Below are 54,831 nucleotides of genomic sequence, written 5' to 3'. Positions count from 1 at the left end.
GAGCATCAGGGTCATGCGGCCCCCGAAGCGGCACCGGTCAGGGCATCGGCGCGGTCGGTGAGGGCGCTTAAGCGCTCGCCCAGTTCGACCCGGCGCGCCTCAAGCTGGGCTTCATCGGCATCGGGCGCGATGGGCGGATGCACCTCCCACAGCATGGCCCCCACGGCGAAGGGCAGGGGGATGCGCTGACGGTCCCAGCTATTCAGCGACAGGTAGCGTGATGACGACTGCCCGATCAGGATGATGGGCGCGCCGGACATCTGCGACAGTTTCAGCGACCCCTCGGTCATGTCGCGGGCCGGGCCGCGCGGGCCGTCGGGCGTCAGGGCCACGGCATTGCCGGCGCGTATCCAGCGCAGCATGTCGCGGAAGGCCTGCGCGCCGCCCTTCTGCTTGGTGGGGTCTGTCTTCTTGGCGGCCGATCCGCGGATAATGTGATAGCCGAAGAGTGTGTTGGTACGGACTGAAAAATCACCACTTTTCGACAAAGAGACCAGTATGGCGATCTTCTGCGCACGGTCGAGCGGCCAGCAGGCGGGGGCATAGTGCACGCGCTGATGCCACAGCAGCAACAGCGCCGGGCCGCCCTGAGCCCACACGGCTTCGGCGGCCTCGCGGCCTTCGTGCGTCCAGCGCGTCGTGCGGTAGCAGAATTTCAGATAGCCGACGATCAGCCGCGCCATAAAGGCCTGAAAGCCGTCGGATTCGAGCAGGGACTTCATGCGCTGGCCCCTTCCGGCACCCGCTCGAACTGCGTGCGGTACAGCTCGGCATAGAGGCCGCCGCGCGCCAGCAGGTCGTCGTGCGTGCCGCGCTCTGTGATGCGCCCGTCGCGCAGCACCAGGATCAGGTCGGCATGGCGCACGGTCGAAAGGCGGTGCGCGATCATCAGGGTGGTGCGCCCGGCCATCAGCCGCTCCAGCGCCTGCTGCACCTTGACCTCGGACTGGGTATCGAGGGCGGAAGTGGCCTCATCGAGCAGCAGCAGCGGGGCGTCTTTCAGGAAGGCGCGGGCAATGGCGATGCGCTGTTTCTGCCCGCCGGACAGGCGCGATCCGCCTTCACCGACGCGGGTATCAAGACCATCGGGCAGGTCGTCGATAAATTCCAGTGCTGCGGCGTCGCGCGCTGCCTGTACGATCTCCGCTTCGGTGGCGTCGGGGCGGCCATAGGCGATGTTGGCGCGAATGGTGTCGTCGAACAGAAACGGGTCCTGCGACACCAGAGCGATATGGTCGCGCAGGGATTTGAGCGTCACGGCGCGCTGCGGCGTCTCACCAAAGCGGATTTCGCCGCCCGTATAGTCATAAAAGCGCGGAATGAGGTTGAGCAGGGTCGATTTGCCCGATCCGGATGGCCCGACCAGCGCCACCGACTGACCCGCCCGCGCCTCAAAGCTCACCCCGTCCAGCACCGGCTTGTCGCCATAGGCGAAGGCGACAGTGTCAAAGGTTATGCGGTCAAAGGGTTTCAGCGCTTGCGCATCCGGCGCATCGGCGATTTCCGGCGCGACGTCCAGCGCGGCAAACAGGCGGCGCGCCGCGGTAAAGCCTTCGGCCATGACGGTTTGCAGATTGGCCAGTTGCCGCAGGGACTGCCCCGCCGCGCCCAGATAGGAGATATAGGCCGTAAAGCCGCCCAGCGTCATGGCGCCTGACTGAGCGCGCCAGCCGGCATAGACGACGACGAGCGCCAGCACGATGGTGGTCAGGGCCTCGGTCACCGGGGCGGCGGCGGCGCGGGCATTGGCCCCCTTGATAATGTGCTTCTGACGCCGCGCGATAACGGCATCGACGCGGCCCTGCTCATAGGCTTCGCGATTGTTGATCTTGACGATCTTGACGCCATCAAGGCTTTCCATGATGGCGGTCGATAGGGACGAGGTTTCGTCCATCGCGCCCTGCGCGGCTTTTTTGGTGCGGCGGTTATACTGCCCCAGCACCGCCGCGATGACCGGTCCGGCGATCAGCACGCCCAGCGTCATGCGCCAGTCGATAAAGGCCATATAGGCCAGCGACCCGATGACGATGCCGCCGTGCTGGACATAGTTGACGACGCCATTGGTGGTGGCTTCGCGCATCAGACCGGCGTCGAACAGCACCGAGGACAGGTAGCTGCCCGAATGCGCCTTGTTGAGGTGGCCGAGGTCGGCATGGACCATATTGCCGAACAGTTGCGACTGAATACGCCCGACAAGCTGGTGCCCGACGCGGTTGACCGAGGTGGCTAAGCCCAGTTGCGACACCAGCCGCACCAGCGTCGCCCCGATCATCACCGCCGGTACCCAGATCAGGGGGTGGGCCGCGACAAAGGCCGGGACTTCGGAGGCCGCTGCCGAATCGCTTTCGCCGAACAACAGTTCGATGCCGGGCTTCAGGCACCAGATGACGAATGAGGTCGAAACGGCGACCATGACGGCGCAGACGAGCGCCAGCCCCAGAAAGCCTTTGTATTTTTGCAGATAATCACGCCACACCCGCGCCATGACGGCGCGCGAGCCGGTCTCCGGCAGGGCAGGGGTATCGGCGGCAATGGGGGTCATGAAAACGTGTAACTCTCTGAACCTCAAACTATATAGGGATATGCCCCTAACGGGCAAAGCCAATAGTTTGTCTTCCGGCGTGGAAATCTGTATATGGCGCGCTTGGATCATCTTCATACCTCCCCAACTTGTTGGGGAGGGGGACCGCACGAGCCTGTCTGAGCCTTGGCGAAGACAGGTGAGATGGGGTGGTGGGGGCCTTCTTAAGCCCGGCGAGCGCGACGGGTTGAAATGGCGCAAACCCCCCTCCGTCACGCCTGCGGCGTGCCACCTCCCCCGGCACGCCGGGGGCGTATGAGGTTAGAGCGATGTGCGGAAAAGTGTGAGCGGTTTTCCGAAAAAACATCGCGACAAAACAAAAATTTAGAGCGAAATGGCGATTCCTCTTAAAGTCATTTCGATCTAGAGCGCTCACTTTTTAAATGGTACCCCGTGAAGCTGTTCAAGAAACGTAAAACGCCCAAGGTTTTCGACACCTCTACCCCATGGGGGCTGTTCAAGACCTATCTGGCCTTTCTGTGGAACGACCACGCCTATTTGCGGCTGGGCTTCACCAATGCCCACTGGATCGACGACAAGATGGTGCGCACCAACCAGCCGTGGCCGTTTCAGCTCGCTTGGTTCAAAAAACACGATGGCATCCGCACGGTCATCAATCTGCGCGGCGGGCAGGGGGCGTTTTTCGCGCTGGAGCGCCATGCCTGCCAAAAACTAGGGCTCGATCTGGTCGATTTCATCGTCACCTCGCGCGATGTGCCGTCGGCCGAAGCCATCCTTGAGGCCGAAAAGCTGTTCGACAGCATCCAGTATCCGGCCCTGATGCACTGCAAATCCGGGGCGGACCGCGCCGGTATTATGAGCGTCCTGTATCGCCACCTGCACCTCAAACACCCCCTGCGCGAGGCGGTTTCGGAACTGGGTCTGCGCACCCTGCACATGAAGGCGGGCAAGACGGGCGTGCTCGACTATATTTTCGACTGCTATTTTGCCGAGGGCGAACCGCGCGGCATGTCCTTCGTCGAATGGACGCAGTCGGACCTGTATGATCCGGTGAAGATCAAGTCAGACTTCAAATCGGCGTGGTGGGGCACGCTGCTGACCGAAAAGATTTTCCGCCGCGAGTAGGTGACGTTGCGCGCGGGTCGTTTTTCGAGCAAGATTTGAGACGACTGCGAAGGAAAACGAGTATGGCCATGTCGCTGAAATTCATCGCTGTGACGCTGGCGGCTTTGGCCCTGACGGCCTGTGCGTCCACGCCCGAACCCGCGGCGGGCAGCCCGCAGGCCACCCTGCCGTCGCCCAGGGCGTGCAAGGCGCGCGATCTGGTCTTTACGAAAGACGCCAACGGCAAGGGCTATTGCGTCACCGAGGCGCAGGCCAAGTGTCAACAATCGGCGCTGCTGGTGCTGGGCGACGCCGACTGTCTCAATACGCTGATGTGGAAGGACAACACCTCGCGTCCGGAACCGCTGCCGCGCGGCACGGCGGTGACCCCGACGAAGAACTGAGAGCTAGATCATTATGATTTCTGGCAGAAACATAATGATCTAGTTTTTTGTTTAGCCCCTCGCCGGGCGGTGGCTTTGCCACCTTGGCCGCCGCCTCAATGGCGGCTTGAGCGGATTGATTCCAGTAGGAATCGTTCCGCTCTAATTAATCGTTGGCCGGGTTCAGCAGGCGGTGGGCGTGGATGACGAAATAGCGCATCAGGGCGTTATCGACCGTCGATTGCGCCTTGGCGCGCCAGGCGGTTTTGGCCTCTTCGTAGCTGGCGTAGGCACCAACAAATTCGACCGCCTTGAGGTCCTTGAAGTCGGTGCTGCCGGGGGCTTGCAGTTCGCCGCCGATGACGATGTGAAGCAGTTGTTTGTCGCTCATGGTCAAACTCTCAGAGGGTTTCGAGGGAAGGAAGGGCGGCGCAACGACGCCGGATTTCGGGGTAAAGACCTGAATTGGCGCAGATCAGTGAGGCTTTGAGGCTGTCGGGGGCGTTGAAGTCATAGGCCTGCCCCAGATGGTCGGAGACGATGGCCCCGGCCTCATGGCAGATGAGGGTGGCCGCCGCCACGTCCCAGTCGCGCTTGGGCGTCAGGGCCAGTGTGAAATCGGCGCGGCCCGCCGCCACGCACACCATGCGATAGGCGACCGAGGGGCGGGAGGTTATGTTCATCTTCGGCCACGGCTCCGGCCAGATGTCGCGGCCGAACAGGCGGGCATCGCCGATGCCCTGCGCTAAGCTGAGGTCGGTGGTGGCGGAAGCGCGGATCGGCTCACCGTTCAAAAACGCACCCAACCCCTTGCCCGCGCTGTACATTTCCTGGGCGTCGGGCGCATAGACCACGGCGGCGACGGGCTGGCGCGCGTGCACCAGACACAGGGCGATGGTCCAGTAGGGCGAGCCCTTGGTGAAGCCCATGGTGCCGTCGATGGGGTCGAGCACGAACAGGTGCGACTGCGTCAGGCGGGCGGGCGTGTCGGGCGATTCCTCGCTCTGCCAGCCATAGCCGGGACGCGCGTCCAAAAGCGCCTCCTTCAGCCACAGATCGACCTCCAGATCGGCATTGGTGACGATAGAACCATCAGACTTATAAGAGATGTTCAGCCCCTGCGCCTTCAGATGCTGGGCCAGCGCCCCGGCGCGCCGCGCCCGGTCGATCAGCAGATCAAGCTCGTCCTGAAGCGTCGGCGCGGCCCGGCTCATCACTTGCCCCCGATGCTCAGGCCATCGACCAGAATCGAGGGGGTATCAAGCGTTCCCTTGATCTCAAGGTCTGAGGCGGGCTCAAGGCGCGCGAAAATGTCGATCAGATTGCCAGCGACGGTGATTTCATTGACCGGGTGGGTCAGTTCGCCGTTTTCAAACACAAAGCCCGACGCCCCGGCCGACCAGTCGCCGGTGTCCGAATTGACGCTGGGGCCGAACATCGAGGTGATCAGCACCCCCGAACCGGCGGCGGCCATCAGGTCGGCGGGGGAGCGCGTACCGGGGCTGAGCGTCACATTGTGCGCCGAAACGCCCGCCGGATGCGCCAGAGAGCGCGAGGCGTGCCCGGTCGAGGCCATGCCCAGTTGCCGCCCGGCGGCGCTGTTGAGCAGCCAGGTGGTCAGGATACCGTCGTCGATCAGGGCGCGCTCACGCACCGCTACGCCTTCGTCGTCATAGAGGCACGAGCCCAGACCGCGCGGGCGGAACGGATTGTCGATGAGGTGTACACCGGGTGCGAACAGGCGCTGGCCCAGCCTGTCCTTCAGATAGCTGGAGCCGCGCGCCACCGACGGGCCGGAAATGGCCCCCAGAAACAGGCCGATCAGCGACTTGGCCGTGCGCGGTTCAAACAGGACGGGGGCGGTGCGGCTATCGATCTTGCGTGCGCCCAGCGCTTTCAAGGCACGTTGCGCGGCGAGGGTGCCGGTGGCTTCGGGCGTCGGCAAATCGGACAGGTAGCGCGTTGAGCGGCCTTCGCCATCACGCTCCATACCGCCGGTTTCGTCCGTGGCGATCAGGCGCGCCGACTGAAACGACAGGCTGGTGCGGTGGTGGCCGGCAAAGCCGTCCGAGGTCAGAAGCTGCCAGCGGGTAAAGCTCTGGCCCGCACTGGCCGCGTCGCTTTGCAGGCGCGGGTCGATCAGGCCTGCGGCTTCACAGGCCAGTGCCCGTTCGCGCAAGGCATCGGCGCTCAGCTCTGTGGGGTCGAAAATATCCAGTTCCACGCCGTCACCGCGCCACAGCCGCGCCGGGTCGGCCAGACCGGCATAGGCATCATCCGGGGCCAGCCGCGCCATGGCGACGCAGCGTTCGACCAGCCGCGCCAGCGTGCGCTCTGAAAATTCGGAGACCGAGACGACGGCCTGTTTCTGACCGACAAACACCCGCAGGCCCAGATCGGTGGCCTCATCGCTTTCGACGGTTTCGACGGCCCCCTTGCGCACGCCCACGCTGAGCGAGCGGCTTTGCGAATAGACGGCTTCGGCGGCATCCGCCCCCTGCGCCTGCGCCAGACCGATGACGTGCGCAAGCAACGCCGTAGAATCGGTGCGGGCGGGGGTGTCTGTTTGCGTGTGCAGCATAAGGTCTTTCTTAGGCGCGCCGGGGGGCGGGGCGCAAGTCTCAATTGGAACGATTCCCCGCAAAGCATATCATAACCTTGTTTTACAGGATTATTTCCTACAGATTAGTATAATCTTTAGGGCATTCCTCTAGGTTGTGACCTCTGTGGCGCAGGCTCTGTTGACTGCGCGTCATCCTGCAGGGGTCTTATGCTGTCACTGACCGAACGCACCGGAGACTTGCGTCGGTATGCTTACCGGCTGTGGCGTCGTCTGAAGGCGAGCCACAGACAGAGTGAAGTCGATACGGCGGAGTTGAAGCGTCAGCGCGCCATTGCCTTGCGCCCGGTCGTGCGCGGTCTGTGCGGCGTGGTCGGCAGCTACTATATCGTCATTTTCATCTCCCATTTTTTCTATGAAAAGGGGATGGACCTGCCGATCATGGCCTGTCTGGGGGGGCTGACGGCCATAACCGGCCTGTCCTTTTTCCGCTGGACGCGCGGGGCCGAAAGCGTGGAGCGGCTGGAGCTTGCCACCCTGATCGTCAGCCTTTTGATGTACACCAATGTCGTGGTGTCTCAGTACCTGCACTTCGTGCCGGCCAAGCTGATCTATTTTGTGCTGATGACCCTGGTCTTCGCCACCTCCGCCGTGTCGCTGCGGGTCGTGGTGCCGACCTCGCTTCTGGCCATTGGCACCATGTTTGTCATGGCGCATCATGCCGGTTTCCCCGTGCTCAAGCAGCATATCTGGGTCGGTATCGGCGGGATTGTCACGGCGCTGGGCATGGCTGGCATCATGCGCAGTACCATTTTCCGCGCCGTTCATGCCCGGCTGGTGGCCGAAAAGCACCGCCACGAGGCGCAGATTCTGGCGCATTACGACGCCCTGACCGGTCTGCCCAATCGCCGCAGCTTTTTCACCGAGCTGGATGTGGCGCTTGTGGGGGCCAAGAACGGCCACGCCTTTGATCTGGCCCTGATTGATCTCGATGGTTTCAAACCGGTCAATGACCTCTATGGCCACAGCGTCGGCGATGCCCTGCTGATCGAGGTCGGCAAGCGTCTGCGCGCCGTCGTGGAGTCGCGCGGTGTCGTGGCGCGGCTGGGCGGAGACGAGTTCGCCCTTATCCTCAACGGGCAGATGCCTGACGACGATCTGCGTCGCTTCGGCGAAGACCTCTGCGACGCCTTGCGCGAAACCTATGTGCTGGGCGGCGGGGTGTGCGCCAATATTTCCGGCTCGGTCGGCTTCGTGCATTCGGACGCGGAGGCCCAGTGGAACGCCTCGCAAATGCTGGAGCGCGCCGACTACGCGCTTTATTACGCCAAGCAGAACCTGCGCGGCGCGCCGGTCATCTTTGACCGCCGCCACGAAAACGAGATGCAGGATTTCGGCGCCGTCGATCAGACCCTGCGTTCGTCCGACCTCGAAAGTGAACTCTATATCGTCTTCCAGCCGCAGATCGACCTCAGGGCGCAGCGCACAGTCAGCTTCGAGGCGCTGGCCCGCTGGCAGTCGGAAAAGCTTGGGCCGGTGCGACCGGACATCTTCATCCGCGCCGCCGAACGCTCCGGCCTGATCAGCGACATCACCCTGATCCTGCTGCGCAAGGCGCTGGTGGCGGTGCGCGACTGGCCGAATGATATGCGCGTGTCGTTCAACCTGTCGGCGCGCGACCTGCGCTCGCTGCCGGCCATTGCGCGCATCTGCGACACGGTAAAGGCGTCGGGCGTCGATCCGAAGCGCATCGAGTTCGAAATCACCGAAACCGCCATGCTCAGCGACTTTGATCAGGCGCTGGAGGCTCTGGCCCTGCTGAAAGGCATGGGCAGCCGCATCGCGCTCGATGACTTCGGTTCGGGCTATTCCAGCTTCGGCTACATCCATCGCCTGCCGGTGGACAAGATCAAGATCGACCGCAGCTTCGTGACCCAGCTTCTGCGCCACGATTCGACGGTGAAGATCGTCAAGACGCTGATCGACCTGTGCGGTAACCTGTCGCTCGACCACGTCATCGAAGGCGTCGAGACGGCGGCGGAACTGTGCCGTTTGGAAGAGATCGGCGCGCGCTATATTCAGGGCTATTACTTCTCACAGCCCATGCGTAGCGAGGCCATCACCGCCTATCTGGACGCCGAGTCGTGGCGTGAAGGGCTGAAAAAGGCGGGTTAGCTGTCCTTCCCCTTTTTCGAGGCTCCGGCCTCGCTAAGGGCGATGGCAATGGCCTGATCGCGATCCTTGACGCTGGCGCCACTGGCGCTTTTCAGATCGCCGTCCTTGAATTCGCCCATGACCTTTTCGATCTTGCGCTTCTGAGCCGGGGTTTGCTTGGGCATGGTCCATCCTCCTGTGTGGGCGGCAGAGTCTGCGCCCTCACGCATCAGGATGCGATCAGGCTTTGCGCACCCATCCGAAAGACGTGAGTGGGATCGACTGCGCCATCTTCGCCGCCCCGGCGTCATTGGGGTGCAGATTGTCGGCCATGCCCAGCCCCGGCAAAAGCCAGCCGGGACGCGCCGGGTCTTCCAGCGCCTTGTCAAAATCAAACAGGCCGTCAAAGACATCGCTACGTCTTAGCCACGTATTCAGCGCCACGCGCCGCGTCTCCTTCTCGTCGTTGTAATAGTCTTTGAAGGTCGTGCCCTTGAACGGGGTGAGCGTCGCCGCATAGGTGCGGATGCCGTGCGCCTGCGCGCGGGCGGCAATCTGGCTGAGGCCCATCTTCAGGTCGTCCAGCGGGGCATAGCCGGGACTGTCCGGACCACCCGCGTGGCCGAGGTCGTTAATGCCGATCAGCAGCACCACAGCGGCGACATTGGGCTGGGCCAGCACGTCACGGTCAAAGCGCGCCAGAGCGCCGGTGCCAAACCGCGCCCAGGTGCCATGATTGAGCAGCCGGTTGCCGCTGATGCCGGCATTGACAACGCTTAAGGGGATGCGGGCGGCGCTGAGGCGCTGGCTCAGCACGTCGGGCCAGGTGCGGCCCTGATCCGGCGTAATACCGTAGCCGTCGGTGATCGAGTCGCCAAAGGCCACCAGCGCCTGCGTCCTGGGGGTGGCGACCTCGACGCCCGACAGCCACGGGAAGGCATTGCCTATGCCGATATCGGGCTTGGTGGCGGGCAGTTCGGGGGCCGCCGTTTGCTGCCCGCTGGCGACGTAAAGGGCGCTGCGCTGGATTTCGTGCAGGGTGGTCAGGGGGGCGGGGCCCTTGACGTACAGGCTGACAGCGAGGTCGCTGTGGGCCGCCACCGTCAGGCGGATCGGGTCGCTGAGGACATAGGCCCCCGGCGGGATCGTCACGGACGTCTGGCCGTCAAAGGTCGCGGCGCGGTCGCTTTGTGGGTCGATCCGCGCGCCGGACAGGCGTCTGGCGATGCGCAGGGCGTCCATGCGCAACGGCGTGTCGCCATAGGCGTTCGACAGGCGGATACGCACGGCGCTGCCGCCCGCGCTGAGGCGCACGATCTGACGCAGGGTGAGGTCCTGCGCCTGCGCCCTGTTGCCGGAGGGCTCCGGGGCAGCGTACCACGACGGTGTCCAGTGTTGCATCGTCGGACGGGCCAGCGCCGGAAGGGTCAGCGCGGCCCCGGCGGCGGTCAGCCCCGACATCAACGTGCGGCGGTTCAGAATGGACATGGCGACTCCCCTGAGGGCTCTTTTGGCTTTGGGCGCGCATCTAACGCGATTTTGCGGCTGAGGGAAACAGGGTTTGGGTTAGCCACGGATAGACACGGATGGCCGCTGGCGCGGCCTCACGGATATTCAGTGCGCGCCTGAGAGGCCCGGAGCGCGGACCATCTGTGTCAGGCGGGCCTTGCCCGCCGCATCTGTGTCATCTGTGGAGAATCTCTGCTTTGGGGTTTCAAACGCCAGTTCGGAAGCCTTCGCGCTTATCTCTTTGGGCGAAGCCCGCCATCCGTGTCTATCCGTGGCAAAAAAATCTATCCCCGCTGCGTCATCGACAATTTCAATCACTTAAGCGCATTTTCTCACAATCTGTCCCCGCCGCGTGAACCTCTGTCATGCTGAGCCCATGACACAGATCGCCCCCCACATTCCCGCCGCCCACACCGCCTTCTATGACCGCCTGATGCGCCTTGCGGATCAGATTCTGACCGCGCTCGAAACCGCGCCGCGCCCCACCACGGCTATCGAGATTGGCCGCACGGCCCGTGCCATCATGGCCGTCGAGCGGATGTTGCGGGGGATATACACGCCGTTGCTGAAGGCGAAACCGAAGCCGGTCAAGGAGGCAACTCCAACCGAAACGCCCGCTGCGTCTCGTCGTCCTCGCGCTGATCCACCGCCCCCGTCGCGCCCTGACGGGCTTACAGGGTAGGAGACAGGCCGCCCCGTGAACGGAGGGGCGGCGGCCCCTGAACCGGCAGAAGAGGCAAAACCAGAGGCAAGACCTGCGGCCTCTCCGCATGGTGAGTGGTCAAAGGGCTGGGCCGACAAACAGGCGCAGATGCGCGAACAACGCGCCGCCCGCATCGGCAAATGGCCCGACGGCACGCCCTACAGACCCCGACCTACGGCTTCGGAGACAGATAGGCTACGGTCGAAATCAGCGCCGACACCACCGTCGCCAGAAACAGGTGAACGCCCAGCAGCGGCACCATGAATATCCCGCCTTCGAACGCGCCCCAGCACTCGTCGACGCACATCTGAGCCGGCAGACCCAATACGATCGTCGGCACGACGTAGGGCAGGGCGATAAGCGCGGCGATCCCGGGTCGGTAAACCGCGTCTGTGCCAGGAAATGCCAGTTTTGGCAGGATCGGGGCGAGAATAAATACCGCCATCAGGATCAATACGGCTTTACCATCCGCCAGAACGAACATGACGATCAGGGCGAGACTCAGGCCGACGGTCACCGCAATGCAGCGCCACGCGCCCAACGGTTTTACCTGTGCGAAGGCGATTTGCCGTCCGAATATACGACAGGCGGCAAGCAGAAATATCGCGTGGGCAACCACCACGCTGACGAACATCAAGCCCGTCGTTACGGCATAGGACAGGTCGTTCACCACGCCCAGCCGTCCGACGGCCCAGGGGACGGCGAAATTAATCGCACCGACGATCAGCGTGCTGAAAACCGCCAGACACCCTAGTAGAAACAAGTTGTCGGCGAAGAGCCTGAGCGTCGTCGCGGCCAGAGAGCTCGCGCGTCGTTTTGTCGTAGAATCCGTCAGCATGCATCCCCCCGCATGGTTGCTTATTTTTTCCAGATCGGCTTACCGGTCCCCGGCAGGCCCATGGCGGCCCATTTTTCGCTGACGCGGTCGATGACGTCCTGTTCCATATAGAGTTTTTCGCCCCATTCGCGGTGGGTTTCCGGCTCCCACTTGTTGGTGGCATCGAGGCCGATCTTTGACCCCAGACCGCTTTCTGGCGAGGCGAAGTCGAGATAGTCGATCGGCGTGTTTTCAATGACCGTGATGTCGCGCGCCGGGTCCATGCGCGTCGAAATCGCCCACATCACGTCCTTCCAGTCGCGGCAGTTGATGTCGTCATCCACCACGATCAGCCATTTGGTGTACATGAACTGGCGCAGATACGACCACGCGCCCATCATCACGCGCTTGGCGTGGCCCGGATAGGCCTTCTTCATCGAGATGACGGCGATGCGGTAAGAACACCCTTCGGGCGGCAGCCAGAAATCGACAATCTCCGGAAACTGCTGACGGATCAGCGGGATAAACACCTCATTCAAGGCTTCGCCCAGCACGGAGGGCTCATCGGGTGGCCGGCCGGTGAAGGTCGAGAGATAGATGGGCTGCTTGCGCCGCGTGATGGCCGAGACCTGAAACACCGGGAATTTTTCGACCGAATTGTAATAGCCGGTGTGGTCGCCATAGGGGCCTTCGTCGGCATAGTCATCGAGGAGCACATGCCCTTCGAGGACGATTTCGGCTTCGGCGGGCACCATCAAAGGTACGGTTTTGGCAGGCACCAGCTCGGCCTTGGCCCCGCGCAGCAGGCCTGCGAACTGATACTCGCTGAGCGTATCCGGCACCGGCGTCACGGCGGCCAGAATGGTCCCCGGATCGGCCCCCAGCACCACGCAGGCGGGCAGGGGCTCTGTCTTTTTGGCCTTTTTCCAGCGGGCATGATGCTGCGCCCCGCCGCGGTGCGCCAGCCAGCGCATGATGGCGCGGTCCTTGCCCAGAACCTGCATCCGATAAATACCAAGGTTGAAATCGTCTTCGCGCGCTTGCGACGGCCCCTTGGTGACCACAAGGCCCCAGGTGATCAGCGGCGCCGGCTCACCGGGCCAGCAGCCCTGCACCGGCAGGCGCGTCAGGTCGATGTCATTACCCGTCTGCACCACCTCCTGCACGGGGGCCTTCGAGACCGTTTTGGGGCGCATCCCCATCACCGTCTTGGCCAGCGGCAACATGCTGAGCGCGTCCTTGAAGCCGCGCGGCGGTTCGGGTTGCCGCAGGAAGGCCAGAAGCTCACCCACTTCGCGCAGGTCCTGCGGATTGGTGCGGTCCTTGCCTTCGAGGGTGACGCCCATGGCCACGCGCTTGACCGTGCCGAACAGGTTGACCAGCACCGGCATGTCCGACTTTGAGCCATCGGGCAGGATGACGTTTTCAAACAGCACAGCCGGGCCTTTTTCGGCCAGCAGGCGGGTCTGGATCTCGGTCATTTCGAGGTGGGTGGAGACGGGCTCCGTCACCCGTACCAGTTCGCCTTCGCGTTCGAGCTTGGCTATGAAATCTCGCAGGGATTTGTAGGCGCTCATGACCGGGACTCTTGTTGGAAACACGGCTGCGAGACATAGGCCGATGGGCGTTGTGTGGCAAGTCTTCTCCTCCCTACGCTTGCGTGGGGAGGTGGCGCGCCGAAGGCGTGACGGAGGGGGATGACGCCAAACGCTCTAGCGCGCCGCGTATTTCGGAGTGATCCCCCTCCGTCACTTCGCTAAGCTCAGTGCCACCTCCCCATCGCTGCGCGACAGGGAGGAGAAAAGAACGTAAACTTGCCGCCGAATCTGAGGTGCCTATGACGAAATTTCTGGTAATCGGTGCGACAAGCCTTGTGGGGCAGAGGCTGCGCGACATCGTGCCGCAGGCGGCATTTACCACGCGCAGGCCGAAACAACCGAACGACCTGTTCCTCGACCTGATGCACCCGCAGGCCTTTGAGGGCGAGGGTTTTGCGCATGTGATTGTGACCTCGCCTCTCTGGCTGATCAGCGAGGCCGTACTGGAGGCGTTATGGGCGCAGGGGATGAAACGGATCGTCGCTTTTTCCTCGACCTCGCGCTTCACAAAGACCTATTCGCCGCAGCCGGAAGAACGCCGCGTCGTCGAACTTTTGAGCGAGGCCGAGGCGCGTATCGAGGCCTTTTGCGCCACGCACGATGTGGACTGGACGATCCTGCGGCCGACCCTGATCTATGATGAGGGGCGCGATCAGAACGTCAGCCGTATCGCGGCGACCATCGACCGGCTGGGCCTCTTTCCGGTGTGCGGGCGGGCGTCGGGCCTGCGCCAGCCGGTCCATGCCCGTGATCTGGCCAAGGCGGCTGTGGGCGTGCTTTCGACTGACGCCACGGCCAACCGCGCCTATGACCTGTCAGGCGGCGAGACGCTCAGCTATCGCGAGATGGTGGCGCGGATATTCGCCGCCAAAGGCCACCCGGCGCGTATCCTCAGCCTGCCGGAGTGGGCGTGGCGGCTGGGGTTCGGGGTGCTGGGCGTTCTGCGGCCCGGCTCAGCGCTGAAAGGCAATGTCCATATGGCCTTGCGCATGAATACCGATCTGGTCTTTGACCACTCTGCGGCCACGCGCGATTTCGGCTATGATCCGGGGATATTCAAGCCGAATTTTTGAAGGATCGCCTCGGCTGTCCACACCGCCTGACTGAAGCAGGCCTGAAGCAGGTAGCCGCCGGTCGGGGCCTCCCAGTCGAGCATTTCGCCGATGGCGTACACACCGGGCAGGGCCTTCAGTTCGTAATCCGCCGTCAGGGCGTCAAAGCGGATGCCGCCGGCGCTCGATATGGCGCGCGCCAGCCCCTGCGCCCCGGTCAGAGTCAGGGGCACGGCCTTAATCAGGGCCGGGGTGACCGGCTGATCGCCTTCGCGCAGGACGGCGATCTGCGCCGGAGTCAGGTTCAGGGTCTTGCGTAAGCGATTGCTCAGACTGTCGTTTTTGGCCCCGCGCGACAGGCGGTTCTGGATCTGCGCCTCCGACCATTCGGGCTTGAGGTCTAATGACGCCACCGCCGCGCCCTTGCGTTCGATGGCGTCGCGCAGGGCGGCCGCAAAGGCGTAGATCAGCCCGCCTTCGACCCCGTCGCGCGTCAGCATCAGCTCGCCCTTGCGCGTGCGGCCATCAAAGGTCAGGGCGACGTTCTTCAGCGGCTCACCGGCGAATTTGTCGCGGATCAGGGCGCTCCAGCCGACGCGAAAGCCCATATTGGCCGGGCGCAACGGCGCGACGGGCACACCCTTGTCGCTGAGCAACCGCGTCCAACCGCCGTCTGAGCCCAGCCGGGGCCAACTGGCCCCGCCCAGCGCCAGCACGGTCACATCGGCGGCGACGCGCACGGTTTGGCCCTGATGCTCGAACGTCAGGGCCGATCCGTCCCAGCCCGTCCATGTGTGGCGCAGATGAAAGCCGACCTCCTGCGCTTCCAGTCGCGCCAGCCACTGGCGCAGCAGCGGCGAGGCCTTCAACGCCTTGGGGAAGACCCGCCCGCTGGTCCCGACAAAGGTGTCGGCCGAAAGCCCGTCGGCCCAGTCGCGCAAGGCCTTGGGCGGAAAGGATTCGATGGCGGGTTTCAGCGCCGCCGCCTGCGCGCCATAGCGCCCGATAAAGGCCGCCAGAGGTTCGGAATGGGTGAGGTTCAGCCCGCCGCGCCCGGCCATCAGGAACTTGCGCGCGACCGACGGCATACGGTCATATATATCGACCCGCAGGCCCGCGGCACTCAGGCGTTCGGCCAGCATCAGCCCGGCGGGGCCGGCACCGATCACGGCGATGGAAGGGGAGGCGGTCATACCCGTCCTTAATCCCCCCGGACGGTCGCAGGCAAGAGCTGTCGTGAAATTGCGAATAATTCTTATTTATCGAAAACTCAAAGAGGATCAATTTCCCTCTTATGGGGCGCGCGCTTATGATGGCGCCACACCGGAGATCGCTCCGCAGGAGACCCGCCATGCGTCTGATTGCCAAAACCCTGTCCTACGGGACCATTCACGTTCTGGTCGCTTCGACCGTCGCCTTTGTGCTGACGGGCAACTGGGCCATTGCGCTCGGTATCGGCCTGCTGGAGCCGGTGGTGCAGACCCTGGTCTTCCCGCTGCATGAGTATCTGTGGGAGCGCAAGGCCCCGGAAAAGCTGAGCCTGTTCCACAGTCATTGAGGGCTTCTTTATTTCGCCCTTATCTTCCCGCATGACTCCTTCATTGCCAGCCACAGAGGTTCGGATTAACCGTCTCATCTGTCCTGTTTCTGAGAAGGATTCGCCTGTCATGAAGCGTCTTGTCATTGTGTCGCTTATCGCCCTTCTGCCGGTCCTGTCGGCTTGCAACACCATCAAGGGTGTCGGCCGCGACATTGAATCGGTCGGTGAAGCGCTTGATAAATCGACGCGGTAGAGCCTCATGCCGAAAAGTGGACGCCACTTTTCGGAAAAACATGAGGCGTTACAAAAAATTAGAGCGACACGGCGGTTCAACTGAGCCGATGACGTCTCTAGCTTTCAGGCAGGTAGGTCTGGCGTCTGTCGCCTGAAACCGCTATCAGGGCAGATATGACCGATACCGCTTCTGAACGCTATACCCAGCACGGGCTGCGGCCTCTGGTGAATTTTCTCCAGCAGGCGCGCACGCATTACCTTGAGCAATATCGCTCATTTATCGAAAATCACCGCATGGCGGGCAATGCCGGTGAGCCTGAGGTGTTGCTGGAAGCCGAAGACGCCGCCCTGTTTGACGGCCTTCTGGTGGCCGATTATCTGATCACCGATGCTGACCCGCGTGTTGTGCGCTTTGAGCCGTCGCGGATGCTGAGCTTTAAGCCGATTACCGTGACGATCACCGGCATGGATATTGTCATCGAGCGCCTGCGCTGGGACGATGTGGTGGTGTTGAGCGACGTCGCCTTGCCGTCAAAGGCCGATCTTCAGGTGTGGTTTGAAGACTGGACCACGCCGCGCGAAGGCGAGGACGAGCACCGCGAAGCGCTGGCCAATGTGCTGCACAGCGTCCGCTTCGAAGACGGACAGTTCCGCATCGACTTCGGTTCGGCCCCGCCTAAGGCTGTGATTGACCTCTTCCTGCTGCTGAATGAATCCGGCGCAAAGTCGGTGCGGCTGGTTTAAAACTATTGGCCACGAACATCACGAACGGGAGCCTGTGGCACTGGCCTGCGCCTGACCTATCAAGTGCTGTGTTTTGCCACGCGAGATTTTTAGAAACCACAGATTTCACAGATTTCACAGATTATCCGTGTCTGCGTCACACAGGGGCGCGCAGCGCCAATCTGTGAAATCTGTGTAATCTGTGGTTCAAAGCCCTTCGGCGCGCAGCGCCCTCACTTGAGCTTGCCGCACGAAGGTAAGGGCCCCTAGGGCCATGTCAGTGGGACAGCCTTTTCGTGTTTTCGTGTTTTTTGTGGCCGAAATCCCTTATGTCTTACGCACCTCGATCTCATCGACCAGACGCTTGACCTGAGCTTCGATAAAGCTCAGCGTGCCTTCGTCGGTAAACACGCCGTCGGTGGTCTTCTTGTCGATAAAGGGTACGACCACCTCGGCGCCGCCCAGCGGATGCGCGCCAATGGCCGCCAGAGTCCCGCGAATCTGCGATTGCGCCCGCACGCCGCCGGTCGAAGCCGGTGAGGTGGTTATAATCAGGGCCGGCTTGCCCGCCAGCGCCGCCTTGCCATAGGGACGCGACAGCCAGTCGAGCAGGTTCTTGATGGACCCCGGCATGGCGTAATTATATTCCGGGCTGCCGATCAGAACGCCGTCCGCCGCCTGAACCTGCGCCCGCAGACGCGCCACGCCTTCCGGATAGGGCTCGACGTCAAGGTCCTGATTATAGACGGGAATATCGGCGACTTCGGCGACTTCGATTTCGACACCGGCCGGGGCATTGGCCGCCAGGGTGCGCAGCAGGGCCGTTGTGTAGGACGCTTTACGCAGCGAACCGGAAAGGGCGATGAGCTTCGGGCTGGACATGGCAGTACCTCGCGTGATCTGTAATGTGGTTAGCTACACATAGGCCGGGCCTGACGGGGCTGCAACCCTGATCGGGATAATAGCTTGCACCCGGCTGATGAAAAGGCGCAAGCTGTCTGCCTGCTGAACGAGGTCCTATGTCCGCGCATTCCCATCATCACGATCATGATCACAGCCCTCACGATCATGGGCACGATCATCACGGCCACAGCCACGATATAGGCCCGGCCACCGATCCGGCCTATCGCCGGGCCCTGTGGTGGGTGATGGCCATCAATGCGGTGATGTTCTTCGTCGAAATCGGTGCCGGCCTGCAAAGCCAGTCGAAAGCGCTGCTGGCCGATTCGCTCGACTTTGCCGGGGACGCGGCCAGTATCGCGCTCAGCCTGTTTGTGCTGACGGCGGCGGTCAGGGTGCGCGCCAAAGCGTCGCTGCTTAAGGCGGCCAGCATGTTCGGGTTTGCCCTCTGGATCATGGGCACGACCCTGTGGCAGGTCTATACGGGGGATGTGCCGCGCGCTGAGGTGATGGGCCTGATCAGTCTTCTGGCGGTCGCGGCCAATGTCGGCTCGGCGCTGCTGCTGTGGAAGTACCGCGAAGGCGATTCCAACGTGATGTCGGTGTGGCTGTGTACGCGCAACGACGCCATCGGCAATCTGATGGTGCTGGGGGCGGCGGTCGGTGTGTATTTCACGCAGAATACGCTGCCCGACGCCATTGTGGCCCTGATTATGGTGGCCATGGGCCTTCAGGCCGCGGTGCGTATCACGGAACGGGCCTTGACCGAGTTGAAGGGCCAATAATCCCTCCTCCCTGTTGCGCAGCAATGGGGAGGTGCCGAGCCAGCGAAGCGTGCCGAGGCGGAGGGGGATGACTCCAGGCTTTTTAGCGCGGCCGGGGCTTTAGAGTCATCCCCCTCCGGCGCTGCGCGCCACCTCCCCACGGCAAAGCCGCAGGGAGGAGAGGAGATTAAAGGCCCCGATCAGCAGGGTCAGTTCGATATGCGGCAATGTCGTCGAGCAGGCTCAAAACAGCGTGTCCTGCACCGGGGCGGCGTCATCATCGACAATATCGAACAGGTCGTCGGGCGGCAGGGCCGGATCAAAGACGCTATTGTCGAGCCAATCCTGCCATTGCCGACGCCCGACCATCACCGGCTCGCGGTCATGCAAGGCGGCCATCTGCGTGCGCGCCGGGCGGGTCAGTATGGTGAAGGTGTCGTCTTCCCACAGCCCGGCCAGCACCAGCGGTTCGCCATCGCGGCGCGTGATGCGGTGGCGGCGGCCCTGATGCCATTCGTAGAAACCCGCCACCGGCACCAGCGCGTGACGTCTGGTAAAGGCGTCGCGGAAGGTCGGCTTTTCGGCTGCGGTTTCGATACGCGCATTGAAGGTCGAGGCTTTCGGCGTCGCCTTCGCCCAGCCGGGGATCAGCCCCCAGCGCGCGGTCATCAGCCGTGGCCCGGCGGTGACGATGGGGTAGGCGTCGGTGGGTTTGACCACATCGTGGAGTACCTCAGCCACAGCCTCATCGGTCATGCCGAGGCTGATCAGAAAGTCGCGCCACGCTTTCAGGGCCAGGAATTGTCCGCACATGGGAGCAGTATAGGGGGCCGCACGCCCGAAACAAGACTCGCGCCGCGCATCGTTTTTCGTTAGGGAGGGCGGCATGTCTGCACCCTTTACCCGCATCTATGACGGCGCTGAGCCGATCCGCCTCAACAAATGGCTGGCGCAATCGGGCGTCTGTTCGCGCCGCGAAGCCGACGCCTTTATCGCCGATGGGCTGGTCAGCGTTGAGGGCGAGGTGGTGCGCGACGCGGGGCGCAAGGTCGAGGCGGGGCAGAGCGTCAGCTTCAATCCACAGGCGCAGGCCTCGCTCGATGCCAAGCTGACGGTGGTCTATCATAAGCCGGTGGGCATTGTGTCGGGGCAGCCCGAAGCCGGTGAGACTCCGGCGGTGCGTATGATCCGCCGGCCGAACCACTGGGGGCAACTCACCCAATGGCCTAATCAGGATTCGAAGCTGGCGCCGGTCGGGCGGCTGGATAAGGACTCGCGCGGGCTTCTGATCCTGTCGGAGGACGGCGTTCTGGCCAAGGCGATTATCGGGCCGGACAGCGAGCTGGAGAAGGACTATACGGTGCGGGTGCGCGGGCCCATTTTTGAGGCCAAGCTGAAATGGCTGCGGCACGGGCTGGAGCTGGACGGGCGCAAGCTGAAACCCGCCGTGGTCGAACAGGTGGGCGAACAGACCCTGCGCTTTATCCTGAAGGAAGGCCGCAACCGTCAGATCCGCCGCATGTGTGACATGTGCGAACTTAGGGTTCTCGACCTCTACCGCTCGCGCATCGGGCCGGTGGAGATCGGCGACCTGCCCGAAGGCCAGTGGCGGCTACTGACGCCGGAGGAACGGGCACTTTTGTTAAGGGAGAAAAAATGAGCGACAATAACACGCCCGATGAACAGTTCTGGGACGTAGCTGACAGTTTCATTGCTTTGGCCAATCAGCATCAGGCCCAGATTGGCCCACACAAGACCAGCGCTTGCCTGTTATACGCGGCCTCCCGTTACAATGCTTTTGTGGTGGCGGATGCAGCTGAGACTCAGGTCGATATGATACGTGATCGTGATGCCGCACGCGCCTATTTCATCGACCAGTATACGAAAATGCTGGATGAAAACCTGAGCGACTGGATCGCTAATTTCAGCAATTACACTGGACGGAAGTAATCATTTCCGCATCAGCCAAGAAATCACGCTCAGCAACACGCTGATAATGATACAGGTGACGATCGGAAAGTAGATACCGCCATTGCCGGTTTTGACGGCAATATCGCCGGGGAGGCGGCCGAGCGGCAGTTTCGACAACCACGGCCACAAAACACCTGCGGCGACGATCAGCAGACCGATGACAATAAGCGTGCGGGACATAGACCATAATCTATGGTGGGGTGGGGCGTGAGGCAATGGGTGCGGGGGCCGAGCCCCTGCCCGCCGGAGGCGCTTTCGTTTACTTCGTCGCCCGGAAACAGGTCGCCACGTGGTCATCGACCAGACCGACGGCCTGCATATAGGCGTAGAGGATGGTGGAGCCGACAAAGCTCATGCCGCGCTTTTTGAGGTCTTTCGACAGGGCGTCGGACACGGGCGTTGAGGCGGGCACGTCGCGTAGGGTTTGCGGGTGGTTGCGCAGGGGCTGCCCCCCGACAAAGCCCCACAGATAGGCGTCGAACGACCCGAACTCCTTTTGAATGGCCATAAAAGCGAGGGCGTTTTTACGCACCGACGCGATTTTGAGGCGGTTGCGGATAATGCCGTCGTCGTGCATCCGCGCCTCTAACTCTTCGTCGCTCAGGGCGGCGCAGGCGGCGACGTCGAAGTTTTTGAAGGCGGCACGGTAGGCGTCGCGGCGTTTGAGGATGGTTTCCCAGTTGAGCCCGGCCTGTGCGCCTTCAAGGATCAGCATTTCAAACAGCAGACGGTCGTCGTGGACCGGCACGCCCCATTCGTGGTCGTGGTAATGCACATAGTGCGGCTTGCTTTCGTTGACCCAGCCGCAGCGCGTCCGTCCGTCGCTCATTATGGTCTCCTCCTGAGCGCATGCCAAAACGTGTGAAACGGTTTTTGGACTCACATGCGCGATCAAACACAAGATCAGCGCAGGTTTAGCCCATTTGGCGCGTATTAGTGTCAGCATAAGCGCGAGGCGGCCTGCAAATCGGCAAAACTTTTGCGAGCGATGTGGATTTTGAGTCACGGCCTTCATTTCCGGTCCTTACGCAACCCTGACAAATGCCAGGGCTGCACAGATGGCCGACTTATGCGCGGCGATGCGTCACCGGTCGCTGTTCGCGCAAATGCGGCCCGGCGCGCGGAAAATTGTCTCCACAGGACAAGGCCTTAAGCGACACGCGCGACACGCTGCGGCCATCGCGCGGCGCAAATGCGGCGGTGCGCGGGCGAATACGGCCAAAGCGTGTTTTACCCGAAGGTGACACGCGCAGGGCGTGCTTCCCGATGGTTTACTTACCCCCCGACCCGTAGCCTGAAACTCAGCCGGGGCGCTGTTGAGCCACACAGCTTGAACGCCCAGCACGCAGGCTTTGTTACTGCAAAGTCACCGGCTGGTCTTTCTGTTCGCACCGGATGCGCGGATGGAAAGCGCCACGGACACACATTCAACCGGAACCGAAAGGAACCCCATCATGACCCGCTTTAACCTGACGACCAAGATCGCCGCCTTCGCCATTGCCGGTGCTGCCCTCTCCATCACCCCGGCTCTGGCGCAGACCACGCCTTCGACTTCCCAACCTTCGACCGACACCACGGCGACCGCCGAAGCGCCGGCCGCCTCCACCACCCTGACCGGCAAGATCGCCGCCGCGGGCCAGAAGGCCGGCACCTTCACGCTTCAGGTCGGCGAAGCCCCCTCGGCCAAGGAAATCGCCGTTGACGCCTCGGCCGCGACCTCTGACGGTCAGCCCTTCGCCATCGGCGATGAAGTGACCGTGACGGGTACGCTGAGCGCCGATCAGACGGCCCTGAAGGCCTCTACCCTGGCCAAATCGGGCGCTTCGGCGACCTCGGCCCCGGCGGACTCGTCGGCTTCGGATATGTCGGCCTCGCCGTCCACCGAACCGGCTCCGGCCACTGAACCGGCCAGCAAGCCGGTTCAGTAAGCCACTTAGAGCATTCGTCGGCTAAGTTGAGCCGCCGAATGGCTCTAATTATTTCGAACGCCTCATGTTTTTTCCGAAAAGTGGTGTCCACTTTTCGGCATGAGGCTCTGGCTTAACCGGTGCCCCGTGTGGGCATCGGTCAGCCCCGCCGCCCCCACGGGCACTGAGGGCAGAAACGAAAGCCCCGTCCGGTCGTGCATCGGGCGGGGTTTTTTGATGTGGGTCGCCCGCGTGACCGGCTTTTTGTCACGGTGACCCGCCCGGCAGATCGTATCCTTATACAGCGCCGTTTAGAGTAAAATTCAGCAAAAACAGTAGGATATCATGAACGATTTTATCACCAACGGCCCCATCAGCGACTGGAACGACCACGACGCCTTCTGGCAGCGCGACTTTTCCAACCGCCCCTATGGCGCGGAAGACAATTACGGTATTTTTCGTCCGGCCTATCGCTTCGGCTATGATCTCTATGGCGATCATGCCGGTACGGCTTTCAACGATCTGAGCGATGACGAACTGCGCAACCGTTGGGACGCCTACCCCGAACGCGGCGAGCTGAGTTGGGATCGGGCGCGTGACGCGGCCCGTGATGCATATGCCCGGCGCGACATTGACCCGGCCCCGCGTCTGGAAACGGTGATCGACAAGGATTAATTGATCGGTTCAGAAGTGCCGGTTGACCGACAGCCACAGGGTGCGCGGCCTTAGCGGCGTATTCTGTGGCGCGGTGTCCAGCGCGAAAGGATTACCATAGGCAAAGCTGTTGCTCTTGTTACCCGTCGCATTGGTGACGCGCAGGGCGATCGTATAGGGCCCCAGATCGGCGCTGCTGCTGAGGTCGAGATTGGTATAGCCCTTCATGCGGATCACCCGCGTGATACCGTAGTTGAGCGGGGAGCCGCCGCGATACGAAAGCACTGCCGCGTTTTCGAGCGGCAGTCGCCACAGTCGGCGGCGCCACTGGGTGGTCAGGCTGACCATGTGCGGCGAAATATAGGGCATCCCTTCTTCCAGAACCTTGGGATAGAGGGGATTGGTCTTATACAGGTTGGGATCGCTGAACTGTGCGCGTACCTGCACCGTCAGGGTGTCGCGCGGCCGCCAGCCGCCTTCAATTTCGATCCCGGTATTGCGTCCGTCGCCAATATTGAGCGTCACGGGCAGGCCTGTGGCGCGTAACTGATCCGATTGAATATCGCGCCATTCGATATGGTAGAGGGCGGCATCGGCCCGCAGCCGGCCATCCGGGGCGCGGTATTTCATACCCGCTTCGATACTGTGCAGGCGGTCGCCCCGGTAGGTGGCGGGGATGATGGTTTTCTGTGCCGTGGTGGTATTAAAGCCGCCGGTACGGAACCCGTCTGACGACAGGGCGTACAGCATTAATGTGGTTGAGGGCTGATAGCTCAGCATCAGCTCGTGTGTCACCGGGGTCGCGTTGATGACGCCTGTAATGCGGCCCGACGGCGCATAGTCCACAAGGCGCACTCTGGCAATGTCGCTGAGCGTGCGGTGACGCGACCTTTGCGCCCGCAAGCCCGCCGAGAGTGACCATTTGGGTGCAAAATCCCAGGTGACCTTGGCAAAGGCGGCCACGTCGTCGATGCGGTCGGAGCGGTCCTCGTCATAGAGGGTGCGCCGCGTAAAGACGTCGATCAGCAGGGGCGTGAAACTTTCTTCGCTTCGCGCCGCAAACACCCCGGCCAGCCAGCGCAGCGGACGGTCGGGCGGCGACACATAGCTGGCTTCGACACTGGACAGGCGAATGGTCTGGTCTTCCTCGAAGAAGAGGACGCCCGAATTGGGGATGGTGACGTAGCGCCCGATCGGTTGCGCGTCATAGCCGGAGTGAATCTTGTGACGCAGGCGGTTGAGCGCCAGCCGCCATGTTCCCGAAGAGGTTTCGCGCGTCACGCCGATCGCCAGGTTCTGAAAGATATTGTCGTGCGGTTCGGCCAGAGAGAGGGCGCGGCGGTACGGACCCATGCGGCCCACGACGTACTGGCTGTTGGAGGAGCGCAGATCCTGCACGATAAAGGTCGAATCGAGCGTCAGGGTGGGGGTCGCCTGCCATTTGAACGACAGCCGCCCGCCTGAGCGCTGGGTGTCGTTGCTGGCATTCTTCGTCAGGGCCTCATCCTTGATAAACCCAGCCGATTTTTCGTCCCACACCACGGCGCGCAGGGCGGCCTCACCCGGCAGGGGCAGGTTGATCATGCCCGTGGTCCGCCACGACGGCTTGCCTTTAGAGGCAGTGCCGAGCGCCACCCCGGCTTCGGCTTCGAAATGATCGAGCTGCGGCTTGTTGGTGACCAGCCGCACGACGCCGGACAGGGCACCCTGACCATACAGATTGCCCTGCGGCCCCTTAAGGACTTCGAGGCGCGCCATATCGACCAGCAGCAGGTCAGGGTCCGGCGCATTATAGGTGATCGGCGTGTCGTCGAGATAGAGGCCGACCATCGACTGGGTGCGTCCGGTCAGCACGCTGTCGGAGACGCCGCGCAGGAAGATCTTGTCGCGGCCAGGCCCCAGATTGGTCACCGTCATGCCGGCCACATGCGGGGCCAGGCTCGACAGGTCGGTATCATTGCCGGACAAAAGCGGCGGCGCCACCACGCTGATCCCGGCGGGGGTGTCGAACAGGCGGCTGGGGTGGCGCACCACGATCAGCGGAATGTCGTCATTGGACGGCGGCGGCGTGGGGCGAACGGCGGGGCGCGGCAGCGTGGGGCGCGTCTCACGCACCAGCCTGAAGGTTACCGCATCGACGCGCTCGACGCGGCAGCGGCTGCCCAGGACCAGCTTTCGTAACGCCGTATGTGCGGAAAAGCGGCCTTTGAGGGGGCGCGCGGTCGCGTCGCACTGCGCCGGATCGACCCCGCCGACGGAAATGCCGCTGCGAGCCGCCAGCGTGATCAGGGCTTGCGGCAGGGGGGCGGCGGGAAGGTTGAAATCGTAGGCACGGTCGGCAGCGCGGGCCGCCGGGGCCCCCAGCAGGGACGTGCAGAAACTAACGGTCAGAAGCCCGGCGGCGAAGATAGATGGCGTCTGGCGTCGTGCGGGCATCGACCGGTAGGAACTCAGCTATACGCCCGGCAACCGCAGTCTGCGAATCGAGGGTCAGGATGGCATTCAGCCTCAACTGCGCGGCGTCGCCTTCGACGATGATCGGCTTATCGAAATACCGGTTCAGGTCGGCGGCCACGGCGGACAGCGGCTGATTGCGATAGATAGCACGGGATGATTGCCACGCAAAGGCCTCCGCCGGATCGACCTTGGCCAGTTGCCGCGTGCCCGACGCTTCGCGGTAGGTGCCCAGATCGCCGGGCAGCAGGCGTGAGGCGGCGCTGTGGTCGGCCATTTCAACCTCGCCTTCACGCACGGCGACGCGCACCTCGCCATTGAGGCGGGCGACGTTGAATTCGGTGCCGATGTCGGTGAGGGTCAGCTTACCGGTCAGCAGGCGAAACGGCTGATCGGCCTTGTGCGCCACGGTGACGGCCACTTCGCCCTTGTCCAGCGTGACGGTGCGCGCCTTGGGCGTCATCTTCACCGACAGGTGGGTGTCGGTATTGAGCCTCAGTTGCGTCCCGTCGGCCAGGGTGACGGTCTGGCGCTCACCCTTATGCGTGGTGTAGGTCTGAACCGGCGACAGCGCGCCCGAAGCCAGCAGGAAGACGCCTGAGGCGACGGCGGCCAGACCGCTGGCGCCCATAGCCATCAGGCCGAAACGGCGCGTCGGATGGCGCGGTGTCACGGGTCGCACAGCCGATGTTGGCGTATGAGCCGGCTCCGCCGCCTCCAGATCGCCCCACAGGGTCAGGGCTTCGGCATAGGCGCGGGCATGGCGCGGCGACGCATCGAGCCAGTCGGTCAGGGCGATGATGTCGCGCTCGCTGATCACGCCCGATTGCGCCCGGATCACCCAGTCGGCCGCTTCAGCTTCGATTTTCGCGTCGATGTCCGACATGGTTTGTGGCCTCTCTGACCAGATGACACCCTGATACGTCGTTACCCGTAAAATTTCCTTCGCAGTGCGGAAAATTAATTCAGCCGCCGACTTCGGTTGAGCGCCAGAAGGTGTTTCAGGGCGCTGCTGAGGTGTTTTTCGACAGAACTGATCGAAATATCGAGCCGCCGCGCCACCTCGGTCTGGCTGAGGCCCTCCAGCTTATGCAGCCGGAAAATGTCACGCGTTTTGGGGGGCAGGGCGTCGATATCGTTCAAAACGGCGCGCAGGGCCTGCCGTCCGCCGACCACGGCCTCGGCATCCGGGGCGGCGTCGGCTTCGCCGGTCATTTGCGGGTTGAGCGTCTGCCACGCCTCTTCGCGGGCGTCGCGCCGCGTCAGGGTGCGGCGACGGTTGAGCCACAGATTGTTGGCCATGCGGAAGAGAAAGGCCAGAGGCTCCTCAATCTCAGCGTCTATGCCGCCGCGCATCAGGCGCAGATAGAGGTCCTGAAGCACGTCCTCGGCGCTCGCCTCATCGCCGCACAGCCGCGTCAGGTAGCGCAGAAGCACGTCGCGTTTGGCGAAATAGGTTTCCGACAGGCGCGCGGTGGGGGGCATCGGCTCTCTGAGGCGTGATCGGGATATGAATATAAGGGCGATTTCCCTTCCCGGACAAGCCTTTATGCCCGATCACGGGAGGTCAAAGTAAAAAAATCATAAAAATTTTTCGAAACGGCATGAGGGTAATCGTGTCCGTCGGTGTCATCGCTACAGGAGGCTCCTCCGGAAGGTGACCATTCGTCCTGCGGGGGACAGTGGATGCCGGGGTCTCCATCTTAAACCTGAACCGGGCGTCGTGAGTCTGCGACGTCCGGATTTTCTTCCGGTTTTTCCTCTGAGCGGGACCAGTGACATGCGTTTGCTGAACATCATGCTGACGAAGGCAAAGGGGGGAGACGGGCTGATGGCGTGTCACTACCACGATGCCCTGACGGCGGAAGGGTACGATGTGCTCAGCATCGGCCATCCGGACGGCATGTTGTCTGACGTGCCGGGTTTTCGCCCGCTCAATAACCGTTTCATTTCTGACCCGATCTGTGCCTTGCGTCTGGCGGGCTATGCCCACAGCTTCCGCCCCGATCTGGTCATTGCGCACGGTAACCGCGCCGGCCGCGCCTGTATGCTGCCTTTCATCGGCACGCGCCAGCGCACGGTGCAGGTGCTGCACACCCCGTCCTACAAGCCGCATCTGAAAGACGTCTCCGCCGCCCTGTGCGTCAGTGGTCGCGTGCGCGAAGGCGCCGAGTCGCGCTTTCCTGACCTGCGCCTGTTCGATGTGGCCAACTTCTCGCACCTGCGCGCCCTGCCGGTGAAATCAAAACCCAATGCCGTGCCGGTGATCGGGGCCATGGGGCGTTTGCATTCGATCAAGGGCTTTGACCTGCTGCTCGAAGCCTGCGTTGAACTGCGCGCCGCCGGTCAGCGCTTTGAGCTGCGCATCGCGGGTGATGGTCCGGAGCGCGCGTCGTTGGAGGCCCTGACGCGCCAGTTGCGCCTTGAGGACCATGTACGTTTCTGTGGCTGGGCCGAAGACCCGCTGACCTTCCTGCACGGCGTCGATCTGTTTGTCGTGCCGTCGCGTGAGGAATCGTTTGGTCTGGTCGTCATCGAAGCGCTGGCGGCCGGGGTGCCGGTGGTGGCGTCGGACACCGAAGGCCCGCGCGAAGTGCTGCGCGGCGGTCAGTTCGGGGCCCTGTTCCCCAAAGAAAACACCGCCGCTCTGGCGCAGGCCCTGGGCGGTGTCCTGGATAACGGCACGCAGTGGCTGCGTCGCGCCCGCGAAGCGCAGGCCTATGCCATTGAGTCCTTTGGTTTTGATGCCGGTCGCCGCCGTCTGCGCCGCACGGTCGAGGCTTTGGCGTGATCGAACTGTGGCAGGCGGGATTTGTGCCGCGCCCGATAGACGATGTGGCGCAAACGCCGCCGCGTGCGGATGAGGTCATCTGGCTGCCGCCGCAGGGATCATTCCGCTTCGTTGCCGACCCCTTCGGTCTTCAGCGCGCGGAAGGCCTGACCGTCTTTGCCGAGACCTGGGATTATCGCGTCAAGCGCGGCGAAATTCATTATTTTCAATATGATAATGAGTATAAGCTGATCGGTTCGGGCCCGGCCCTGATCACGCCCTTTCACTTGTCCTATCCCTTCCTGATCGAGGAAGCGGGTGAACTCTATATGCTGCCCGAAGCGCATAAGAGCGGCGTTTTGACCCTCTATCGCTGCGAGCGCTTCCCCGACCGCTGGGTGCCGGTCAAGGCCCTTCTGGAGGTGCCCGCCATTGACGCCACCGTGGTCAAGCACGACGGGCGGTGGTGGATGTTCTACGCCCTGCCGGGGGCCGAGCGGCGGGCCATGCGCGAACTGCACGTCGCCTATGCCGATAATCTGCTGGGGCCGTGGCAGCCACACGCCGCCAATCCGGTGCGGGCGGGTCTCGACACCTCACGCCCCGGCGGCACGCCCTTTGTCCGCGACGGCAGGCTGCACCTGCCCATGCAGGATTGCGTGGCGACCTATGGCGCGGCGATCAACCTGCTGCGCATCGACACCCTGACGCCGGAACGCTTCTGCGCCGGGCCGGTGGCGCGTCTGACGGGCGAGGGCCTGCTGGAAGGCTATGGCGACGGCTTCCACACCCTGTCCGGGCACGGCGGTGTGACCTTTATCGACGTCAAGCGTCTGCATCGCTCAGCGGCGGAACCGCTGATCAAGCTGCAATTCAAGCTCAGGAAGGCTCTGGGGAAGCGGTAACGGCCCGCGCCAGGTCGCGCCACGCGCCCTCATCCCAGAAGCGTCGCGCCTGACCCGATGGCGACGGCAGCACCCACAGCGACGTCTCTCCCGCCGTTTCCACCTGCCGCCCCAGCGCGATCAGCCCCGTCGGTCGCCCCAGAAAGACGCTGGCCGCCGTTTTGGAAGTAAAGGCCAGATGTTGCGGCGCATATGCCGCGATCTTGGCCTTTAAGGCCTCGGCGTCCCACGCCTCTGCGGGCAGGTCCACATCATTGCCATAGTGCGCCTTGCACAGGTCCGTCAGCCCGATCCCATAGTTGAGCAGGCGCGGATACTCCGTCGGCGTCAGCCGTTCGGACGTCAGATCCACCTTATGCAGGGTGCGCCAGAAAAAATTTCCCGGATGGGCATAATAGGCCCGCTTCTGCGCCGACACCCGCCCCAGCGCCGTGCCGCAAAACACCAGTTTCAGCCCCGGCCGCAACAGGTCCGGCACCCTGTGCGCGTCGGGCAAAAGACCAGCACGGTCCAAAGGTGTCATGGCGAAAGCTCGTGCTCAGGGACTATTTACACGTCAGATCAGCATCTTTTGGCAGAAAGCGTATGTTTTTCAGAATAATCGGGCCAATCGGATAAGGCCAGTGTTCGAACAATAAACGATTGGCAACCGGGCAGGTCGAGGTGGGTTTGAAGGTATAACCGCCGCCCTTTGCCACCAGCGCCATGACGGCATCGAATTTGACTATACCCGGTAGGGTACTTTCAACGCGCAGCATCATATCCGTCTGACCGGCCAATTGGCCATAGGACAGCAGAACCGAATTGGGCGGAATGAGCGCCTTGTTATTATCTTTTACTATGGGTGGTAAAGCCTGATCCGCCGCATTGTCCACGACCTTATCCGAACGCAAAATCTTCATCGGATATTGAGGTGCATAGCTCTTTTGCCAGCGCGGGGCTGTGGGCTTGCGGTCCACCACATCATATTGAATGGCAAAGGTTTCGCCCGGATAGATCAGCAGTGCGCCGTCTTCCATGATAAACGGCGATTTGCCGACGGGAATGGGTGTGTAGCTGTCCTTGTTGAGGCGCAGCACGATCTCAAGCCCACCCGCGCGGCACTGGGTGGCCGCGCAGATGGCCTCAAGACTTTGTTCTTTTGCATTGGATGTTTGCGCAAGGGCTGTTCCTGCGGACATGCATATATATGCCGCGAACAGCGCTATCCGGTTCCACATTTTCGATCCCCCCCATTCGATGATTGAGCTTAGCCTAAAAGCTGCCCCGGCACAAAGGCCGCGCCGCCCGTCTGGCCGCGATGGCGCAGATAGGCGTCCAGCAGGGTGCAGCTCATCATGGCCTCGGCCACCGGCACGGCGCGGATACCAACGCAGGGGTCGTGGCGGCCCTTGGTGCGGATATCGACGTCCTTGCCGTCAATGTCGATCGACTGACGCTCGGTCAGGATGGACGAGGTCGGCTTGAGCGCCAGCCGCGCCACAATCGTCTGACCCGTCGAAATGCCGCCCAATATGCCGCCCGCGTGGTTCGACAGGAATGCGATACCGTCCGGTCCCATGCGCATTTCATCGGCATTCTGTTCGCCGGAGAGGGTGGCGGCATTGAAGCCTTCGCCGATTTCAACACCCTTGACGGCGTTAATCGACATCAGATTGGCCGCAAGGTCCGAATCCAGCTTGCCATAGATGGGCGCGCCCCAGCCGGCGGGCACGCCTTCGGCCTGCACCTCGACCACCGCGCCGATGGAGGAGCCCGCCTTGCGGATGCCGTCGAGATAGTCTTCAAATTGCGCCAGCGTGCTGGCGTCCGGAGAAAACAACGGGTTCTGATCGACCTGCGCCCAGTCCCAATGCGCGCGGTCGATGGGGTGGACCCCCAGTTGCACGAGGGCGGCGCGCACCGTGATCTGCGGTCCGATCAGGGTTTTCAGAACCTTCAGCGCCACGGCCCCGGCGGCGACGCGCGCCGCGGTTTCACGCGCGCTGGAGCGACCTCCGCCGCGATAGTCGCGGATACCGTACTTGGCAAAATAGGTGTAGTCGGCGTGGCCCGGCCGGAACTGACGCGCGATTTCACCGTAGTCCTTCGAGCGCTGATCGGTGTTTTCAATCAGCACGGAAATCGGCGTGCCGGTCGTTTTGCCCTCAAACACCCCCGACAAAATCTTCGCTTCGTCGGCTTCGCGGCGTTGGGTGACAAAGCGCGAGCCGCCCGGCTTGCGGCGGTCAAGCGCGCCTTGCAGATCGGCCTCGGACAACGCGATCCCCGGCGGGCAGCCGTCGATCACGCAGCCGAGCGCCGGTCCGTGGCTTTCGCCCCAGGTGGTAACGCGGAAAAGATGACCGAAGCTGTTGTGCGACATGGACCCAGCGCTTTCCGAAAAGTGGGACGCACTTTTCGGATACAAAAGCGCGTTAAGCCTAAAATCAGAGCGTAATTTCGCTTCAACTTGAACGAAATACGCTCTAGCCTTTTTTGTGCCGTGGCCATACGGCACTTCTGCGGGGCGCGCAACTCAATCGTGTTGAAGTCTCAGGCCCACTTGCGATGAAATTCGGCCAGCAGGTCTGACGCCGGGCGCAGAGGCGTCTCAAAGGCCTCAAAACGCAGATGCAGGTCGCCCGCCGGATAACGCCGCGTGGCAGGCAGGCCCAAGCCTTTGAGCGTCAGGCGGTTATCGACGGCGTCGCTCAGATCGACCGTCTGCGGGCCGTGCGGTGTCTCGACGCGCACCTGTCCGCCCAGCCGCAGACGCCGGGCATCGACCGGCACGCTCAGGCACAGGTCATGGCCCTCAACGTGCAACTCATCGCGGCGTTCGATCTCGATGCGGAAGACGTATTCGGTGCCGCCGGGGCGTGTGGCTTTCAGCCGCAGCCGCTCGCCATCACGCAGACCGGGGGGCAGCGTCATGCGCAGCGATTTACGGTGCATCAGGCTGCGGCCGGGCCCGGCGTCGTGGATCAGCTCCAGCGGCAAGGGCACATCGGTGACGACGGGGCCGCCCTGGACGGCCACCTCAGGACTAAGGCGCAGGGGCTCAGCCGTATCCGACAGTTCCTCTATGATTTCCGACAGGTCCGGCCCATTCCTGATCTGACGCATCAGGAGGTCGCGCGCCAGAATTAACCGTCGCAGTGGGGCCTCTGAGCCGTTCAGGTCCGGATGCGCGCGTTTGGCCAGTCGGCGAAAGGCCGCCTGCACGTCGTGGCCGCTGACCGGTTCGCTAAGACCAAGGACGCTGAGGGCTGAGGTTCGGTTCATTCTGAAGGGACAGACAAGGGAGGTGTTGACGCACTGTGCCCGCCTATGGTCAACAGCGGGTTAATGACCGATGTGCACAGCCATCAAACCGACCGGGCCCTTTCGGCGTAAAGCTTAAATCGCGCGCCGATGTCTGGCGATGCGGTGTGTGGAGAAATAACGATGTCCCGTTCTGATCTGATCCCGCCCAGCCCTGACTATGCCGACGCCCATGCGGCCAATGAGGCCGATATCGACGGCGCCGAGCCGTTCGACCTGTTCGGTCAATGGTTGATGGATGCGCGGGCCAAGGAACCGAACGACCCCAACGCCATGACGGTGGCCACGGTGGACGCCGATGGGATGCCGGATGCGCGCATGGTTCTGCTCAAGGATTTCGACCGGCAGGGCTTTGTTTTTTATACCAATACCCAAAGCGCCAAGGGCCGTCAGATACTGGGGGCGCGCAAGGCGGCGCTGCTGTTCCACTGGAAATCGCTGCGCCGTCAGGTGCGTATCCGTGGCACGATCGAAATCGTTAGCGACGCGGAGGCGGATGAATATTTCGCCTCACGCGCCCGCAATTCGCAGATCGGGGCCTGGGCGTCGGAGCAGTCGCGGCCGCTGGAAAGTCGCTTCGCGCTGGAAAAGCGCGTCGCCGAATATGGGCTGAAATTCGGCATCGGGGCCGTGCCGCGTCCGCCGCACTGGACGGGGTTCCGCATAGTGCCGACGGAGATGGAGTTCTGGCGCGACAAGCCGTTCCGCCTGCACGACCGCCTCAAGTTCGAACGCGCCGGCGACGGGTGGGTGAAGTCGAAGCTCTATCCGTAAAAATGCGAAACCTGGAGGCCGTTCAGGCGCTTTCTTAGAACCACAGATTACACAGATTTTGAGTCTCAGATTACCCTATGGGGGGAGTCTAGAGGCGCGCAGCGCCAATCTGTGAAATCTGTGAAATCTGTGGTTCTCAATAATGTCAGAGCGTCAGTCTGAGGCCTGCCGCGCTGGCGGCCAGCATCCGTGTCTAACCGTGGCTACACCTTATTTCCTCTCACCACCTTGATGGATCAGGGGAATAGTAGGGCCGCACGTCCGACACGCTGAGGCCCGCCGCATGGGCCGCCTCTATCCCTTCGTTACTGTCTTCATAGGCATGGGCCTCGGACGGCGCGACGCCGAGGCGGCGGCAGGCCTCAAGATAAAGGTCAGGGGCCGGTTTACCGACGCCCGTATCTTCAAACGCTACCACGGCGTCAAAGCGCTCATAAAGTCCGATGGCTTTCAGGGTCGCCTCAACAATCCCCTTTTGCCCGCCGGAACAAACCCCCAGTTTTAGCTTGCCATAATAGGCCCTGACCAGCGCCTCGGTGGCGGGAATCGCCCGCACGGCGTCGATATGGTCAAGAAACAGGGGTGCATTGCGCGCCGCGACGGCCTCGGCATCGAAGGTCACGCCGGTCTCCTGCGCCACCGCTTCCAGCAGGGCTTTGCGCGACCAGCCCAGCCGCGCGGCGTAAAAGTCAGCGCGAAAGTCGATACCAAACGGCGCTAACGCCGCCCGAAAGGCCCGGTAATGCGCGGCGAAGGTGTCGGCCAGCGTCCCGTCGCAATCGAAGATCAGGGCTTTGGCGTGTGCGGGTGGGCGCAGCGAGTCAGTAAACATCATCCGAACTGTCTATACCAACCACCGCGTCATGGCTTGACGAAAGGGCGCACTGAGTCCAGACAGACGGGGTTTCCCCGTATCCTGAGTATCCTGCATGACCGCCCCCTTTTCGCCTGATGTGTTGCCTGACGCCCTTATTGCGCACCTGTCCGAAGGGGCGGACGACATTATCACCACCTCCTGCGCCGTGGTGATCCTGAAGGGCAAGCGCGCCTATAAGGTGAAAAAGAGCGTCGATTACGGCTTCCTTGACTTCACCTCGGTCGAAAAACGTCGCAAGGCCCTGTTGCGCGAACTGCGCTACAATCAGCGCATGGCCGCCGACATCTATCTGGGGGTCGAGGAGATCAAAGGGGAAAGCGTGCTGGTCATGCGCCGCTTTGATACGGCCGGAGTGCTGGCCGAACAGAGCCAGTCGCGCGCGGACTGGACGCCCGACCTCGACCTGATGCACGACCTGGGGCAGATCGTGGCGCAGTTCCACGCCGGCTCGGAAATCTGCCGCGACGCCGAACACGAATTTAACGTCAAATACGTGATCGACTCGAACAAGAAGAATATCGAGGTCTTCCGCGACGAACTGGGGGCCGAGGCGGTCGATGCCTATGACCGCGCCATTCAGGCCGCCTATGCGGAACTGGTCGGGGATGTGAAACGCCGCTTTTCCGAAGGCTATGTGCGTCATTGCCACGGCGATCTGCACCTCGGCAATATATTGATCGAGAACGACAGGCCGGTGCTGTTCGACTGCATCGAGTTCAATGAGCGGCTGAGCCAGATCGACGTGCTCTATGACCTCGCCTTCCTGCTGATGGACCTGTGGGTGAGGGGGCATGACGCCGCCGCCAATACGGCGCTCAACATCTATGTCGAAAAGGCCGCGCGGCTGGAGGACGACATCCACAGCGTCTATGCCGGGCTGAAACTGCTGCCGCTCTATATGTCGGTGCGCGCCGGGGTGCGCTGCCACGTCAATGCCAACTATGGCGGCACGCCCAACTACGCCATGGAAAAGGCGAAAATGTATCTTCAAGCGGCTCAGGCCTTCCTGGAGATGAAGCCGGCCGAACTTCTGGCCGTGGGCGGTCTGTCCGGGTCGGGCAAGAGCACCCATTCGCGCCACATCGCGCCGCAGACGGGGCGCGCCCCCGGTGCCTTGGTGCTGCGCTCGGACGAGATGCGCAAGCGCCTGTGGGCCTGCCCGGAGTTCGAGACCCTGCCGAAAGAAGCCTATACGCCGGAAGAGAATGCGCGGGTGTACACGCACATGTTCGATCTGGCGCGCACGGCGGTGCAGAGCGGGCAGTCGGTGATACTTGATGCTACCTTCCGCAATCAGGACCGCGCGCGCGAAGCGAAGGCTTTGGCGGAAACGCAGGGCGTCGCCTTCCGGGCTTTGTGGATGGACGTCTCGGCGGATGAGCGTCTGAGGCGTGTCCTGCAAAGGCGCAATGATGTGTCGGACGCCACGCCGGACATTGCCGGGGCGCAGACCGATCCTCAACTGGACACCACAATCTGGACCTTGACGCCGAACCCATGAGTGGGATCAGGGTAAATATCGCGTGAACGGGTGCATTTTTGACACCTTCCCTGCGTATTGTTCGCGCAACAACAGGTACACCGGTGACGCGGCCTTGTGATTGTCAGAGGGTCGGGCCGGGGCAAGTAAGAGTATAGGGCTGGGACAAAGTGTCTGACGAGATGAAGCATTTTGACGGCGAAACCGCAGTGGACACCGGGCGGGCGGGCAAGAAGGGCTTTGGCTTTGCGCCGATCGCCTTTGTCCTCAGCCTGTTTGCGCCCTTGACCTACCTTACGGCCATGCTGGCCACGCGCACGGGCTATATCAGCTACGATCTGGGCTTCAACACCATCGCCCTGAACTATGTGCCAAAGATGGCCACCGTGGCCATGATCTTGTCGGCCCTGTCACTGCTGATCTCGTTGTTCAAGGCGCCAAAGACCTACGGACCGTGGGCCCTGGGCGCGGTACTGGTGTCGGGATCGGTGCTGGCCGGCTATTACGCCTATGAACTGAGGTTGAAGTCGAGTCCGCCGATTCACGAGGTGGCGACCGACTGGGAACGCCCGGTCACCTTCTCGACCAAGCTGATCGAGGCGCGTGGCCCGGCGGCGCACGTGGTGGAAGACGCCCCCTATGTCGGACGCAACGTCGCCTATGAATGGGCAGGGCAGTCGCTGGCGGCCATCAATGCCCAGACCTGCCCGCTAGCGTCCTCTGTCACGGGCCATCCAAAAGACGCCGAAGCGGTGGCCCGCATCCTCAGAGAGCAGGGCTATGTGGTCTTTGGCAAATCCGACTGGCGCGTCGAAGCCACCTGGGAAGACCCGTGGTGGGGCAACAAATCTGACATTGTGGTGCGACTCGATCCGGACAAGACCGATATCCGTTCGGTCAGCCGCGAGGAGGCCGTCGATCTGGGCGGTAATTGCCAGCGCGTCACCGCGCTGATCGCGCGCCTCAAATCATAGATTTTATGCCACACAGGACGGCTTAACAGGGCGGCTTAAGACTTGCTTTACCCTCTCCATCTGTCGAGAGGAGCCCGTCATGCTGTCCCGTTTTGGCCTTTTTGTTTCAAAACGCGCCCTTTATGTGGCGACGGGCTGGCTGATCCTGTTTGCGGCGCAATTAAGCGTGGCCAGTTGCACCCCCGAACCGGTCACCGGGTACGCCGTGCGTATCAGCGCCGAACGCTAAGCCTCAAGCGTAACACCCGAATATAACACTGATTTATGTGGGGCACCAATGATCACAATAGCGTGCCACATTCACGCTGCGATGCAACATAAAGAGCGTTGGATTCTCAAAAAAAGTTCCCAAAGAAACGAGATTGCGTTTTTACATGATGGGAGAATAGCCCTTATGAGCTGCGCTTTTGTGGGGATAAATGCTGCCTTTTATCTGAAAAAATTTGAAGTCTTCCAGATATTTGTGAAGTTTCAGCCTTTAAACATAAGGCGACGTGCCTGCGTCGGCGCGACACATCTCTTTTAACAACTTGAAAAAATTAAATATTTTTATTTTTTTGCCGATTTTGCGCCTGCTTTGGGAAGTTGTTACCCCGTATTCACGCCCTTCAGTTTCTGGTGTGACTTAATTGAAACAGGTTGCAGCCGTAATTTAATCTTTCATGACGCACGATTGACGGAATTATGACGCGGGTGCCTAAATTGGCCCAACAGCCGGGCACGGCTGCATAACAGTGGGTCTTGAACTCTCTGCAAGGCCCTAAATCCGGAGAACTAGAGTGATCAACAAATCGAAGCGATCAGGCCTGATGGTCTCGACGACGCTGTGCGGTGCGCTGCTGTCGGCGGTGGCGCTCACGGCAATCACCTCGGTCGTACCGACCGTTGCTGTGGCCCAGGACCTTACGTCTGGTACCCTGGCAGGCACTGTTAAATCTGAAGAAGGTAAGGCAGCCGCTGGTGCCACGGTTGTCATCACAGGCGAATCGAACGGTTACACCACGACAGCAAAGACCGGTGTCGACGGCACCTTCAAAATGTCTCAGATCCCGCTCGGTCGTTACACCGTTTCTATCACCACGGCTTCTGGTGCCAAGGCGGAGGAGACTGTTTTAGTTACACTTGGCGCTGTTTCAAATTATGAGTTCACCGCTGGTGGTTCCTCAGTTGAAACTGTAGTCGTCCGTGGGAAGGCCCGTAGAAATCTAGACTTCGACCGCACCACCACAGGTTCGGTGCTTGACGTGCAAACAGTGGCTGAGCGTATCCCTGTCGGGCGCTCCATCGAAGCGTTGGCCGATCTCGTGCCAGGCATCACGATCAATGATGTTTTCGGTCCGCCGTCAATCTCTGGCGCATCCCCCGCGGAAAACATCTACTACGTTAACGGTATGAATGTTACCAACTTCCGCAATTTCCTGGGCGGCACGACCATCCCGTTCGATTTCTATGAGCAGATTGAAGTCAAGACGGGTGGGTATTCGGCGGAGTATGGTCGTTCTACCGGCGGCGCTTTCATTGCTACCACCCGTTCAGGCTCCAACACGTTCAAGGGCGGCGTTTCGCTGTACTACACTCCCGATTCGCTGGCATCAAAGTCGCAAGTGGTCGCCTCCGACCTCAATGATGCCGATAGCGATTTGCACACATACTTCCAAGGCCGGACCGGGATAGAGCAGAAGGAAGCTAACGTTTGGCTTTCGGGTCCGATCGTTAAGGATCATGTTTACTTCTTCGCTTTTTACAATCCACGCGACTTCTCGCAATCTTCCAGAGCCTCTTACGGTGATGGGTCGACAAACTATGTTGAAGAGGCAGAACAGAAAGATCCGTTCTGGGGCGGGAAGCTCGACTTTGTGCTAAATCCTAATCATCGTCTTGAAGTAACTTATTTCAGTGACGATCAAACCGAAGCTACACACCATTTTGACGCGGGTGATCCGGTAGATAAGCTTGTCAACAACTCGACCGGGGGCAAGACACAAGTTTACAAGTATACGGGTAAATTTACCGATTGGTTTACTTTGTCTATGCTTTACGGAAAATCGTCATATAACCAGACGATTAAGTCATTCCTTGACGACGCAAACGCCGTGTTCTTGGATGGGGCAGTCGTGCGCGGTAACCCTGCTATTCTGGTTGAAGAAGGTGACGATAACCGCGAAAACTTCCGCGTTGACGGTGACTTCTATTTCAATTTGTTGGGCAAGCATCACCTGAAGGTTGGTTACGATTTAGAACAACTTACTGCGAATGTAATTTCACGGTATTCCGGCGGCGGTTACTACCGTTATTACAACGCCGGGAGCGCCATTTGCGGTGGTGCAGGCTCGGCGCAATGCGTTCGCCTGCGTGAATACTCGAACAGCGGTGGCTTTGATGTCGAAAATACCTCGTTCTACGCGCAGGATAGCTGGGAAATAAACGATCGTTTGGCTCTTAACCTCGGTTTGCGCGCTGACAAGTTCACAAACAAAAACGCGGCGGGTGATGCCTTCATCGAGACTGATTATCTAATCGCTCCGCGTGTCGGCTTGTCCTATGACGTTTACGGTGACAAGTCGATGAAGATGACTGCCTTCTTCGGGCGGTATTACCTGCCTATTGCTGGTAATACGAATATTCGACTGGCTGGCGGCGAACTGTTCACACAAAAGGTTTACACATGGACCACGCGTGATGCAAACACGTTGGTCCCAACACTGGGAACGTTGATCAGCGAAGCCACTTTCTCGAACGGCAGTATTCCTGAGGCTTCGACTCTCGTCTCTCAAAACATCGACCCGCAGTATCAGGATGAGTTCATCGTCGGCGTTCAAAAGCGCTTCGAAAATGGTTGGAAAGCTGGCGTCACCTTTACGTACCGTAAGCTTGGCGCGGCCATGGAAGACGTCAATTTGTACTATGTAAATAATGACGTATGCTCTTACCTAGGTATTGATGCGACATCTTGCAATAACGGTACATTCGGTGGCTCGGGATACGTTTTGCTGAATCCAGGTAAAGATGCCGTAATTACACTTGGTTCTGACTTTGGCACTACGTGGGGCGGCAGAACTGTAACTATTCCTGCTGATGTTCTCGGCTATCCAGAAGCGAAGCGGAATTATCAAGGGGTTACCTTTGATTTTGAGCGTCCGTGGGACGGAAAGTGGTCTCTGGGGGGGTCGTTGACCCTCTCCAGCACTAAAGGCAACATTGAAGGTGGCGTGAAATCCGACAATGGTCAGGACGATACTGGCCTTACGCAAGATTTCGATGAAGTGGGTTGGACTGACGGTTCATTTGGTTTCCTGCCTAACCACCATGGTTACAATCTTAAGGCATTCGGTACTTATCAGTTTAATGATAATCTGCGTGGTGGCTTCAATGCCTCCATCTTGTCCCCGCGTAAGTATGGCTGCATTGGATACTATCCGACACCGTCTGATGGTCGCGCTGTAGATACGACATTGACTGCCTGGTACTGTGATAGCAAGCTGACGCCTCGTGGTTCCTCCTTCGATGGCGATTGGATTAAACGCCTTGATCTCAACCTCACTTGGGAACAACCCATACCGATCGGTACGGTAAAGTTGACGGCTGATGTGTTTAACGTGTTCAACGCCAAGGGCGCGGACCAGTTCCACGAAGACGGGGAATACACTGGTGTGGGTGAATACCGTGAAACATACGCCATGCCATCGAGCTATCAGACCCCGCGATACGTGCGTCTAGGCCTGAAGTACGAGTTCTAAGGCTTACCATCTGTTAGGCAAAAGAAGCGGTGGCAGGGTAACCTGCCGCCGTTTTTTTGTCTGCGCAGAGCGTGTCGGTGTTACCGAGGGCAGGGGAGGTGCTATTGGGGCAAACAAAAACCGCGCCCGGATGACCGAACGCGGTTTTTTAATTTCCGATGCGGAAACGATCTTACTTGATCTTACCTTCGCGGAATTCGACGTGCTTGCGCACGACCGGGTCGTACTTCTTCAGCACGAGCTTTTCGGTCTTGGTGCGGGCGTTCTTCTTGGTGACGTAGAAGAAGCCGGTGTCCGCCGTCGAGTTCAGGCGGATCTTGATGGAGGCGGGCTTAGCCATGGCGGAACCTTAACAAACGGATCGCGACCAACGGAATCTCCAGGCCGCACAAATATTCAGGAGCGCGGAAAATACGCATCCACGCGCGGAAGTCAATGGCCAATATGGCCTTGGTCTTCATTTACTTTTAACAGGCGCGATCAGCGCCGCTTACCCTTCTTGGTCTTCGATTTTTCGGTAATGCCCTTCTGGCGCGCTTTGCCCGATTTGGGCCCGCCCTTCGGCCCGCCAGCTCCTTTGCGGCGCAGCGCCGTATCGACGCGCGAGCGCACGCCCAGACGCGGTCGCGGGGCGCTGGGGTCGGGGGCTTCGGGCTCGGACTGGGCCTTGAAGACCAGCCCGCCGGTCATCGGCATGGCTTCCAGCAACTGCACCTCGATCTTGCGCCCCAGCGTCCAGCGGCGGTGATGGCGCTCCCCCACCAGCGCGTGGGCCGTGTCATCGTGAATATAGTAGTCATCCACAAAGGAGGAGGCCGGGATGATGCCGTCGGCCCCCGTTTCGTTCAGCTTGACGAACAGGCCAAAGCGCGTGACGCCGACGATGCGGCCTTCGAACGTTGCGCCCACCTTGTCCTCAAGGAAGGCCGCCACATAGCGCTCTATGGCCTCGCGTTCGGCCTGCATCGAGCGCCGCTCGGTGGCGGTGATGTGCTCGGCCGTATCGGCCATGGTCTTGACCTCATAGTCGGTCAGACCATCATCCCCCAGCTTGAGCGCGCGGATCAGGGCGCGGTGCACGATCAGGTCGGCATAGCGGCGGATCGGCGAGGTGAAGTGAGCGTAGCGGTCGAGATTGAGGCCGAAGTGGCCGAAATTCTCGGCGCTGTAATGGGCCTGCATCTGGGTGCGCAAAACCACCTCATTGATGATTTCGGCGTGTGGCCCGTCCTTCTGGCTGTTCAGCAACTGATTGAAGCGCTCGGTGCGCGGCGGCTCGCCCTTGTTCCACGGCAGGCCAATCGTGGCCAGAAAATCGGCCAGATTGCCGACCTTTTCGAGGCTGGGCTGTTCGTGCACGCGGTAGATCAGCGGCGTCCTGTGCTTTTCCAGCGTCTCGGCGGCGCAGACATTGGCCTGAATCATCATCTCTTCGATGAGCTGATGCGCCTCAAGGCTGACGCGGGCGGCGATGGCCACCACATTGCCCTCGGAATCGAGCTGCACCTTGCGCTCAGGCGAGTTGATGGCCAGAGGCTGACGCTCGCGCCGGCCACGGCTCAGGCAGGCGTGCGCGGTCCACAGGGGCTTCAGGAGCGTGTCGAGGATCGGCTGCGTCTTGTCGTCGGGCGTGCCGTCGATGGCCGCCTGCGCCTGCTCATAGGACAGCTTGGCGGCAGAGCGCATCAGGCCGCGCACAAACTGATGGTCGATCTTCTTGCCCTCGGCATTGAAGACCATGCGCACGGCCAGGGTGGCGCGGTTCTCGCCTTCCTGAAGCGAGCACAGGCCCGACGACAGCACGTGCGGCAGCATGGGCTCCACGCGGTCGGGGAAATAGGTCGAATTGCCCTTTTCGCGGGCATCGCGGTCCAGCGACGAGCCTGATTTGACGTAGTGGGCCACGTCAGCAATGGCCACCCACACGACGTAGCCGCCGGGATTGTTGGCGTCATCATCGGCATGGGCATAGACGGCGTCGTCGTGGTCGCGGGCGTCCTGCGGGTCAATGGTGATCAGCGGCAGGTGGCGCAGGTCCTCGCGCCCTTTGAGGTTGGGGGCCTGCGCGGCCTCGGCCTCGGCTTCGGTCGATGAGTCAAAGCCGACCTTCAGCCCGTGGGCATGGATGGCCATGATCGAGGCGATGCGCGGGGAGTCTTCCTTGCCGATCACCTCAATGAGTTTGGCGGGCTTGGGGCCATAGCGGTGGTTGCCGCCTTGCGGTGCGGCGATCACCACATCGCCGTCTTCGAGGGCGTCGATGGCCCCGGCGACGAGGGTGTAGCTGTCTTTCGACTTGCGATCGACGCTTTCGAGGCGGATGTCGCGCGGGCCCTTGCGCGCCTTACCGATACGCACGACGCCGACCAGCTTGGGTGCGCCCTGATCCAGCACCTTGACGAGGTGGGCGATCCACTCCTCAGAGGTCTGCTCAAAGCGCACATAGATGCGGTCACCGACGGTCGGGGGTGTCTGGGCGCTGGCTTTTTTCAGCGGGACGAGGCGGGCCAAAGGCGGCTTGTGCTTCAGCTTGGGGTCATCAGACTTGCCCCACTTGACCCACAGGTCGCCGTCTATGTCGCGCTCAACGACTTCGGCGACGCCGGTTTCGGGCAGGGCGCCGACGGCCCCGAACGACTTGCGCCCGCTCTTGTTCAGTTTGCCGGAGTTGGCCAGTTGCTTGAGCCTTTGGCGCAGGGCGCGGCGACCTTCGCCCTTAAGACCGAACTGCTTGGCCAGGGCGCCGACATCCAGCTCTCGGGCGGACTTCAAGACTTCGAGGAGGGTGTCGTCATCCGGCAGGCCGGAAGCTGGCCGGGGCGTAGAGGGTGTTTTCATGAGTCGCATTGTAAAGGGTTTGGCGGCGCGAGGCGACGTTTTCTTGCGCCGTCACTTCTCCTCCCTGTGCCGAAGGCATGGGGAGGTGCTGAGCGTAGCGAAGCGGAGGGGGATGGCTCAGGTCTTGCTCAAACGCTCAATGGCCAATTGTGACGCATCTTCGAGGTGCAAAGGTAGCGACGGGGTGTGTACACTGATGGAGTCATCCCCCTCCGCCGGCTCATTTCATTCGCCGCTACCTCCCCATCGCTGCGCGACAGGGAGGAGAGGGGCTATCATTTCTCCTTCCTGTGCCGAAGGCATGAGGAGGTGTCAGCGAAGCTGACGGAGGGGGATGACACGGCAGAAAATCTCAGTCGCTGGCCTATGCTCTTTGGTGACGTCAAGGCTTTGCGTTGTTGGGACCGTCAGAGTCATCCCCCTCCACCGCTGCGCTTCGCTGGCGGTCCCCCTCCCCATCGCTGCGCGACAGGGAGGAGGGGGGGTTAAGCCTCCGCCTTGGCCTTTTTCGCCGGAGCCTTCTTGGTCGCGGTGGCCGCCTTCTTCGCGGCAGGCTTCTTAGCCGCTGCCGCCTTCTTGGCCGGGGCTTTTTTGGCCGCCGTCTTCTTCACGCCGCCCTTGGCCTCAATCAGCGCCAAAGCCTGTTCCAGCGTCACGTCCTCAGGTGCGGTGTCCTTGGGGATGGTGGCGTTGACCTTGCCGCACTTGACGTAAGGGCCATAGCGACCGGCCATGACCTGAATGGCGTCGCCCGATTCCGGGTGCGCCCCCAGCTCTTTCAGCGGCGCCACCGATGAGGCCTTGCCCTTGGCATTGGCGCGCTTTTCGGCCAGCAGCACGACGGCGCGGTTGAGGCCCACTTCGAAAATGTCGTCGAAGCTCGGCAGGTTGGCATAGGTCTTTTCGTGCTCGATGAACGGCCCGAAACGGCCCAGCGCCGCGGTGATCGGTTTGCCGTCTTCCGGGTGGTCGCCGACTTTTCGCGGCAGGGACAACAGCTTCAGCGCGCGGTCGAGATCAATCGACGCCGGCGGCCAGGCCTTGGGCAGGGAGGAACGCTTGGGCTTGTCGTCCTTGGATTCCGCCTCACCAAGCTGCACATAGGGACCGAAACGCCCGATCTTCAGCGACACCACCTTACCGGTGTCCGGATCGTTGCCCAGTTCGCGGTCACCGGAGGCGGCAGCCTCGTCGGAAGCGTTTTCCGGCTTGCCGACGGGGCGGGTATATTTGCATTCCGGGTAGTTGGAGCAGCCGACAAAGGCCCCGAAGCGCGAGGTTTTCAGGCTCAGTTGACCCTTGCCGCAGGTCGGGCAGGCGCGCGGATTGGAGCCGTCGCCCTTGTCCGGGAAGATGTGCGGGCCCAGCGCGTCATTGAGGCGGTCCAGCACTTCGGAGACGCGGAATTCGCTGATTTCCCCCGCCTTGGCGTGGAAATCCTGCCAGAATTCGCGCAGCAGCGCCTTCCAGTTCAGATCGCCCGCCGAAACGAGGTCGAGCTTTTCTTCGAGGTCGGCGGTGAAATCGTACTGCACGTAGCGCGAGAAGAACTGATCGAGGAAGGCGGTGACCAGACGGCCCTTGTCTTCCGGGATAAAGCGGTTCTTGTCCATGCGCACGTAATCGCGGTCGCGCAGCACGCTGAGGATCGAGGCGTAGGTCGAGGGGCGACCAATGCCCAGCTCTTCCATGCGCTTGACCAGCGAGGCTTCGGAATAGCGTGGCGGCGGCTCGGTGAAGTGCTGCGCCGGCTTGATGTCGTGCACATCGACCAGCGTACCGGTGCGCAGTTGCGGCAGGCGGCCACCGTCTTCGTCCGTCTCGTCGTCCTTGCCCTCTTCGTAGAGCGCCAGATAGCCGTCGAAGGTGACGACCTGACCCGTGGCGCGCAGACCGATCGACTTGTCCTGATTGAGGAGGTCAATGGTGGTCTTTTCAACGCGGGCGGCCTCCATTTGGGCCGCCATGGTGCGCTTCCAGATCAGTTCGTACAGGCGCGCCTGATCGCCTTCGAGGCGCAGGGTCTCCGGCCGGCGGAAGATGGAGGTCGGGCGGATGGCTTCGTGGGCCTCCTGCGCGTTCTTGGCCTTGACCTTGTAGAGGCGCGGTTCGGCCGGCACATAGGCGCTGCCGAAGCGCTCACCCACGGCCTTACGAATCTCGCCGATGGCCGCCGGGTCGATAAACACGCCGTCGGTCCGCATATAGGTGATCAGGCCGGTCGTTTCGCCGCCAATATCGACGCCTTCGTAAAGTTTCTGGGCCGTCTGCATGGTGCGCTGCGCGGAGAAACCCAATTTACGCGCCGCTTCCTGTTGCAGGGTCGAGGTGGTGAAGGGCGGCGGCGGGGTGCGCTTGCCCGGCTTCTGTTCGACCGATTCGACGGCGAATTTCGACAGCGAGATGGCCTTGCGCGCGGCTTCGGCCTTTTCGGCGTCGTTCAGGTCGAACTTGGCGAGCTTCTTGCCATTGAGGACGTTCAGACGCGCCGTAAACGGCGGCGAATTGGCCGACACTTCGGCATCGACGGTCCAGTATTCTTCGGACTTGAACTTTTCGATCTCAAGCTCGCGGTCCACGATGATCTTGAGCGCCACCGACTGCACACGGCCGGCCGAACGCGCGCCCGGCAGCTTGCGCCACAGCACCGGCGACAGGGTAAAGCCCACGAGGTAATCAAGCGCCCGACGCGCCAGATAGGCCTCGACCAGCTCCATGTCGATCTGACGCGGGGCGGCCATGGCCTCCTGAACCGAAGCCTTAGTGATGGCGTTGAAGGTGACGCGCTCGACGATCTTTTCCTTCAACACTTTCTTTTTATTGAGCACTTCCAGCACGTGCCACGAAATGGCCTCGCCTTCGCGGTCCGGGTCGGTGGCCAGAATGACGCGGTCCGACTTCTTCGCGGCAACGGCGATGTCGCTCAGGCGCTTTGAGGCCTTGGCGTCCACCTCCCAGCTCATGGCGAAGTCTTCGTCCGGTTTGACCGAGCCGTCTTTCGAGGGCAGGTCGCGCACGTGGCCGTAGGAGGCCAGCACGGTATAATCCTTACCCAGGTATTTGTTGATGGTTTTGGCCTTGGCCGGGCTTTCGACGATGACGAGGTTCATGAGGTCTTTAATAGGAGGAAAACCGACAATAGCAATAAGCGGTCGCTGAAAATTCCCGCCAACATGGGCTTGTGCGGCCAGCGTGTCAACGCAGAGGCGAAATTCAACCGGACGGAGGTTGATTTTGATGATTGCAACTTTAGGTTAAATATGGATATAGTTCTCACTTAAGTGGTATAAAAACAGACCCAGATAATCGCATGAGTGACACCCCTGCTTCCCCGCCGGACACCCCGGCCTATATCACCGACTCCGAACACAGGGCCGAGGTGATCCGCTATATCCGCGATATGACGAAAGAGCTGTCGGTGCTGGCCGAACGGGCGCAATGCCCGCCGCTGAGCGACTGCCTGCGCAAGGCCTATCAGAAGGTAAATAGCCTGTAAGGAACTCAGGCGCGGATATACTGTCCGTCAGAGGTCGTGACGATCAGCCCGGCGATTTCCAGCTCTCCCAGGGCCGCCAGACCAATATGGGCCGGGGCCCCGCTGAGGCGCAGCAGGTCTTCGCGCGGGGTGGGGACGGGGCTGATCAGGCTCAGCAGGCGGTCACGCAGGGACTCGATGGCCTCATCGAGGTCCGTATCGTCAAACGCACTGACGGCGTGCAGCGGTACGACGGGGGCGGGGCGCTCAAACAGCGTCATCTGGGCGTCGAGCGTGCGCAGGATGTCGTCCACTCCTTCGCACAGGGTCGCGCCCTGCCGGATCAGGTCATTGGTGCCGCGGCAGCGCGGATCGAGCGGCGAACCGGGCACGGCAAACACCTCTCGCCCCTGTTCGCTGGCCAGTCGCGCCGTGATCAGCGAGCCGGATTTCAGCTCGGCCTCCACCACAATCGTGCCGCGCGTCAGGCCGCTGATGACCCTGTTGCGGCGCGGAAAGTCTCCGGCGCGGGCGCGATACCCCACCGGGCTTTTGGAAATCAACACGCCATATGTGCGGATGGCCTGATAAAGGTCGGTATTGTCGGGCGGATAGATGTCATCGACGCCACCGCCCAGCACCGCCGCCGTCCCGGTCTTGAGGCTGCCCGTATGGGCCTGCGTATCTATGCCGCGCGCCAGTCCGGAGACGACGAAAAAGCCCGCTTCGCCCAGCTCTCTGGCCAGGGCATGGGCTATGCGCTGACCCGCAGCCGAGGCGTTGCGTGCGCCGACAATGGCGATGGCGCGCTCCGGCAGGGCCGTCTGTTCGCCCAGCATCCACAGGACGGGTGGGGCGGCGGGGATTTCGGCCAGAAGTTTGGGATAGGCGGCGTCACCCAGCACCACCAGCCGCGCCCCGGCGGTGCGACCGCGCTCAATTTCCGCTTCAACGGCCTCATCGGGGGCGGGGACGATGCCGCCCCCGGCGCGTTTAGCGATCAGGGGCAGGTTTTCGACGGCCTTCACGGCGCTGCCGAAGCGCAGGATCAGTTGGTGGAAATGCACCGGGCCGATACGGTTCGTGCGCGCCAGCCTAAGCCGCGCAAAGCGTTCCGCGTCGCTGGTGCAGGCGGGAAAGCGTCCGAAAAAATCCTCCCCCCCGTCGCTCATGGATCAGGCGTCCGCGGCGGGTTCGGCGTCTTTTTTCTTGCCGATCTTCGGTTCCTCACCCTTGAGCAGGCGGCGGATATTGTCGCGGTGGCGCACATAGATCAGCACCGACATAAACAGGGCCATGACGACGAAGGCGTGCGGCTGATCGGTCAGGAGGCCCAGCGGCGCGATCAGGGCGGCGGCCACCAGCGCGCTCAACGACGAAATGCGGAAGATAAAGGCGGTCAGAAGCCACGTCCCGGCGGCCAGCAGCCCCATCGGCCAGGCGGCGGCAAACAGGGTGCCGAGGAAGGTTGCCACGCCCTTGCCGCCCTTGAACTTCAGCCAGACGGGGAAGAGGTGGCCTAAAAACGCCGCGCCCCCGGCCAGCGCCATACCCGTCTGACGGGTCGCCTGATCAACGCTGAGCAGCAGGGCGAAGGCCAGACCGACCGCCATCGCGCCCTTGCCCGTATCGCCCAGAAAGGTGATCAGGGCCAGATCCTTACGGCCTGTTCTCAAGACATTGGTCGCACCGATATTGCCCGAACCGATGCTGCGGATGTCGATACCGGCCAGCTTCGTCGTGACGACGCCGAAGGGGATCGACCCCAGCAGGTAGCCGCCGATCACGGCAAGGGCAAAGATGGTCCAGTCGGGCAGAGGCATTACAGGGCTTTCACTCATACCAACGGCCGAAGATGCTGCCGCATCCGGCCGTTGAAGACTCGAGAATGTCTCCTATGTGTAAGCGACATGAGCCATTCTCGAAAGGCATACCAGGTGTCATTTTCAATGACCCTTGGTATCAGGCCTGATAGACGATTCGACCGTCCACCAGAGTCAGATCTACCTTGCCCTGTAATGTGCGGTTTTCAAAGGGGGAGTTCTTCGATTTCGACAGGATGTCGCTTTCGCGCAAGGCAAAGGGGGCGTCGATATCGACCACAATCAAATCGGCGGGCGCACCGGGCGACAGCCGCCCGGCCTCCAGACCGATCAGTTGCGCCGGATTGATCGTCACGGTGCGCAGCAGGTCGATCAGCGGAATCTCCCGATCATGGTGCAGGCCGATCAAGGCCGCCAGCAGGGTTTGCAGGCCAATCGCCCCCGGTTCGGCCTCGGAGAAGGGGCGGCGCTTGTCTTCGGCGGGCAGGGGCGTGTGGTTCGACACCACCACGTCAATCAGGCCGTCGGCCAGAGCGTCCACCAGAGCGATACGATCGTCTTCGGAACGCAGCGGCGGGTCGAGGCGGTAGAAGGTGCGGTAATCGCCAATGTCGATTTCGTTGAACACCAGATGGTTGATCGAGGCCGAGGCATAGACATCCAGCCCCTTCGCCTTGGCCTGAGCGACGGCCTTGATGGCCCCGGCGGTGGTGATCTGATCGACCAGCAGGCGCGCCCCGGTCAGCTCGACCAGAGCCAGATCGCGTTCCAGCGCGATGCGCTCCGCCAGCGCGGAAACCCCCGACAGACCCATGCGTGCCGCCATTTCGCCGGAGGTGGCGACCGCCCCTTCCGACAGCCATGGCTCCTTGGGACGGTGCGCGATCAGGGCGTTGAAGCCGTTGGCGTAAGAGAGGACGCGGGCCAGCACCTTGGAATTGATGATCGGACGTTCGACATCGGTGAAATAGACGGCGCCGGATTCGCTCATCAGGCCGATTTCGGCCATCTGCTTGCCGTTATGGCCCTTCGTGGCGGCCCCGGCGGGATAGACGTGCACCAGTTCGATATCGCGGGCGCGGCGCAGGATGAAATCGACCATGGCCGGCTCGTCGATCACCGGGTCGGTGTCGGGCTGCACCACCATCGACGTCACCCCCCCGGCGGCAGCGGCGCGGCTGGCGGATTTCAGCGTCTCCTTGGGCTCGGCCCCCGGTTCACCGGTCTTGACGCGCAGGTCGATCAGGCCGGGACAGACCACCTTGCCGTCGCAGTCGATGACCTTCATGTTGGCGGAGCCCGACGGCAGGTGCGCCGTGTGCAAAACCTCAGCAATGACGCCTTCGGTGAGGATCAGGCTGCCGGGGCCGTCATAGTCGCTGGCCGGGTCGATCAGGCGGGCATTCACAAGGGCTATGGCTTGGGATTGTTTCATCATTTTAGTGCCCTAACGCTTCGCTTCTTGAGGGCCGGTCGTTCTCCAGACGCGCGGCCAGCGAGGCCAGGACGGCCATGCGCGCGGCGACGCCCATCTCCACCTGATCCTGAATGAGCGAGATCGACAGGTCATCGGCCACTTCGGAGTCGATTTCGACTCCGCGGTTCATCGGGCCGGGGTGCATGACGCGCACGTCCGGCGCGGCGACGGCCAGCTTTTCGCGGTCGAGACCGAAATAGCGGAAATATTCGCGGGTCGAGGGGATGAAGGCCCCGTCCATGCGCTCAAGCTGAAGGCGCAGCATCATCACCACATTGGCCCCGGTAATCCCGGCCTTCATGTCGTGATAGACCTCCACGCCCCATTCGTCGGCGTCGCCGGGAATGAGCGTCGGCGGCCCGACGAGGCGCACATTGGCCCCCATCGCATTGAGAAGGATGACATTGGAGCGCGCCACGCGGCTATGGGCGACATCGCCGCAAATGGCGACCGTCAGGCTATCGACATGGCCAAAGGCGCGGCGGATCGACAGCATGTCGAGCAGCGCCTGAGTGGGGTGCTGATGCTGACCGTCGCCGGCATTGACGACGCTGCACCCGACCTTTTGCCCCAGAAGCTGCGCCGCGCCTGACGCCGAATGACGTACCACCAGCAGATCGGGCTTCATGGCGTTGAGCGTCACCGCCGTGTCGATCAGGGTCTCGCCCTTGGCCACGCTTGAGGTGCGCGGGTTCATATTGACCGTATCGGCCCCCAAACGCTTCCCCGCCAGTTCAAACGACGACATGGTGCGCGTCGAGTTCTCGAAGAACAGATTGACCTGCGTGCGCCCCTTGAGCAGGTCGAGCTTTTTATTGGTCCGCCGGTTCAGTTCGACGAACACATCGGCCAGATCGAGCAGGGCCAGAATGTCAGGCGGATCAAGGTCCTGCGCGGCGTTGAAATGCCGTTTGGGGAACGGAAAGAGGCGCGACTGGATCATCTCCAGCAACACCTGCGGATCTTGGGGGGCAATGCGCGTCATAAAGGGCGGCTATACCCCACGACTCAAGGGGAGGGAAGGGGCAATCGCCGCCGCCCGACCGCAGTCAGGCAGCGGCGACGCGCAAACACCCTTACGCCTTGTTCAGCGACGCGATGTCGATGACAAAGCGGTAGCGCACGTCGGACTTGATGACGCGCTCATAGGCTTCGTTGATGTCCTGAATGTCGATCAGTTCGATATCCGAGACGATATTGTGCTCACCGCAGAAGTCGAGCATTTCCTGCGTTTCCTTGATCGAGCCGATCATCGACCCGGCCAGGGTCTTGCGGCCGGGGATCAGCGAGAAGGCGTGTACCGGGATGGGGTTGTCCGGCACGCCGACCAGCACCATGGTGCCATCGACCTTGAGCAGGCCCAGATAGGCGTTCCAGTCGATGGGGGCGGAGACCGTATTGATAATCAGATCAAAGGTGCCCGCCAGCGTCTTGAAGGTTTCCGCGTCATTGGTGGGGTAGTAGTGATCGGCCCCCAGACGCAGGGCGTCGTCCTTCTTGGCCAGAGACTGGCTGAGCACCGTGACCTCGGCTCCCAGCGCGTGGGCCAGCTTGACTCCCATATGGCCAAGCCCGCCCAGACCGATAATGGCGACCTTTTTGCCCGGCCCGGCGTTCCAGTGCTTCAGCGGCGACCACAGGGTGATCCCGGCGCACAGAAGCGGCGCGGCGGCGTCCTTCGGCAGGTGGTCTGGCACGCGCAGCACATAGCCTTCCTTGACTACGATATGGTCGGAATAGCCGCCATAGGTCGGCTGACCATCGGCGTCACGGTCATTATAGGTCTGCACGAGGCCCGGCATATATTGCTCGCGGTCTTCGTCGCGCGTCTGGCACAGGCGGCAGGAATCGACGAAGCAGCCGACGCCAACCGTGTCGCCTTCCTTGAATTTGGTCACCTTTGCACCGACCTGACGCACGCGGCCGACGATTTCGTGGCCGGGCACCTGCGGATAGATGCCAGGGAACCATTCGTCGCGCACCTGATGGATGTCGGAATGGCAGACGCCTGAATAGAGGATGTCGATGACCACATCGTCTGCGTTGGGGGCGCGGCGTTCAAAGGTAAAGGGTTCGAGCGGAGCCTTGGGCGAAGGCGCGGCATAGGCTTTGGCGAGCGTCATGGGAAATCCTTGCAAAATCGGGGGCGTTCGGCCGAAGAAAAGGTGTGACGTGAGCCGTTACGGCTGAGGCGGGCGAACGGATCGGATATAGGAAGCGTGCCGGGGCCTTGCCAGCCCGAAGCTGTGCGTAAATCTCTTACGTCAGCAAATGATAGAGCCACAGGAGCAGGGGCAGGCTGATCAGGCTGAGCGAGGTGGTGAGTGCCACGATCCCGGCCATCAGCGGCGCGTCCCCGCCCATGTGGCGGGCCTGCACATAGGCGACGGCGGCACACGGCGCGGCCCCGCAGCATAGGGCCACGCCCTGCGCCAGAGCATCGCCGCCGAACAGCCGGCACAGGCCCCAGCTGATCAGCGGCACGATCAGCACCTTAAAGGCTGAGGTGGCGACGACCAGAACGGGCTGGCTGCGGATATAGGCGAAGTTAAGCCCGGCACCGGCTAGAATCAAGCCGGTGGGAATGGCCGCATCGCCCAGCATCTCCAGGTCTTTTTCAATAAACGGCACAGACGGCGCGCGCACCATGTTGAGCGCCAGCCCGATCAGGCACGACAGGAAGATCGGGTTGGTAAACAGGCGCGCCATGACGCCGCGAAAGCTGCGGTCCACCGTGTCCTCGCCTTCGGGCTGCCCCCAGCGGGCCAGCACCAGTATCGAGGCCATATTGCTCAAGGGGATGAGCGCGCTCATGGCCACGGCGGCCAGGCCCACGGCCTGCGCCCCGAAGATCGAGGTGGCAATGGGCAAGAAGACGAAGGAGTTGAAGCGGATCAGGCCCTGAAAGACGCTGGTATAGGTGGGGCCGGACAGGCGCAGCACCGGTTTCAGGGCAAAAGCGATCAGGATGGACAGGGCCAGCGACGTACTGACGGCCAGACTGATCGGGCCGGCGCTGAGGCCCGACAGGTCGGCGTGCCAGATGGCCGGGATCAGAAAGCCCGGATAGAAGACATAGACGGCGATGCGTTCGATCGGCGCCCAGACCGACGGCGGCAGAAAACCCGACACCTTCAGCCCGAAGCCCAGCGCGATCAGCAGAAACACCGGCAGGATGCCGTTGATGAAGATGTCGGGCGTCATGTTTATCCCTCGCGCCCCTGCCGCTGTGCGCTTGTGCCCTTTGGCAGTCGGATTTGGTTCATGTGGCGCTTCTTATGCGGTCGAGTGCGCCCTGAAGAATATAGGCGGCGGCGGAACGGTCGATCACCTCGGCGCGTTTGGCGCGCGTCAGATCGGCCTCTTCGATCAGAAAGCGGTTCATCACCGACGATGACCAGCGCTCGTCCCAGAAGGCGATGGGCAGGTCGGGGTCAAGGCCTGCGGCGGCGAACTTTTCAGCGGGCAGGCGCAGCAGGTTGCGGGCAAAGGCGCGCACCGACTGACAGCGCGGGCCTTCGGTGCCGTCCATATTGACCGGCAGGCCGATGACGAGGCCCGACGCTTCGCGTTGCTTCATCAACAGCAGCAGCCGTTCGGCCTCCTGCGTGAACTTGCTCTTTTTGATCAGTTCCAGCGGCGAGCCGATGCTTAAGAAGATGTCGCTGACGGCGACGCCGATGGTCTTTTCCCCCAGATCGAGCCCGATCAGGGCGCGGCGCGGCGGCAGGGCGGCTTTCAGTTCGGTGATGTCGAGTATGGCCATGCGATGCGGTGTGGCGCGCGGGCGTAAGCGAGTCAACCGCAAATGCAGCGGCGTTGCGCCGAATGTGGCGCGATTGTGAATTACGACCATGTAATTAATGAATTGAACGTAATCTATTGCGCTTATTTAATAATAAAATTCTGGATTTTTACTTCTTATTGCGGGATTTTGTTGTCTATCCAAAGCAACGGGAGATAACAAAATGCCGAAAACTATACTGATGTGTGTCGCGGGTGTCATGCTGCTGACGGGCGGGAGTGCCGTGGCCGCAGAGGAACTGCCGCAAAAAACGATCCGTTTCGCTGACGCCGACCTGAATGATCCGGCGCAGGCGAAACAGGTGCTGAAACAGATCCGTACCGCCGCCAAAGAGGTCTGCGCCGAGGGGCTCAGCTCGCCCAACGGCTGGGTCATCACGGATGCGCAGTGCGAACGCACGGCCGTGCGGGAGGCGGTGCTTAAGGTCGGGCATCCGGGCCTGAGCCGGGTCGCGATCGAGGCGGGGGACGTCCGCAGGGACGGTTTGTCGCCTATTCTTGGTCAATGGGCTGAAAAGTAGTTTCCTGTAAAAAATGTAATAATTGAAGTGCGCGTCGGCCTGAACGGGTCGGCGCGTTTTAATTTCAAAATATACCATTCAATAAACCGTCACAAAATAAACTAACAAAAGTTCATGAACTGAAATTAATAAATGGCAAAGATTTAATAATAAAATCATGGATTCTGTTTTCCGTCTGATTTATTGAATTCATCACAAGTTAAGCGTCTTAAAATATTCAATATGGAGCGGGTTATGAAGGTAATGGTTTTTATTCTTGGTGTGGCGCTGTTGTCCGGCGCGTCCATGGCGCAGGCGCAAACGGTAGAGACGCGGCGTGTAGCCACGCGCGATCTCGACCTTTCGACGCCTAGGGGCGTAGAGCGGCTCTACAGCCGTATCCAAAGCGTTGCCGAAGACATGTGTCAGTCATCCGAGGGGCCGTTGACGGCGGCCGAAGCCGAGCGCGTGTGTCAGTTGCAAGCTGTCGATGAGGCGGTCGCGCGCTTTAATTCGCCCCTG

Annotated in this window: 56 protein-coding genes (2 of these 56 only partly in view); 23 read left to right on the top strand and 33 right to left on the bottom strand. The window is 61.7% G+C overall.

The annotated features are described in order from the left end of the window. The 3 genes in view from ACK8OE_RS12495 to ACK8OE_RS12485 are tightly spaced (each overlapping or abutting the next) and all read right to left on the bottom strand, a layout consistent with a single transcriptional unit that may run on beyond the window. On the bottom strand, positions 1-15 hold the 5' portion of the coding sequence (locus ACK8OE_RS12495; protein ID WP_410272785.1) for a 3-deoxy-D-manno-octulosonic acid transferase. The gene continues 1,311 nt to the left of window position 1, outside the view; 15 of the gene's 1,326 nt are visible here — the first part of the coding sequence; its start codon is at positions 13-15; the stop codon falls past the left edge of the window. Then, on the bottom strand, positions 12-722 hold the full coding sequence (locus ACK8OE_RS12490; RefSeq protein ID WP_410272784.1) for a lysophospholipid acyltransferase family protein: 711 nt from the start codon (positions 720-722) through the stop codon (positions 12-14). Before ACK8OE_RS12490 ends, ACK8OE_RS12495 begins: the two co-directional genes overlap by 4 nt. Further along, positions 719-2,542: an ABC transporter ATP-binding protein gene (locus ACK8OE_RS12485; RefSeq protein WP_410272783.1), complete on the bottom strand. Its 1,824-nt coding sequence runs from the start codon at positions 2,540-2,542 to the stop codon at positions 719-721. The genes ACK8OE_RS12490 and ACK8OE_RS12485 overlap by 4 nt, the downstream gene beginning before the upstream one ends. Positions 2,543-2,974: 432 nt before the next feature. Here ACK8OE_RS12485 and ACK8OE_RS12480 point away from each other — a divergent pair, with 432 nt between their 5' ends. Next, on the top strand, positions 2,975-3,667 hold the full coding sequence (locus tag ACK8OE_RS12480; protein ID WP_410272782.1) for a fused DSP-PTPase phosphatase/NAD kinase-like protein: 693 nt from the start codon (positions 2,975-2,977) through the stop codon (positions 3,665-3,667). Positions 3,668-3,729: 62 nt separating this feature from the next. Further along, positions 3,730-4,050 (top strand): hypothetical protein, encoded by a 321-nt coding sequence (locus ACK8OE_RS12475; RefSeq protein ID WP_410272781.1) that lies wholly within the window; start codon positions 3,730-3,732, stop codon positions 4,048-4,050. Positions 4,051-4,195: 145 nt separating this feature from the next. Here ACK8OE_RS12475 and ACK8OE_RS12470 read toward each other — a convergent pair whose 3' ends face one another. From ACK8OE_RS12470 to ACK8OE_RS12460, 3 genes are read right to left on the bottom strand one after another with little or no spacing between them, the layout of a single operon-like run. Beyond that, positions 4,196-4,420 carry a DUF4170 domain-containing protein gene (locus tag ACK8OE_RS12470; protein ID WP_013480963.1) on the bottom strand — a complete coding sequence of 75 codons (225 nt, stop codon included), beginning with the start codon at positions 4,418-4,420 and terminating at the stop codon, positions 4,196-4,198. A gap of 10 nt (positions 4,421-4,430) precedes the next feature. Next, positions 4,431-5,243 carry an inositol monophosphatase family protein gene (locus ACK8OE_RS12465; RefSeq protein WP_410272780.1) on the bottom strand — a complete coding sequence of 271 codons (813 nt, stop codon included), beginning with the start codon at positions 5,241-5,243 and terminating at the stop codon, positions 4,431-4,433. Beyond that, positions 5,243-6,610, bottom strand: coding sequence for a TldD/PmbA family protein (locus ACK8OE_RS12460; protein ID WP_410272779.1), 1,368 nt, complete (start codon positions 6,608-6,610; stop codon positions 5,243-5,245). The genes ACK8OE_RS12465 and ACK8OE_RS12460 overlap by 1 nt, the downstream gene beginning before the upstream one ends. A 189-nt stretch (positions 6,611-6,799) precedes the next feature. Here ACK8OE_RS12460 and ACK8OE_RS12455 point away from each other — a divergent pair, with 189 nt between their 5' ends. Beyond that, complete coding sequence (locus tag ACK8OE_RS12455) at positions 6,800-8,764, top strand: putative bifunctional diguanylate cyclase/phosphodiesterase (protein ID WP_410272778.1); 1,965 nt, start codon at positions 6,800-6,802, stop codon at positions 8,762-8,764. Here ACK8OE_RS12455 and ACK8OE_RS12450 read toward each other — a convergent pair. After that, complete coding sequence (locus ACK8OE_RS12450; RefSeq protein ID WP_410272777.1) at positions 8,761-8,928, bottom strand: DUF6496 domain-containing protein; 168 nt, start codon at positions 8,926-8,928, stop codon at positions 8,761-8,763. The genes ACK8OE_RS12455 and ACK8OE_RS12450 overlap by 4 nt on opposite strands. Positions 8,929-8,983: 55 nt before the next feature. Then, entirely contained in the window at positions 8,984-10,231 is a 1,248-nt protein-coding gene (locus ACK8OE_RS12445) for an SGNH/GDSL hydrolase family protein (RefSeq protein ID WP_410272776.1), read from the bottom strand. Positions 10,232-10,628: 397 nt separating this feature from the next. Here ACK8OE_RS12445 and ACK8OE_RS12440 point away from each other — a divergent pair, with 397 nt between their 5' ends. Next, a complete protein-coding gene (locus tag ACK8OE_RS12440) occupies positions 10,629-10,934 on the top strand; it encodes a hypothetical protein (protein ID WP_410272775.1) in 306 nt (101 codons plus the stop codon). Between the two features lie 193 nt (positions 10,935-11,127). On the opposite strand, the gene ACK8OE_RS12435 is transcribed toward ACK8OE_RS12440, so the two are convergent. Continuing rightward, entirely contained in the window at positions 11,128-11,793 is a 666-nt protein-coding gene (locus ACK8OE_RS12435; protein WP_410272774.1) for a hypothetical protein, read from the bottom strand. Between the two features lie 20 nt (positions 11,794-11,813). Further along, positions 11,814-13,349 carry a UbiD family decarboxylase gene (locus ACK8OE_RS12430; RefSeq protein ID WP_410272773.1) on the bottom strand — a complete coding sequence of 512 codons (1,536 nt, stop codon included), beginning with the start codon at positions 13,347-13,349 and terminating at the stop codon, positions 11,814-11,816. 260 nt (positions 13,350-13,609) lie between these two features. Between ACK8OE_RS12430 and ACK8OE_RS12425 the strand changes: the two genes are divergently transcribed. Then, complete coding sequence (locus tag ACK8OE_RS12425; RefSeq protein ID WP_410272772.1) at positions 13,610-14,443, top strand: NAD(P)H-binding protein; 834 nt, start codon at positions 13,610-13,612, stop codon at positions 14,441-14,443. On the opposite strand, the gene ACK8OE_RS12420 is transcribed toward ACK8OE_RS12425, so the two are convergent. After that, a complete protein-coding gene (locus ACK8OE_RS12420) occupies positions 14,410-15,615 on the bottom strand; it encodes an NAD(P)/FAD-dependent oxidoreductase (protein WP_410272771.1) in 1,206 nt (401 codons plus the stop codon). The genes ACK8OE_RS12425 and ACK8OE_RS12420 overlap by 34 nt on opposite strands. 158 nt (positions 15,616-15,773) lie before the next feature. Here ACK8OE_RS12420 and ACK8OE_RS12415 point away from each other — a divergent pair, with 158 nt between their 5' ends. The 3 genes from ACK8OE_RS12415 (at position 15,774) to ACK8OE_RS12405 (ending at position 16,940) form a co-directional block, all read left to right on the top strand. After that, entirely contained in the window at positions 15,774-15,980 is a 207-nt protein-coding gene (locus ACK8OE_RS12415; RefSeq protein ID WP_126423380.1) for a DUF2061 domain-containing protein, read from the top strand. Positions 15,981-16,089: 109 nt separating this feature from the next. Beyond that, positions 16,090-16,215 carry an entericidin A/B family lipoprotein gene (locus ACK8OE_RS12410; RefSeq protein ID WP_126423382.1) on the top strand — a complete coding sequence of 42 codons (126 nt, stop codon included), beginning with the start codon at positions 16,090-16,092 and terminating at the stop codon, positions 16,213-16,215. Between the two features lie 155 nt (positions 16,216-16,370). Further along, entirely contained in the window at positions 16,371-16,940 is a 570-nt protein-coding gene (locus ACK8OE_RS12405; RefSeq protein ID WP_409648526.1) for a hypothetical protein, read from the top strand. Between the two features lie 306 nt (positions 16,941-17,246). Here the strand turns inward: ACK8OE_RS12405 and ACK8OE_RS12400 are convergent, their stop codons facing one another. Then, the gene (locus ACK8OE_RS12400; RefSeq protein WP_410272770.1) at positions 17,247-17,801 is read right to left on the bottom strand and encodes an NADPH-dependent FMN reductase; all 555 of its coding nucleotides are present in this window, start codon (positions 17,799-17,801) and stop codon (positions 17,247-17,249) included. 137 nt (positions 17,802-17,938) lie between these two features. Here ACK8OE_RS12400 and ACK8OE_RS12395 point away from each other — a divergent pair, with 137 nt between their 5' ends. After that, a complete protein-coding gene (locus ACK8OE_RS12395) occupies positions 17,939-18,604 on the top strand; it encodes a cation transporter (protein ID WP_410272769.1) in 666 nt (221 codons plus the stop codon). A 222-nt stretch (positions 18,605-18,826) separates the two neighbouring features. Here the strand turns inward: ACK8OE_RS12395 and ACK8OE_RS12390 are convergent, their stop codons facing one another. Continuing rightward, a complete protein-coding gene (locus ACK8OE_RS12390; RefSeq protein ID WP_410272768.1) occupies positions 18,827-19,396 on the bottom strand; it encodes an SOS response-associated peptidase in 570 nt (189 codons plus the stop codon). 73 nt (positions 19,397-19,469) lie between these two features. On the opposite strand from ACK8OE_RS12390, the gene ACK8OE_RS12385 reads away from it, so the two are divergent. Together ACK8OE_RS12385 and ACK8OE_RS12380 are read left to right on the top strand one after the other, a co-directional pair. Beyond that, positions 19,470-20,243 (top strand): pseudouridine synthase, encoded by a 774-nt coding sequence (locus ACK8OE_RS12385; RefSeq protein WP_410272767.1) that lies wholly within the window; start codon positions 19,470-19,472, stop codon positions 20,241-20,243. Then, the gene (locus ACK8OE_RS12380) at positions 20,240-20,533 is read left to right on the top strand and encodes a DUF3144 domain-containing protein (RefSeq protein ID WP_410272766.1); all 294 of its coding nucleotides are present in this window, start codon (positions 20,240-20,242) and stop codon (positions 20,531-20,533) included. The genes ACK8OE_RS12385 and ACK8OE_RS12380 overlap by 4 nt, the downstream gene beginning before the upstream one ends. Here the strand turns inward: ACK8OE_RS12380 and ACK8OE_RS12375 are convergent, their stop codons facing one another. Together ACK8OE_RS12375 and ACK8OE_RS12370 are read right to left on the bottom strand one after the other, a co-directional pair. Beyond that, positions 20,534-20,734 (bottom strand): DUF2905 domain-containing protein, encoded by a 201-nt coding sequence (locus ACK8OE_RS12375; protein ID WP_410272765.1) that lies wholly within the window; start codon positions 20,732-20,734, stop codon positions 20,534-20,536. A 79-nt stretch (positions 20,735-20,813) separates the two neighbouring features. Further along, positions 20,814-21,383 carry a DNA-3-methyladenine glycosylase I gene (locus ACK8OE_RS12370; RefSeq protein ID WP_410272764.1) on the bottom strand — a complete coding sequence of 190 codons (570 nt, stop codon included), beginning with the start codon at positions 21,381-21,383 and terminating at the stop codon, positions 20,814-20,816. A gap of 625 nt (positions 21,384-22,008) precedes the next feature. Here ACK8OE_RS12370 and ACK8OE_RS12365 point away from each other — a divergent pair. Beyond that, a complete protein-coding gene (locus tag ACK8OE_RS12365) occupies positions 22,009-22,482 on the top strand; it encodes a hypothetical protein (protein ID WP_410272763.1) in 474 nt (157 codons plus the stop codon). A 324-nt stretch (positions 22,483-22,806) separates the two neighbouring features. Continuing rightward, entirely contained in the window at positions 22,807-23,136 is a 330-nt protein-coding gene (locus ACK8OE_RS12360; RefSeq protein WP_410272762.1) for a hypothetical protein, read from the top strand. 9 nt (positions 23,137-23,145) lie between these two features. On the opposite strand, the gene ACK8OE_RS12355 is transcribed toward ACK8OE_RS12360, so the two are convergent. From ACK8OE_RS12355 to ACK8OE_RS12345, 3 genes are all read right to left on the bottom strand, one after another. Then, positions 23,146-25,551 (bottom strand): TonB-dependent receptor, encoded by a 2,406-nt coding sequence (locus ACK8OE_RS12355; protein WP_410272761.1) that lies wholly within the window; start codon positions 25,549-25,551, stop codon positions 23,146-23,148. Then, a complete protein-coding gene (locus ACK8OE_RS12350; protein ID WP_410272760.1) occupies positions 25,496-26,455 on the bottom strand; it encodes a FecR family protein in 960 nt (319 codons plus the stop codon). Before ACK8OE_RS12350 ends, ACK8OE_RS12355 begins: the two co-directional genes overlap by 56 nt. A gap of 74 nt (positions 26,456-26,529) precedes the next feature. Further along, a complete protein-coding gene (locus tag ACK8OE_RS12345) occupies positions 26,530-27,054 on the bottom strand; it encodes an RNA polymerase sigma factor (RefSeq protein WP_410272759.1) in 525 nt (174 codons plus the stop codon). A 295-nt stretch (positions 27,055-27,349) separates the two neighbouring features. Here ACK8OE_RS12345 and ACK8OE_RS12340 point away from each other — a divergent pair, with 295 nt between their 5' ends. Both ACK8OE_RS12340 and ACK8OE_RS12335 read left to right on the top strand, forming a co-directional pair. After that, positions 27,350-28,360: a glycosyltransferase gene (locus ACK8OE_RS12340; RefSeq protein WP_410272758.1), complete on the top strand. Its 1,011-nt coding sequence runs from the start codon at positions 27,350-27,352 to the stop codon at positions 28,358-28,360. Then, positions 28,357-29,244 carry a hypothetical protein gene (locus ACK8OE_RS12335; RefSeq protein ID WP_290793534.1) on the top strand — a complete coding sequence of 296 codons (888 nt, stop codon included), beginning with the start codon at positions 28,357-28,359 and terminating at the stop codon, positions 29,242-29,244. The genes ACK8OE_RS12340 and ACK8OE_RS12335 overlap by 4 nt, the downstream gene beginning before the upstream one ends. Here the strand turns inward: ACK8OE_RS12335 and ACK8OE_RS12330 are convergent. From ACK8OE_RS12330 to ACK8OE_RS12315, 4 genes are all read right to left on the bottom strand, one after another. Then, positions 29,219-29,767, bottom strand: coding sequence for a mismatch-specific DNA-glycosylase (locus ACK8OE_RS12330; protein WP_410272757.1), 549 nt, complete (start codon positions 29,765-29,767; stop codon positions 29,219-29,221). The two genes, ACK8OE_RS12335 and ACK8OE_RS12330, sit on opposite strands and share 26 nt — an antisense overlap. Positions 29,768-29,789: 22 nt before the next feature. Beyond that, positions 29,790-30,464 carry a hypothetical protein gene (locus ACK8OE_RS12325; RefSeq protein WP_410272756.1) on the bottom strand — a complete coding sequence of 225 codons (675 nt, stop codon included), beginning with the start codon at positions 30,462-30,464 and terminating at the stop codon, positions 29,790-29,792. 29 nt (positions 30,465-30,493) lie between these two features. Further along, positions 30,494-31,609 carry a chorismate synthase gene (gene aroC, locus ACK8OE_RS12320; protein WP_410272755.1) on the bottom strand — a complete coding sequence of 372 codons (1,116 nt, stop codon included), beginning with the start codon at positions 31,607-31,609 and terminating at the stop codon, positions 30,494-30,496. Positions 31,610-31,779: 170 nt separating this feature from the next. Continuing rightward, positions 31,780-32,511: a DnaJ C-terminal domain-containing protein gene (locus ACK8OE_RS12315; protein ID WP_410272754.1), complete on the bottom strand. Its 732-nt coding sequence runs from the start codon at positions 32,509-32,511 to the stop codon at positions 31,780-31,782. 162 nt (positions 32,512-32,673) lie between these two features. Here ACK8OE_RS12315 and pdxH point away from each other — a divergent pair, with 162 nt between their 5' ends. Next, entirely contained in the window at positions 32,674-33,324 is a 651-nt protein-coding gene (pdxH, locus tag ACK8OE_RS12310; RefSeq protein WP_410272753.1) for a pyridoxamine 5'-phosphate oxidase, read from the top strand. Positions 33,325-33,544: 220 nt separating this feature from the next. On the opposite strand, the gene ACK8OE_RS12305 is transcribed toward pdxH, so the two are convergent. Further along, positions 33,545-34,159, bottom strand: a complete 615-nt coding sequence (locus tag ACK8OE_RS12305) for an HAD family hydrolase (RefSeq protein WP_410272752.1) — start codon at positions 34,157-34,159, stop codon at positions 33,545-33,547. Between the two features lie 94 nt (positions 34,160-34,253). On the opposite strand from ACK8OE_RS12305, the gene ACK8OE_RS12300 reads away from it, so the two are divergent. From ACK8OE_RS12300 to ACK8OE_RS12285, 4 genes are all read left to right on the top strand, one after another. After that, positions 34,254-35,702, top strand: coding sequence for an AAA family ATPase (locus ACK8OE_RS12300; RefSeq protein WP_410272751.1), 1,449 nt, complete (start codon positions 34,254-34,256; stop codon positions 35,700-35,702). 161 nt (positions 35,703-35,863) lie between these two features. Then, positions 35,864-36,655, top strand: coding sequence for a DUF1499 domain-containing protein (locus tag ACK8OE_RS12295; RefSeq protein ID WP_410272750.1), 792 nt, complete (start codon positions 35,864-35,866; stop codon positions 36,653-36,655). Positions 36,656-36,734: 79 nt separating this feature from the next. Continuing rightward, the gene (locus tag ACK8OE_RS12290; RefSeq protein ID WP_290793508.1) at positions 36,735-36,884 is read left to right on the top strand and encodes a hypothetical protein; all 150 of its coding nucleotides are present in this window, start codon (positions 36,735-36,737) and stop codon (positions 36,882-36,884) included. Between the two features lie 550 nt (positions 36,885-37,434). Continuing rightward, the gene (locus ACK8OE_RS12285; RefSeq protein ID WP_410272749.1) at positions 37,435-40,392 is read left to right on the top strand and encodes a TonB-dependent receptor domain-containing protein; all 2,958 of its coding nucleotides are present in this window, start codon (positions 37,435-37,437) and stop codon (positions 40,390-40,392) included. Between the two features lie 172 nt (positions 40,393-40,564). Here ACK8OE_RS12285 and rpmG read toward each other — a convergent pair whose 3' ends face one another. The 3 genes from rpmG to topA form a co-directional block, all read right to left on the bottom strand. Next, a complete protein-coding gene (gene rpmG / locus ACK8OE_RS12280; protein WP_013480935.1) occupies positions 40,565-40,732 on the bottom strand; it encodes a 50S ribosomal protein L33 in 168 nt (55 codons plus the stop codon). A gap of 140 nt (positions 40,733-40,872) precedes the next feature. After that, positions 40,873-43,230, bottom strand: coding sequence for a ribonuclease R (gene rnr / locus ACK8OE_RS12275; protein ID WP_410272748.1), 2,358 nt, complete (start codon positions 43,228-43,230; stop codon positions 40,873-40,875). A 485-nt stretch (positions 43,231-43,715) separates the two neighbouring features. Then, positions 43,716-46,340 carry a type I DNA topoisomerase gene (gene topA, locus ACK8OE_RS12270; RefSeq protein WP_410272747.1) on the bottom strand — a complete coding sequence of 875 codons (2,625 nt, stop codon included), beginning with the start codon at positions 46,338-46,340 and terminating at the stop codon, positions 43,716-43,718. A 200-nt stretch (positions 46,341-46,540) separates the two neighbouring features. On the opposite strand from topA, the gene ACK8OE_RS12265 reads away from it, so the two are divergent. Beyond that, positions 46,541-46,726: a hypothetical protein gene (locus ACK8OE_RS12265; RefSeq protein ID WP_410272746.1), complete on the top strand. Its 186-nt coding sequence runs from the start codon at positions 46,541-46,543 to the stop codon at positions 46,724-46,726. 5 nt (positions 46,727-46,731) lie between these two features. Here ACK8OE_RS12265 and dprA read toward each other — a convergent pair whose 3' ends face one another. From dprA to ruvX, 7 genes are all read right to left on the bottom strand, one after another. After that, positions 46,732-47,877 carry a DNA-processing protein DprA gene (gene dprA, locus ACK8OE_RS12260; protein WP_410272745.1) on the bottom strand — a complete coding sequence of 382 codons (1,146 nt, stop codon included), beginning with the start codon at positions 47,875-47,877 and terminating at the stop codon, positions 46,732-46,734. Positions 47,878-47,880: 3 nt separating this feature from the next. Continuing rightward, positions 47,881-48,528: a glycerol-3-phosphate 1-O-acyltransferase PlsY gene (gene plsY, locus ACK8OE_RS12255; RefSeq protein ID WP_126423464.1), complete on the bottom strand. Its 648-nt coding sequence runs from the start codon at positions 48,526-48,528 to the stop codon at positions 47,881-47,883. A gap of 139 nt (positions 48,529-48,667) precedes the next feature. Beyond that, complete coding sequence (gene pyrC, locus ACK8OE_RS12250; RefSeq protein ID WP_410272915.1) at positions 48,668-49,963, bottom strand: dihydroorotase; 1,296 nt, start codon at positions 49,961-49,963, stop codon at positions 48,668-48,670. Positions 49,964-49,967: 4 nt separating this feature from the next. Next, complete coding sequence (locus ACK8OE_RS12245; protein WP_410272744.1) at positions 49,968-50,990, bottom strand: aspartate carbamoyltransferase catalytic subunit; 1,023 nt, start codon at positions 50,988-50,990, stop codon at positions 49,968-49,970. A gap of 91 nt (positions 50,991-51,081) precedes the next feature. Beyond that, the gene (locus tag ACK8OE_RS12240) at positions 51,082-52,128 is read right to left on the bottom strand and encodes an NAD(P)-dependent alcohol dehydrogenase (RefSeq protein WP_410272743.1); all 1,047 of its coding nucleotides are present in this window, start codon (positions 52,126-52,128) and stop codon (positions 51,082-51,084) included. A gap of 136 nt (positions 52,129-52,264) precedes the next feature. Then, positions 52,265-53,209, bottom strand: coding sequence for an AEC family transporter (locus ACK8OE_RS12235; RefSeq protein ID WP_410272742.1), 945 nt, complete (start codon positions 53,207-53,209; stop codon positions 52,265-52,267). A gap of 58 nt (positions 53,210-53,267) precedes the next feature. Continuing rightward, positions 53,268-53,771 (bottom strand): Holliday junction resolvase RuvX, encoded by a 504-nt coding sequence (gene ruvX, locus ACK8OE_RS12230; RefSeq protein WP_410272914.1) that lies wholly within the window; start codon positions 53,769-53,771, stop codon positions 53,268-53,270. Between the two features lie 202 nt (positions 53,772-53,973). Here ruvX and ACK8OE_RS12225 point away from each other — a divergent pair, with 202 nt between their 5' ends. Both ACK8OE_RS12225 and ACK8OE_RS12220 read left to right on the top strand, forming a co-directional pair. Further along, on the top strand, positions 53,974-54,330 hold the full coding sequence (locus tag ACK8OE_RS12225) for a UrcA family protein (protein WP_290793467.1): 357 nt from the start codon (positions 53,974-53,976) through the stop codon (positions 54,328-54,330). A 234-nt stretch (positions 54,331-54,564) separates the two neighbouring features. Beyond that, positions 54,565-54,831, top strand: the 5' portion of a protein-coding gene (locus ACK8OE_RS12220; protein WP_410272741.1) for a UrcA family protein. Its footprint extends 96 nt past the window's final position; the window shows 267 of its 363 coding nt (coding positions 1-267); the start codon lies at positions 54,565-54,567; the stop codon falls past the right edge of the window.

Origin of the sequence: Asticcacaulis sp. W401b, from assembly GCF_046503825.1 — a bacterium.
GTDB lineage: Bacteria > Pseudomonadota > Alphaproteobacteria > Caulobacterales > Caulobacteraceae > Asticcacaulis.
Note: the sequence above shows the minus strand (reverse complement) of the source record. Positions and strands in the feature narration are given on the sequence as shown.

Coding starts and splice junctions, on each gene's coding strand:
- ACK8OE_RS12345 (WP_410272759.1), bottom strand. CDS start 27,054: ATGCCCCCCACCGCGCGCCTGTCGGAAACCTATTTCGCCAAACGCGAC.
- ACK8OE_RS12265 (WP_410272746.1), top strand. CDS start 46,541: ATGAGTGACACCCCTGCTTCCCCGCCGGACACCCCGGCCTATATCACC.
- ACK8OE_RS12440 (WP_410272775.1), top strand. CDS start 10,629: ATGACACAGATCGCCCCCCACATTCCCGCCGCCCACACCGCCTTCTAT.
- ACK8OE_RS12455 (WP_410272778.1), top strand. CDS start 6,800: ATGCTGTCACTGACCGAACGCACCGGAGACTTGCGTCGGTATGCTTAC.
- ACK8OE_RS12420 (WP_410272771.1), bottom strand. CDS start 15,615: ATGACCGCCTCCCCTTCCATCGCCGTGATCGGTGCCGGCCCCGCCGGG.
- pdxH (WP_410272753.1), top strand. CDS start 32,674: ATGTCCCGTTCTGATCTGATCCCGCCCAGCCCTGACTATGCCGACGCC.
- ACK8OE_RS12465 (WP_410272780.1), bottom strand. CDS start 5,243: ATGAGCCGGGCCGCGCCGACGCTTCAGGACGAGCTTGATCTGCTGATC.
- ACK8OE_RS12225 (WP_290793467.1), top strand. CDS start 53,974: ATGCCGAAAACTATACTGATGTGTGTCGCGGGTGTCATGCTGCTGACG.
- plsY (WP_126423464.1), bottom strand. CDS start 48,528: ATGCCTCTGCCCGACTGGACCATCTTTGCCCTTGCCGTGATCGGCGGC.
- ACK8OE_RS12385 (WP_410272767.1), top strand. CDS start 19,470: ATGTCTGCACCCTTTACCCGCATCTATGACGGCGCTGAGCCGATCCGC.
- ACK8OE_RS12445 (WP_410272776.1), bottom strand. CDS start 10,231: ATGTCCATTCTGAACCGCCGCACGTTGATGTCGGGGCTGACCGCCGCC.
- ACK8OE_RS12350 (WP_410272760.1), bottom strand. CDS start 26,455: ATGTCGGACATCGACGCGAAAATCGAAGCTGAAGCGGCCGACTGGGTG.
- ACK8OE_RS12330 (WP_410272757.1), bottom strand. CDS start 29,767: ATGACACCTTTGGACCGTGCTGGTCTTTTGCCCGACGCGCACAGGGTG.
- ACK8OE_RS12245 (WP_410272744.1), bottom strand. CDS start 50,990: ATGACGCGCATTGCCCCCCAAGATCCGCAGGTGTTGCTGGAGATGATC.
- ruvX (WP_410272914.1), bottom strand. CDS start 53,771: ATGGCCATACTCGACATCACCGAACTGAAAGCCGCCCTGCCGCCGCGC.
- ACK8OE_RS12315 (WP_410272754.1), bottom strand. CDS start 32,511: ATGAACCGAACCTCAGCCCTCAGCGTCCTTGGTCTTAGCGAACCGGTC.
- ACK8OE_RS12295 (WP_410272750.1), top strand. CDS start 35,864: ATGAAGCATTTTGACGGCGAAACCGCAGTGGACACCGGGCGGGCGGGC.
- rnr (WP_410272748.1), bottom strand. CDS start 43,230: ATGAAAACACCCTCTACGCCCCGGCCAGCTTCCGGCCTGCCGGATGAC.
- ACK8OE_RS12370 (WP_410272764.1), bottom strand. CDS start 21,383: ATGAGCGACGGACGGACGCGCTGCGGCTGGGTCAACGAAAGCAAGCCG.
- ACK8OE_RS12240 (WP_410272743.1), bottom strand. CDS start 52,128: ATGACGCTCGCCAAAGCCTATGCCGCGCCTTCGCCCAAGGCTCCGCTC.
- ACK8OE_RS12365 (WP_410272763.1), top strand. CDS start 22,009: ATGACCCGCTTTAACCTGACGACCAAGATCGCCGCCTTCGCCATTGCC.
- ACK8OE_RS12380 (WP_410272766.1), top strand. CDS start 20,240: ATGAGCGACAATAACACGCCCGATGAACAGTTCTGGGACGTAGCTGAC.
- ACK8OE_RS12360 (WP_410272762.1), top strand. CDS start 22,807: ATGAACGATTTTATCACCAACGGCCCCATCAGCGACTGGAACGACCAC.
- ACK8OE_RS12490 (WP_410272784.1), bottom strand. CDS start 722: ATGAAGTCCCTGCTCGAATCCGACGGCTTTCAGGCCTTTATGGCGCGG.
- ACK8OE_RS12235 (WP_410272742.1), bottom strand. CDS start 53,209: ATGACGCCCGACATCTTCATCAACGGCATCCTGCCGGTGTTTCTGCTG.
- ACK8OE_RS12390 (WP_410272768.1), bottom strand. CDS start 19,396: ATGTGCGGACAATTCCTGGCCCTGAAAGCGTGGCGCGACTTTCTGATC.
- ACK8OE_RS12410 (WP_126423382.1), top strand. CDS start 16,090: ATGAAGCGTCTTGTCATTGTGTCGCTTATCGCCCTTCTGCCGGTCCTG.
- pyrC (WP_410272915.1), bottom strand. CDS start 49,963: ATGAAACAATCCCAAGCCATAGCCCTTGTGAATGCCCGCCTGATCGAC.
- topA (WP_410272747.1), bottom strand. CDS start 46,340: ATGAACCTCGTCATCGTCGAAAGCCCGGCCAAGGCCAAAACCATCAAC.
- ACK8OE_RS12415 (WP_126423380.1), top strand. CDS start 15,774: ATGCGTCTGATTGCCAAAACCCTGTCCTACGGGACCATTCACGTTCTG.
- ACK8OE_RS12475 (WP_410272781.1), top strand. CDS start 3,730: ATGGCCATGTCGCTGAAATTCATCGCTGTGACGCTGGCGGCTTTGGCC.
- dprA (WP_410272745.1), bottom strand. CDS start 47,877: ATGAGCGACGGGGGGGAGGATTTTTTCGGACGCTTTCCCGCCTGCACC.
- ACK8OE_RS12395 (WP_410272769.1), top strand. CDS start 17,939: ATGTCCGCGCATTCCCATCATCACGATCATGATCACAGCCCTCACGAT.
- ACK8OE_RS12305 (WP_410272752.1), bottom strand. CDS start 34,159: ATGATGTTTACTGACTCGCTGCGCCCACCCGCACACGCCAAAGCCCTG.
- ACK8OE_RS12435 (WP_410272774.1), bottom strand. CDS start 11,793: ATGCTGACGGATTCTACGACAAAACGACGCGCGAGCTCTCTGGCCGCG.
- ACK8OE_RS12375 (WP_410272765.1), bottom strand. CDS start 20,734: ATGTCCCGCACGCTTATTGTCATCGGTCTGCTGATCGTCGCCGCAGGT.
- ACK8OE_RS12355 (WP_410272761.1), bottom strand. CDS start 25,551: ATGCCCGCACGACGCCAGACGCCATCTATCTTCGCCGCCGGGCTTCTG.
- aroC (WP_410272755.1), bottom strand. CDS start 31,609: ATGTCGCACAACAGCTTCGGTCATCTTTTCCGCGTTACCACCTGGGGC.
- ACK8OE_RS12450 (WP_410272777.1), bottom strand. CDS start 8,928: ATGCCCAAGCAAACCCCGGCTCAGAAGCGCAAGATCGAAAAGGTCATG.
- ACK8OE_RS12300 (WP_410272751.1), top strand. CDS start 34,254: ATGACCGCCCCCTTTTCGCCTGATGTGTTGCCTGACGCCCTTATTGCG.
- ACK8OE_RS12425 (WP_410272772.1), top strand. CDS start 13,610: ATGACGAAATTTCTGGTAATCGGTGCGACAAGCCTTGTGGGGCAGAGG.
- rpmG (WP_013480935.1), bottom strand. CDS start 40,732: ATGGCTAAGCCCGCCTCCATCAAGATCCGCCTGAACTCGACGGCGGAC.
- ACK8OE_RS12405 (WP_409648526.1), top strand. CDS start 16,371: ATGACCGATACCGCTTCTGAACGCTATACCCAGCACGGGCTGCGGCCT.
- ACK8OE_RS12290 (WP_290793508.1), top strand. CDS start 36,735: ATGCTGTCCCGTTTTGGCCTTTTTGTTTCAAAACGCGCCCTTTATGTG.
- ACK8OE_RS12485 (WP_410272783.1), bottom strand. CDS start 2,542: ATGACCCCCATTGCCGCCGATACCCCTGCCCTGCCGGAGACCGGCTCG.
- ACK8OE_RS12340 (WP_410272758.1), top strand. CDS start 27,350: ATGCGTTTGCTGAACATCATGCTGACGAAGGCAAAGGGGGGAGACGGG.
- ACK8OE_RS12325 (WP_410272756.1), bottom strand. CDS start 30,464: ATGTGGAACCGGATAGCGCTGTTCGCGGCATATATATGCATGTCCGCA.
- ACK8OE_RS12430 (WP_410272773.1), bottom strand. CDS start 13,349: ATGAGCGCCTACAAATCCCTGCGAGATTTCATAGCCAAGCTCGAACGC.
- ACK8OE_RS12470 (WP_013480963.1), bottom strand. CDS start 4,420: ATGAGCGACAAACAACTGCTTCACATCGTCATCGGCGGCGAACTGCAA.
- ACK8OE_RS12460 (WP_410272779.1), bottom strand. CDS start 6,610: ATGCTGCACACGCAAACAGACACCCCCGCCCGCACCGATTCTACGGCG.
- ACK8OE_RS12400 (WP_410272770.1), bottom strand. CDS start 17,801: ATGTCCAGCCCGAAGCTCATCGCCCTTTCCGGTTCGCTGCGTAAAGCG.